The organism is Collinsella aerofaciens (assembly GCF_040910185.1).
In the GTDB taxonomy this organism is placed as follows: domain Bacteria; phylum Actinomycetota; class Coriobacteriia; order Coriobacteriales; family Coriobacteriaceae; genus Collinsella; species Collinsella aerofaciens_BF.
In genome coordinates this window covers 1-57,671 of record NZ_JBDGBA010000005.1, presented here as the reverse complement: position 1 = coordinate 57,671, position 57,671 = coordinate 1, and the positions used below count along the sequence as shown (strand labels likewise).

General features: G+C 61.5%; 54 protein-coding genes and 1 tRNA gene (1 of these 55 running past the window's edge). 10 read left to right on the top strand and 45 right to left on the bottom strand.

Translation table 11 applies throughout. From position 1 onward, the window contains the following. Both adhE and AB5Z54_RS03290 read left to right on the top strand, forming a co-directional pair. On the top strand, positions 1-245 hold the 3' portion of the coding sequence (gene adhE / locus AB5Z54_RS03295) for a bifunctional acetaldehyde-CoA/alcohol dehydrogenase (RefSeq protein WP_368160197.1). It extends 2,404 nt beyond the left edge of the window; only the last 245 of its 2,649 coding nucleotides appear in the window; its start codon lies beyond the left edge, outside the window; it ends in the stop codon at positions 243-245. A gap of 88 nt (positions 246-333) precedes the next feature. After that, positions 334-1,098, top strand: coding sequence for an aminoglycoside phosphotransferase family protein (locus AB5Z54_RS03290; protein ID WP_006236119.1), 765 nt, complete (start codon positions 334-336; stop codon positions 1,096-1,098). Between the two features lie 174 nt (positions 1,099-1,272). Here AB5Z54_RS03290 and AB5Z54_RS03285 read toward each other — a convergent pair whose 3' ends face one another. The 26 genes from AB5Z54_RS03285 to rpsP all read right to left on the bottom strand — a co-directional run bounded on the left by AB5Z54_RS03285 (position 1,273) and on the right by rpsP (position 28,001). Continuing rightward, complete coding sequence (locus AB5Z54_RS03285; protein ID WP_368160194.1) at positions 1,273-2,994, bottom strand: proline--tRNA ligase; 1,722 nt, start codon at positions 2,992-2,994, stop codon at positions 1,273-1,275. Further along, positions 2,995-4,077, bottom strand: a complete 1,083-nt coding sequence (gene ispG, locus AB5Z54_RS03280) for a flavodoxin-dependent (E)-4-hydroxy-3-methylbut-2-enyl-diphosphate synthase (protein ID WP_368151366.1) — start codon at positions 4,075-4,077, stop codon at positions 2,995-2,997. It lies immediately after the preceding gene. A 13-nt stretch (positions 4,078-4,090) separates the two neighbouring features. After that, positions 4,091-5,452, bottom strand: coding sequence for a M50 family metallopeptidase (locus tag AB5Z54_RS03275; protein ID WP_349116859.1), 1,362 nt, complete (start codon positions 5,450-5,452; stop codon positions 4,091-4,093). A gap of 25 nt (positions 5,453-5,477) precedes the next feature. Next, a complete protein-coding gene (gene dxr / locus AB5Z54_RS03270) occupies positions 5,478-6,665 on the bottom strand; it encodes a 1-deoxy-D-xylulose-5-phosphate reductoisomerase (RefSeq protein ID WP_368160191.1) in 1,188 nt (395 codons plus the stop codon). After that, the gene (locus AB5Z54_RS03265) at positions 6,665-7,564 is read right to left on the bottom strand and encodes a phosphatidate cytidylyltransferase (RefSeq protein ID WP_368142313.1); all 900 of its coding nucleotides are present in this window, start codon (positions 7,562-7,564) and stop codon (positions 6,665-6,667) included. Before AB5Z54_RS03265 ends, dxr begins: the two co-directional genes overlap by 1 nt. 2 nt (positions 7,565-7,566) lie before the next feature. Further along, positions 7,567-8,361 (bottom strand): undecaprenyl pyrophosphate synthase, encoded by a 795-nt coding sequence (uppS, locus tag AB5Z54_RS03260; RefSeq protein WP_368160189.1) that lies wholly within the window; start codon positions 8,359-8,361, stop codon positions 7,567-7,569. Position 8,362: 1 nt separating this feature from the next. Then, complete coding sequence (gene frr / locus AB5Z54_RS03255; RefSeq protein ID WP_006236112.1) at positions 8,363-8,899, bottom strand: ribosome recycling factor; 537 nt, start codon at positions 8,897-8,899, stop codon at positions 8,363-8,365. Between the two features lie 2 nt (positions 8,900-8,901). Next, positions 8,902-9,624: a UMP kinase gene (pyrH, locus tag AB5Z54_RS03250; protein ID WP_035138557.1), complete on the bottom strand. Its 723-nt coding sequence runs from the start codon at positions 9,622-9,624 to the stop codon at positions 8,902-8,904. A 117-nt stretch (positions 9,625-9,741) separates the two neighbouring features. Continuing rightward, positions 9,742-10,611: a translation elongation factor Ts gene (tsf, locus tag AB5Z54_RS03245; RefSeq protein WP_022094736.1), complete on the bottom strand. Its 870-nt coding sequence runs from the start codon at positions 10,609-10,611 to the stop codon at positions 9,742-9,744. Positions 10,612-10,656: 45 nt separating this feature from the next. Then, entirely contained in the window at positions 10,657-11,385 is a 729-nt protein-coding gene (gene rpsB, locus AB5Z54_RS03240; protein WP_006236109.1) for a 30S ribosomal protein S2, read from the bottom strand. A 219-nt stretch (positions 11,386-11,604) separates the two neighbouring features. Continuing rightward, a complete protein-coding gene (locus AB5Z54_RS03235) occupies positions 11,605-12,513 on the bottom strand; it encodes a tyrosine recombinase (RefSeq protein ID WP_368160257.1) in 909 nt (302 codons plus the stop codon). 8 nt (positions 12,514-12,521) lie between these two features. Then, positions 12,522-13,859 (bottom strand): methylenetetrahydrofolate--tRNA-(uracil(54)-C(5))-methyltransferase (FADH(2)-oxidizing) TrmFO, encoded by a 1,338-nt coding sequence (gene trmFO / locus AB5Z54_RS03230; protein WP_368160187.1) that lies wholly within the window; start codon positions 13,857-13,859, stop codon positions 12,522-12,524. A gap of 14 nt (positions 13,860-13,873) precedes the next feature. Next, the gene (locus tag AB5Z54_RS03225) at positions 13,874-14,809 is read right to left on the bottom strand and encodes a DNA-processing protein DprA (RefSeq protein ID WP_368160184.1); all 936 of its coding nucleotides are present in this window, start codon (positions 14,807-14,809) and stop codon (positions 13,874-13,876) included. After that, positions 14,806-16,329 carry a YifB family Mg chelatase-like AAA ATPase gene (locus tag AB5Z54_RS03220; RefSeq protein WP_368160181.1) on the bottom strand — a complete coding sequence of 508 codons (1,524 nt, stop codon included), beginning with the start codon at positions 16,327-16,329 and terminating at the stop codon, positions 14,806-14,808. Before AB5Z54_RS03220 ends, AB5Z54_RS03225 begins: the two co-directional genes overlap by 4 nt. Next, positions 16,329-16,814: a YraN family protein gene (locus tag AB5Z54_RS03215; protein ID WP_035138570.1), complete on the bottom strand. Its 486-nt coding sequence runs from the start codon at positions 16,812-16,814 to the stop codon at positions 16,329-16,331. Before AB5Z54_RS03215 ends, AB5Z54_RS03220 begins: the two co-directional genes overlap by 1 nt. 189 nt (positions 16,815-17,003) lie before the next feature. After that, complete coding sequence (gene rnhB / locus AB5Z54_RS03210) at positions 17,004-17,792, bottom strand: ribonuclease HII (protein ID WP_368160178.1); 789 nt, start codon at positions 17,790-17,792, stop codon at positions 17,004-17,006. Positions 17,793-17,885: 93 nt separating this feature from the next. Continuing rightward, positions 17,886-18,227 carry a 50S ribosomal protein L19 gene (gene rplS / locus AB5Z54_RS03205; protein WP_006236098.1) on the bottom strand — a complete coding sequence of 114 codons (342 nt, stop codon included), beginning with the start codon at positions 18,225-18,227 and terminating at the stop codon, positions 17,886-17,888. A 208-nt stretch (positions 18,228-18,435) separates the two neighbouring features. Further along, a complete protein-coding gene (ppdK, locus tag AB5Z54_RS03200; protein WP_368160176.1) occupies positions 18,436-21,186 on the bottom strand; it encodes a pyruvate, phosphate dikinase in 2,751 nt (916 codons plus the stop codon). Positions 21,187-21,529: 343 nt separating this feature from the next. Then, positions 21,530-22,405 (bottom strand): pyruvate, water dikinase regulatory protein, encoded by an 876-nt coding sequence (locus AB5Z54_RS03195; protein ID WP_368160174.1) that lies wholly within the window; start codon positions 22,403-22,405, stop codon positions 21,530-21,532. 34 nt (positions 22,406-22,439) lie between these two features. After that, entirely contained in the window at positions 22,440-24,536 is a 2,097-nt protein-coding gene (glyS, locus tag AB5Z54_RS03190) for a glycine--tRNA ligase subunit beta (RefSeq protein ID WP_368160171.1), read from the bottom strand. Positions 24,537-24,539: 3 nt separating this feature from the next. After that, positions 24,540-25,451, bottom strand: a complete 912-nt coding sequence (locus tag AB5Z54_RS03185) for a glycine--tRNA ligase subunit alpha (protein ID WP_006236091.1) — start codon at positions 25,449-25,451, stop codon at positions 24,540-24,542. A gap of 59 nt (positions 25,452-25,510) precedes the next feature. Continuing rightward, the gene (gene lepB / locus AB5Z54_RS03180; protein WP_035138578.1) at positions 25,511-26,074 is read right to left on the bottom strand and encodes a signal peptidase I; all 564 of its coding nucleotides are present in this window, start codon (positions 26,072-26,074) and stop codon (positions 25,511-25,513) included. Positions 26,075-26,076: 2 nt separating this feature from the next. Further along, a complete protein-coding gene (gene trmD / locus AB5Z54_RS03175; protein WP_117654832.1) occupies positions 26,077-26,835 on the bottom strand; it encodes a tRNA (guanosine(37)-N1)-methyltransferase TrmD in 759 nt (252 codons plus the stop codon). A gap of 10 nt (positions 26,836-26,845) precedes the next feature. Further along, on the bottom strand, positions 26,846-27,367 hold the full coding sequence (gene rimM / locus AB5Z54_RS03170; RefSeq protein WP_118405508.1) for a ribosome maturation factor RimM: 522 nt from the start codon (positions 27,365-27,367) through the stop codon (positions 26,846-26,848). A gap of 4 nt (positions 27,368-27,371) precedes the next feature. Beyond that, positions 27,372-27,617: a KH domain-containing protein gene (locus tag AB5Z54_RS03165; RefSeq protein WP_171021534.1), complete on the bottom strand. Its 246-nt coding sequence runs from the start codon at positions 27,615-27,617 to the stop codon at positions 27,372-27,374. Positions 27,618-27,659: 42 nt separating this feature from the next. After that, positions 27,660-28,001: a 30S ribosomal protein S16 gene (rpsP, locus tag AB5Z54_RS03160; RefSeq protein WP_022094749.1), complete on the bottom strand. Its 342-nt coding sequence runs from the start codon at positions 27,999-28,001 to the stop codon at positions 27,660-27,662. Positions 28,002-28,202: 201 nt separating this feature from the next. Here rpsP and dinB point away from each other — a divergent pair, with 201 nt between their 5' ends. Beyond that, on the top strand, positions 28,203-29,456 hold the full coding sequence (dinB, locus tag AB5Z54_RS03155; RefSeq protein WP_368160167.1) for a DNA polymerase IV: 1,254 nt from the start codon (positions 28,203-28,205) through the stop codon (positions 29,454-29,456). Positions 29,457-29,550: 94 nt separating this feature from the next. Here dinB and rsfS read toward each other — a convergent pair whose 3' ends face one another. The 19 genes from rsfS to AB5Z54_RS03060 form a co-directional block, all read right to left on the bottom strand. After that, a complete protein-coding gene (rsfS, locus tag AB5Z54_RS03150) occupies positions 29,551-30,006 on the bottom strand; it encodes a ribosome silencing factor (RefSeq protein ID WP_117745948.1) in 456 nt (151 codons plus the stop codon). A gap of 27 nt (positions 30,007-30,033) precedes the next feature. After that, complete coding sequence (yqeK, locus tag AB5Z54_RS03145) at positions 30,034-30,567, bottom strand: bis(5'-nucleosyl)-tetraphosphatase (symmetrical) YqeK (protein WP_193221482.1); 534 nt, start codon at positions 30,565-30,567, stop codon at positions 30,034-30,036. An 87-nt stretch (positions 30,568-30,654) separates the two neighbouring features. Next, the gene (gene nadD / locus AB5Z54_RS03140; RefSeq protein ID WP_055285119.1) at positions 30,655-31,332 is read right to left on the bottom strand and encodes a nicotinate-nucleotide adenylyltransferase; all 678 of its coding nucleotides are present in this window, start codon (positions 31,330-31,332) and stop codon (positions 30,655-30,657) included. A gap of 3 nt (positions 31,333-31,335) precedes the next feature. Then, entirely contained in the window at positions 31,336-32,802 is a 1,467-nt protein-coding gene (obgE, locus tag AB5Z54_RS03135; protein ID WP_368160165.1) for a GTPase ObgE, read from the bottom strand. Positions 32,803-32,887: 85 nt separating this feature from the next. Next, on the bottom strand, positions 32,888-33,145 hold the full coding sequence (rpmA, locus tag AB5Z54_RS03130) for a 50S ribosomal protein L27 (RefSeq protein WP_006236075.1): 258 nt from the start codon (positions 33,143-33,145) through the stop codon (positions 32,888-32,890). Between the two features lie 33 nt (positions 33,146-33,178). Next, entirely contained in the window at positions 33,179-33,553 is a 375-nt protein-coding gene (rplU, locus tag AB5Z54_RS03125) for a 50S ribosomal protein L21 (RefSeq protein WP_035138585.1), read from the bottom strand. 67 nt (positions 33,554-33,620) lie between these two features. Next, a complete protein-coding gene (locus AB5Z54_RS03120) occupies positions 33,621-34,433 on the bottom strand; it encodes a TIGR03936 family radical SAM-associated protein (RefSeq protein WP_368160162.1) in 813 nt (270 codons plus the stop codon). Further along, entirely contained in the window at positions 34,430-36,307 is a 1,878-nt protein-coding gene (locus AB5Z54_RS03115) for a TIGR03960 family B12-binding radical SAM protein (protein ID WP_118094270.1), read from the bottom strand. Before AB5Z54_RS03115 ends, AB5Z54_RS03120 begins: the two co-directional genes overlap by 4 nt. 10 nt (positions 36,308-36,317) lie before the next feature. Further along, positions 36,318-37,247 (bottom strand): YcjF family protein, encoded by a 930-nt coding sequence (locus AB5Z54_RS03110; protein ID WP_006236071.1) that lies wholly within the window; start codon positions 37,245-37,247, stop codon positions 36,318-36,320. An 18-nt stretch (positions 37,248-37,265) separates the two neighbouring features. Continuing rightward, positions 37,266-38,492 carry an FtsW/RodA/SpoVE family cell cycle protein gene (locus tag AB5Z54_RS03105; RefSeq protein WP_117790420.1) on the bottom strand — a complete coding sequence of 409 codons (1,227 nt, stop codon included), beginning with the start codon at positions 38,490-38,492 and terminating at the stop codon, positions 37,266-37,268. 9 nt (positions 38,493-38,501) lie between these two features. Then, on the bottom strand, positions 38,502-40,571 hold the full coding sequence (gene mrdA, locus AB5Z54_RS03100) for a penicillin-binding protein 2 (RefSeq protein ID WP_368160159.1): 2,070 nt from the start codon (positions 40,569-40,571) through the stop codon (positions 38,502-38,504). A gap of 13 nt (positions 40,572-40,584) precedes the next feature. After that, entirely contained in the window at positions 40,585-41,151 is a 567-nt protein-coding gene (locus AB5Z54_RS03095) for a rod shape-determining protein MreD (protein ID WP_022094761.1), read from the bottom strand. An 11-nt stretch (positions 41,152-41,162) separates the two neighbouring features. Then, a complete protein-coding gene (mreC, locus tag AB5Z54_RS03090; RefSeq protein ID WP_368160255.1) occupies positions 41,163-42,104 on the bottom strand; it encodes a rod shape-determining protein MreC in 942 nt (313 codons plus the stop codon). Between the two features lie 78 nt (positions 42,105-42,182). Then, complete coding sequence (locus AB5Z54_RS03085; protein WP_006236061.1) at positions 42,183-43,214, bottom strand: rod shape-determining protein; 1,032 nt, start codon at positions 43,212-43,214, stop codon at positions 42,183-42,185. A gap of 127 nt (positions 43,215-43,341) precedes the next feature. Continuing rightward, positions 43,342-44,646, bottom strand: coding sequence for a tetratricopeptide repeat protein (locus AB5Z54_RS03080; RefSeq protein WP_368160156.1), 1,305 nt, complete (start codon positions 44,644-44,646; stop codon positions 43,342-43,344). 11 nt (positions 44,647-44,657) lie between these two features. Continuing rightward, positions 44,658-45,200: a peptidylprolyl isomerase gene (locus tag AB5Z54_RS03075; RefSeq protein WP_006236059.1), complete on the bottom strand. Its 543-nt coding sequence runs from the start codon at positions 45,198-45,200 to the stop codon at positions 44,658-44,660. 107 nt (positions 45,201-45,307) lie between these two features. Continuing rightward, on the bottom strand, positions 45,308-46,450 hold the full coding sequence (locus AB5Z54_RS03070) for a zinc ribbon domain-containing protein (protein WP_368160153.1): 1,143 nt from the start codon (positions 46,448-46,450) through the stop codon (positions 45,308-45,310). Between the two features lie 103 nt (positions 46,451-46,553). Beyond that, positions 46,554-49,277: an HAD-IC family P-type ATPase gene (locus AB5Z54_RS03065; protein ID WP_368160151.1), complete on the bottom strand. Its 2,724-nt coding sequence runs from the start codon at positions 49,275-49,277 to the stop codon at positions 46,554-46,556. A gap of 76 nt (positions 49,278-49,353) precedes the next feature. Next, a tRNA-Arg gene (locus tag AB5Z54_RS03060) sits at positions 49,354-49,430 on the bottom strand. 204 nt (positions 49,431-49,634) lie between these two features. Between AB5Z54_RS03060 and aroF the strand changes: the two genes are divergently transcribed. From aroF to AB5Z54_RS03025, 7 genes are read left to right on the top strand one after another with little or no spacing between them, the layout of a single operon-like run. Continuing rightward, positions 49,635-50,657, top strand: a complete 1,023-nt coding sequence (aroF, locus tag AB5Z54_RS03055) for a 3-deoxy-7-phosphoheptulonate synthase (RefSeq protein WP_022094767.1) — start codon at positions 49,635-49,637, stop codon at positions 50,655-50,657. Positions 50,658-50,660: 3 nt separating this feature from the next. Further along, a complete protein-coding gene (locus tag AB5Z54_RS03050; RefSeq protein ID WP_346969851.1) occupies positions 50,661-51,575 on the top strand; it encodes a prephenate dehydrogenase in 915 nt (304 codons plus the stop codon). A gap of 36 nt (positions 51,576-51,611) precedes the next feature. Beyond that, complete coding sequence (aroB, locus tag AB5Z54_RS03045; RefSeq protein ID WP_238057417.1) at positions 51,612-52,718, top strand: 3-dehydroquinate synthase; 1,107 nt, start codon at positions 51,612-51,614, stop codon at positions 52,716-52,718. After that, a complete protein-coding gene (gene aroA, locus AB5Z54_RS03040) occupies positions 52,712-54,031 on the top strand; it encodes a 3-phosphoshikimate 1-carboxyvinyltransferase (RefSeq protein ID WP_368160148.1) in 1,320 nt (439 codons plus the stop codon). The genes aroB and aroA overlap by 7 nt, the downstream gene beginning before the upstream one ends. Before the next feature lies 1 nt (position 54,032). Beyond that, positions 54,033-55,130, top strand: a complete 1,098-nt coding sequence (gene aroC, locus AB5Z54_RS03035; RefSeq protein WP_271738770.1) for a chorismate synthase — start codon at positions 54,033-54,035, stop codon at positions 55,128-55,130. 53 nt (positions 55,131-55,183) lie between these two features. After that, on the top strand, positions 55,184-56,329 hold the full coding sequence (pheA, locus tag AB5Z54_RS03030; RefSeq protein WP_271738769.1) for a prephenate dehydratase: 1,146 nt from the start codon (positions 55,184-55,186) through the stop codon (positions 56,327-56,329). Continuing rightward, positions 56,330-57,580, top strand: coding sequence for a shikimate kinase (locus tag AB5Z54_RS03025; protein WP_368160146.1), 1,251 nt, complete (start codon positions 56,330-56,332; stop codon positions 57,578-57,580). Positions 57,581-57,671 lie beyond the last annotated feature (91 nt).

The window sequence follows — 57,671 nt, the reverse complement described above, 5'->3', positions numbered from 1 at the left end:
AGGTCTTCGAGAACTTCATCACGAAGCTCGAGGAGCTCAAGGACTTCATCGGCGTCAAGAAGACCATCGCCGACTACGGTGTTGACGAGCAGTACTTCCTCGACACCCTCGACGAGATGACCGAGCAGGCATTCAACGACCAGTGCACCGGCGCTAACCCGCGCTACCCGCTCATGAGCGAGATCAAGGAGCTCTACCTGGACGCCTACTACGGCCGCGAGCCTCAGGACTACGCCGTCTGCTAGTTTTAGCACGGTTTTTAACGGCGGGGGTGCACGGGTGTTTCACACACCCCCGCCGTCGCTTCTATCGCATCGTTGAAAGGATGCAACCATGCTGCTACCCGATTCCAAGACCGAGCTCGTCCGTCGCGGCAACAAGGTCGTTTACGACCTGGGCGACAAGATCGTCAAGGTCTTTAACGAGACCAAGCCTGTCTCCGACGTGTTCAACGAGGCTTTGAATCTTGCCCGCATCAATGAGTGCGGCATCCGCAGCCCCAAGGCTCTCGAGGTTTCTCAGCTCGAGAACGCCAACGGCTGGGCGCTCGTGACCGAGAAGGTTCCGGGCACCACCCTTGCCGAGAAGATGACTGCCGAGCCCCAGCGCTTTGGTGAGTACCTCGAGATGTTCGTCGACCTCCAGATTGAGATCCACGGCTACACCTCCCCGCTGCTCAACCGTCAGCGCGACAAGTTCGCCCGCATGATCGACAGCCTTGATCAGCTCAATGCCACCACGCGCTACAACCTTCAGGAGCGTCTGGACGGCATGACCAAGGAGTTCAAGGTCTGCCACGGCGACTTCAACCCCTCCAACGTCATCGTCGGCGACGACGGCCAGCTCTATGTGTGCGACTGGGCACACGCCACCCAGGGCTCCCCTGCTGCCGACGTTGCCACCACCTACCTGCTCTTTGCCCTCAACAGCAAGGACCAGGCCGAGGCCTACCTGGAGCTCTACTGCGACCGTGCCGACATGCCCATGCAGGTCGTGCGTCAGTGGACGAGCATCGTCGCCGCTTCCGAGCTCGCTCGTAAGCGCAACGTGAACGATGAGTTCCTGAAGAACTGGATCGACGTCGTCGATTATCAGTAATATCTGAGCGATTTATTTCGCATCGGAGGCACAATGGGAAAACCCCGCAGCTCGCATGGGCTGTGGGGTTTTCCTTTTAGCTATAAAAGATTCTTAGACGCAAAAGCGGCCCTGCACCTCTCCCAAGAGAGACGCTGGGCCGCTTCGTAAGCGCATTCAACGCAGCGGGCTCGATTAACGGCGTGCTGCCTTCACAAGGTCGGCGACCTTGGCGACAACCTCATCGATCGCCACGTCCTCGCGCTCACCCGTAGCACGGTCCTTGAGCTCAACGGTACCGTTCTTAAGGCCGCGCTTGCCAAGAATCACCTGATACGGGAAGCCCATAAGGTCATTGTCGGCAAACTTAAAGCCGGGACGCTCGTCACGGTCATCGACGACAACCTCGATGCCCTCGGCGCACAGAGCCTCGACGATTTGATCGCAAACGGTAGCGCACTCCTCCTTCTTGGGATCGAGCGGAATCACCGCGACCTCGTACGGGGCAACGGAGACCGGCCAAACAATACCGTGCTCGTCGTTGTGCTGCTCCACGACGGCAGCGAGCGAGCGGGACACACCAACGCCGTAGCAGCCCATGATAAGCGGCTTCTCCTTGCCGTCCTCGTCCATAAAGGTGGCACCCATGGCCTCGGAATACTTGGTGCCCAACTGGAAGACCTGGGAGACCTCGATACCGCGGGCAGCGGAAAGCGGCTTGCCACAGTGCGGGCAGGGATCGCCGGCAACGACGGTTACCAGATCGGCCCACTCATCGACGGTAAAGTCGCGCTCGGGGCAGGCGCCGGTAAAGTGATAATCGACCTCGTTGGCACCGCAGGCCCACTGCTTGGACTCGCGCAGGCTCTCGTCGCACACCAGACGAATGCCCTCGGGCAGGTTAACCGGTCCGATAAAGCCCTTATGCAGACCGTAGGTCTGGAGCTCCTCGTCGGTCATCATGCGATAGCCCTTGCCAAAGACGTGCTCGGCCTTGCAGTCATTGAGCTCGTGGTCGCCCGGAACAATGGCCACAACAGGCTTGCCCTCGGCGTCGATGAGTGCCAGCGACTTGCGCGTGCCGTTCTCGGGGAACCCAAAGAACTTTGCAACGGCATCGATGGTGCCCATGCCCGGAGTCTCGACCTTGGTAAGCGTACCGTCGCCAGGACCCTCGGTCACGACAACCTTGGTGCTTGCAGCCTCGTCATCGGCGGCAAAACCGCAGTCATCGCAATAGACGAGCGAAGCCTCGCCGGCGTCAGCCAAAGCCATGTACTCGACGGAGGTATCGCCACCGATCTCGCCGGAGTCGGCGACAACGGGCAGGGCCTTGATGTAGCAGCGCTCACAGATGTTGGCGTAGGCCTGCTTCATCTTGTCGTACTCCTCCTGCAGACTCTCCTGCGTGGCAGAGAAGCTGTAGGCGTCCTTCATGATGAACTCGCGGCCGCGCATCAGGCCAAAGCGGGGACGGAACTCGTCGCGGAACTTATCCTGGATGTGGTACAGGTTGACGGGCAGCTGTTTGTAGGAGCGCAGCTCGTTGCGCACCAGGGCCGTGACGGTCTCCTCGTGCGTGGGGCCCAGGACGAACTCGCGACCATGACGGTCGTCAAAGCGCACAAGCTCCTTGCCATAGGCATCGATACGGCCGGACTCACGCCACAGCTCGGCATCGACCATAATGGGCATCATGAGCTCCTGGGCGCCGGCAGCATCCATCTCGTCGCGCACGATGTTCTCGATCTTGCGGATCGAGCGCCATGCGAGCGGCAGATAAGAATACAGACCGGCGGCCTCCTTGCGGATCATGCCGGCACGGAGCAGCAGGCGGTGGCTGGCGAGCTCAGCGTCCGCCGGATCCTCTTTAAGCGTCGGCGCATAAAGCTTAGACATATACATTGCTCGAGTCATTTATTTCTCCTCAATAAGCTTGTCGACCTCGGCCATGAGCGCGTCGACAATTTGATCCTCAGCTACTTTACCAATGATCTGGCCATGCGAAAAGAGCAGGCCCTGACCTCGTCCACAGGCCACACCTAGGTCGGCGTCGGAAGCCTCGCCGGGGCCATTAACGGCACATCCCATCACGGCGATCGAAAGCGGCGCGGAGTAGTTCTTAAGCCGCTCGGTGACCTCCTCGGCGATGGGAATGAGGTTAACCTGACAGCGCGCACATGTGGGGCACGAGACAATCTCGGGGCCACGGCGACGCAGGCCCAGCGACTGCAGAATACCCCAAGCGACCGGCGGCTCCTCAACCGGATCGGCCGTGAGCGACACACGCATGGTGTCGCCGATGCCTTCAGAAAGCAAGATACCCAAGCCTACAGAGCTCTTAATGGTGCCCTGAAGCTTGGTACCCGCCTCGGTTACGCCCAGGTGAAGCGGAACGTGGGGAATCTCACGCGACAAGGCTCGATAGGTATCGAGCGTCGTTTGCACGCTATGGGCCTTGGCCGAAAGCACAATGTTCGTAAAGCCGCGGTCTTCAAAATGCTTGACGAAACGCTCGCTCGACATCACGAGCTTTTCGGGCTGCGTGAGGTCGTCGCGCTCGGCGATATCCTGCTCAAGCGAACCGGCATTGACGCCGATACGAATCGCACAGCCCGCTGCACCCGCAGCATCGATCACCGCGTCAACCTTGGCCCAATCGCCGATATTACCGGGATTGATGCGCAGCTTGGCAGCACCGGCCTCAACGGCACCAATGGCCAGCTTGTGGTTAAAGTGGATATCGGCAACGATTGGCACCGGAGACTCGGCACAGATGATGCGGAAACCCTCAAGCGCGGCCTCGGTGGGCACGCTCACACGCACGATATCGCAGCCAGCCTGCGCCAACGCGCACACTTGCGCAAGCGTTGCCTGGGCGTCAGCGGTATCGGTGCAGGTCATGGATTGGACCACCACCGGCGCGCCGCCACCGATCTGCACACCGCCCACATGCACGGGGCGCGTCAACTCGCGAGGCAAAGGATGGGATAAAGACAATCCAAACACTCCCCTACAGGATAAATCGAAGGACGTCGGAACGAAGCATATAGACAAACAGCAGCGCAAAGAGCGCGATGCCCACATAGCTCACAATCGTCTGGACCTTGAGCGGAAGCTCGCGGCCAGCAATCTTTTGAATGATCTCGATGACCAGCTTGCCGCCATCGAGTGGTGGGATGGGCAGCAGGTTCATAAAGCCAAGCGAGAACGAAATGAGGGCGGCAAACGAAAGGAACGTGGCAGGGCCGGCAGCAGCAGCCTGTGAGGACATAACGCTAATGCCCACGATCGAAGAAGACTGATCGAGAATCTCCATCGTATGCTGCGGCTGGAGCAGGCGCATCACGCCCTCCGCTGTCTGCACGACATAGGAGAACGAAAGACGAGCCGACGTGATGGGGTCTAAACGGACCACCTGCGTAGAGGCATACACACCTAGGCGCTCGTCCTCTTTGAGCGCAACCGAGGTCGAATGCTGCTTGCCGTCGCGCTCATACTCAATGGCGATATCGTCCTTACCGGCGGCCTTGCCGATGGCATCGTAAACGTCCATCCAGGTAGAGCACGATACTCCGTCAACCGAAAGGATCGCGTCGCCGCCCTCGATACCCGCCTTGGCGGCAATAGACCCCTCGTCAACCTGACCGATCACGTTGGTATCCATCGGCACGGTGACACCCGCAATAGAGTAGATGCTCATAAGCAGCAAAAAGCCCGTCAGGATATTGACGAGAATGCCCGCGAGCAGCATAAAGGCGCGCTTGAGAAAACCCTGGCCCAGATAGGTATGCGAACGCTCTTGCGCAAGGAACTCGGCTTCGCCGCACGGCAGCTCCCACACATCGCCCTCGGTAGTCGCATGCTCTCGATCGAAACGGCGGCCGTCAAAGGTGGTGTAACCCGCCGCATCTCGTGGCAGCGTCTGATACTTGGCGGGATAGTAGCTCGGCGAGGGCTTCTCCCCTTCCTCATACCAAGGCGCGATAGAGCCCCAACCCAAGAGCAAGGCGCATGCCTCGAGCACAACCTCCTCGGATAGCTCGAGCTCGGCGGCAAGGTCGGCCACGGTCACGCGACCATGACGATAGATAGCCGCGAGCACGCGATCGGCGCACGAGACGTCGGTCGGATCCATACCGCAGATGGCAGCGTAGCCACCCAGCAGCAGCGGGGTCACGCCAAACTTGGTTCCAATGCGACGTGACGTGTAATGGATGTCAAAGCGACACGGCAGGCCCAAAAAGAACTCGGTCACGCGGACGCCGCAGGCACGCGCCGCCAAAAAGTGGCCGCCCTCGTGCAAAAACACAAGGACGGAAAGCATCAGCAGGCCCCAAAAGACCGATGAGAGAACGCTCAGAACAGTATCCATAAAACGAAAAAGCAATCCTTATGGGTTAGGAACGGGTTGCGGCGAGCACCTGCGCAGCCTTTTCACGCGCCCATGCATCGATGTCGCGAAGCTGCTCAAACGAATCGACCGCCTGCATATCGTGGGAATCCATGCAGGATTCCACAATGCGATCGATATCGGTAAAGCTGCAGCCATCGTTCAGGAAGGCATCGACGGCGACCTCGTTGGCGGCATTGAGCACGCACGGCATGGTGCCACCCGTCTTGCCGGCACGTTCGGCCAGTGCCAGACAGCGGAAGGTATCCATGTCGGCAGCATCAAACGTGAGCTGCCCCAGCTCGCGGAAATCGATACGAGGCGCCGGGGTATCCCAACGCTCGGGATACGAGAACGCGAACTGGATGGGAATACGCATGTCGGAAGCACCGAGATGCGCCATCACGGAGCCGTCGGCGAACTCGACCATAGAGTGAATCTTGGACTGACGCTGCACGACCACGTTAATGAAATCGAGGTCGCAGTTAAACAGATGCATGGCCTCAATGCGCTCCAGGCCCTTGTTCATGAGGGTGGCGGAGTCGATGGTGATCTTGGCACCCATGGCCCACGTGGGATGTGCGAGGGCATCGGCACGCGTCACGCGATTGAGCTCGTCGCGCGTGCGGCCAAAGAACGGACCGCCCGAGCAGGTGAGCCAAATACAATGAGCCTCGCGCGGGTCCTCCCCCAGATAGCACTGGTAGATGGCGGAGTGCTCAGAGTCGACTGGAATAAGCTGGCTCGGTTGTGCCAACGGCATAAGCAAGTCGCCACCGACGACGAGGGACTCCTTGTTGGCAAGGGCAAGGCGCTTATTTGAGGTCAAGGCCGCATGGCTCGCCTCGAGACCGGCGGCGCCCACAATAGCAACGAGCACGCAGTCGACATCGTCGCGACGCGCGAGCTCGCAAACCGCCTGCGCGCCAACGCCGAGCTTCGTTCCCTCGGGCAACTCCTGCAGCACGGCGTCATCGCCGTGAGCGACATCGGCCACGGCAACCGCCGGAACCGAGAACTCGCGGGCAGCGGCAACGAGCTCAGAGGTGCTGGAATTAACGGACAGCGCCGTCACCTGCAGGCGATCAGCATGCTGACGGCACACATCGAGTGCCTGGGTGCCGATAGAGCCCGTACAACCCAGGATGGCAACACGGAGGCGTCCATCGGGGCCATACGTCGTCTGGAATGACATTACAGCACGCCTCCGATCATCAGCATCAGCTGCGCGGTGATGCAGCCGAAGATAAGCGAATCGCTTCGATCGAGCATGCCGCCGTGGCCCGGGATAAGGTTACCGGAATCCTTGACGCCCACACCGCGCTTGATGCGCGACTCGATAAGGTCGCCGATAACGCCCAGAATGGACACGACCACGCCGCACAGCAGCGCATAGGGCAGGCTGAGCTTGTAGAGGTGCGTCGCCCACAGGATGAGCCAAATCAAAACCGAGCCCAGGATGCCGCCGACAAACCCCTCCCAGCTCTTTTTGGGAGAGATCTTGGGAACCATCTTATGCTTGCCGATACGGCTGCCCACGATGTAGGCAAACGAATCGGAGACCCAAAGGGACGCGCAAACGCCCACCGAAAGCAGGGCGCCGGCAAAACCGGGCACGGCATCGCGCAGCAGCACGATAGCCGACAGCATAAAGCCAGTGTAAATGGGACCCATGAGCGTCACGGCCACATCAGAGATGCGGGTACGCGGCGACCAGACATACCAAATGCCCACAGCGAGCATCAGAGCAAAAAGCAGGGCATTCAGCAACATCGAATCGCCCAACGCCGAAAGCGGAAAGAGTACGGCGGCAGCGATACCCATGCGCTCGTTAGCCATCTTGCCATCGAGCCTTGTCATACGGAAAAACTCATAGCAGCACAGACCGCTCATGACAGAAACAAAGATGGCCGTGGGCACGATACCCAAAACCAGGCACAGGATAAAGACAACGGCGTAGACGATACCGGCGGCGGCACGGGTAATAAAGCCCGCCAGCCACGTACCGGTGCCGCTCTTCGCTGCAGGCGCGCCAGCAGTGGCAGCTTTGCGCGCAGGCGTCTTGGGAGCAGATGCCTTGGGACGATCGGACACGATTAAGCCTCCTCGGTCTTGCTCAGTCCACCAAACCTACGGTCACGGCCCTGATAGGCCAAAATGGCGTCGACAAGGCCCCAACGATCAAAGTCGGGCCAATAGGTATCGGTGACGTAGAACTCAGAATAAGCCACCTGCCACAGCAGATAGTTCGAAAGGCGCAGCTCACCAGAAGTGCGAATCACAAGCTCAGGATCGGGAAGGCCGGCGGTATAGAGGTGGGAAGCCACCATGTCGTCATCAATTGCGGCAGGATCGATCTTGCCGGCGGCAGCGTCGAATGCGATCTGACGGACAGCGCGGGTAATCTCGGCACGCGCGCCGTAGTTGACGGCAAGCGCCAGCGTCATGCCAGTGTGATCGGCGCACTCGGCAAGACCGCGTTCAAAAACGTCGCGCGTCTTCTTGGGCAACGCTGAAATGTCACCCAAAAAGACAACACGCATGTTTTCGCGCTTCAGAAGCGGCAACTCGTCGATAAACGTCTTGGCAAACAGATGCATCAAGACGTTGACCTCATGCTGCGGGCGGTTCCAGTTTTCGGTAGAAAACGCATAGGCCGAAAGCACGTCGACGCCCAAGCGCACGCAGGCAGTAATAATCTCGCGAAGGGAGACAATACCCGCCTTGTGGCCCTCGGTGCGTGCAAGACCGCGCGACGTGGCCCAACGACCGTTGCCGTCCATGATGCACGAGATATGGTGCGGAATGTTATTGAGGTCAAGGTCGGAAAAACCGACGCCCGCAGGGGCGTCGGCAAAGTACTCGACCAGTTTATGCTCGTCGTATTGCACCTTAGATCTCCATGACCTCGGCTTCTTTTTCCTTCAGAAGCTCCTCGACCTTGGCGACATACTCATCGGTGTGCTTCTGGACCTTGGCCTGCTCGCGACGGACATCGTCCTCGGTGAGCTCCTCATCGCGCTCGAGCTTGTTGTTGAAGTCGCGACGGATGTTACGGATAGACACCTTGGCCTGCTCGGCGTACTCGCGGCACTCCTTGACGAGCTCGCGACGGCGCTCCTCGGTGGGAGCCGGGAACGGCAGACGAACGACGGTGCCATCGGAGTTGGGGGTAATACCCAGATCGGAAGCGCCGATGGCCTTGACGATAGCATTGATGAGTGCCTTGTCCCACGGCTCGATGAGCAGCATGTGGGCCTCGGGGGTCTTGACGGCGGCAACCTGCGTGACCGGCGTGGGAACACCGTAATAATCGACGGTGATGTCGGAAAGAATGTTGGCATTGGCGCGGCCGGTACGAACCTTGGAGAAGTTATGCTTGAGGGACTCGAGCGACTTGTCCATATGGGCGGTGATGTTCTCTGCCATGCTTAATCCTCCTGATAGACGAGCGTGCCGACGGGCTCACCCGAAAGCGCGCGCTTGACGGTGTCCTCGCCATCGATGTTGAGGACCAAAATCGGCATACGGTTATCCTGGCACAGAGCCGTAGCCGTGGAATCCATAACCTGCAGGCCGCGGACGAGAACCTCGTGATAGGTAATCTTGTCAAAACGGACGGCATCGGCGCACTTGACGGGATCCTTGTCGTAGATGCCGTCAACCTTGGTGGCTTTAATCAGAATCTCGGCGCCGATCTCGCACGCACGAAGAGCCGCGGCGGTGTCGGTCGTAAAGTACGGATTGCCCGAACCGGCGGCAAAAATAACGACGTTGCCCTTGGAAAGGTGGTTGATGGCGCGACGGCGAATATAGGGCTCGCAGATCTCGTTCATCTGGATAGCGCTCATCACGCGGCAGGGAACATCGTTATGCTCGAAGGCATCCTGCAGGGCGAGCGCGTTCATAACGGTTGCCAGCATGCCCATGTAGTCGGCCTGAGCACGCTCCATGCCACCGGCAGCGCCGGCCATGCCGCGGAAAATATTGCCGCCGCCGACAACGACGCCGACCTCATGACCAACGGCGAGCAGCTCCTTGACCTGCTTGGCAAGATGGTCGGTAACCTTGGGGTCGATGCCATATTGGCCGTCGCCCATCAGTGCTTCGCCGGAAAGCTTAAGAAGCACGCGTTTATATCGGATGTCGGACAAAGCGATCCTCCTTTAATTAGACTCTCAATATGATATCAAAGGCTCTGATAAGAGCCATGAAAAAGCAGGCTGTGAGTAAAACCCACAGCCTGCTCATTACCAGCTACAAGAGCTTATTTACTCGCCACGGACCAGACGGTCAAAGGCAACGACGGTAATGGTGTCGCCGAGCTCCTTGGAGACCTGCTCAGCGTACTTCTTGATGGTGAGGGAGCTGTCCTTGATGAACTCCTGCTCGGTGAGCACGGACTGCTTGTAGAACTTCTCCAGACGGCCGACAGCCATCTTCTCCTGGATAGCCTCGGGCTTGCCGGACTCGGCAGCCTGGGCCATGTAGATCTGCTTCTCGTGCTCGACGGTCTCGGCCGGAACCTGATCGCGGGTAGCGCAGATCGGGGCGACGGCGGCAACCTGAAGGGCAACGTCGTGAGCGAAGGTCTTGAAGGACTCAGCCTGAGCGGTCTCGGCCTTCTCGAAGGCGAACTCGACGAGGACGCCGATCTTACCACCCATGTGGATGTAAGAAGCGAGCGCGCCGTTCTCGGCCTTGCGGGCAGCGAAGCGGGAGATCTTCATGTTCTCACCCATGATGTGAATCATCTCGGTGAGCTCGGAGGAAACGGTCTCCTCGCCCATCGGCTTCTCGAGCAGAGCGTCGACGTCAGCAGGCTCGGTGGTAGCGACAACCTCAGCGACCTTGGAAGCAAAGCCAGTGAACTTGGCGTTGGAGCCAACGAAGTCGGTCTCGCAGGAGAGCTCGAGCAGAGCGCCGGTCTTGCCATCCTCGGAGACGAACGCGGCGACAGCGCCCTCGTTGGTCTCACGGCCAGCCTTCTTGGCAGCCTTGGCAAGGCCGTTCTTACGCAGAACGTCGACAGCGGCGTCCATGTCGCCGTCAGCCTCGACGAGAGCCTTCTTGCACTCCATCATCGGGGAGTCGGTCATCTCGCGGAGCTGCTTGACCATAGCGGCGGTAATCTGGGCCATTGTGGTTCCTTTCAAAGAGATGAAAAAGAATTAACTAAGACTGATTTACTCGGCCTTGGGCTCAGCGGCCATCTCGGCCTCGGAGACCTGCTCCTTGCCGGAGCCAGCGAGGCAGGCGTCAGCCATGAGCTCGCACATAAGGGTGACAGCGGAGATAGCGTCATCGTTGCAGGGGATGCCGTACTCGACCTCGTCGGGATCGGAGTTGGTGTCGATCAGGGCGACGACGGGGATGTTCAGGCGCTGGGCCTCCTTGATGGCGTTCTCCTCGCGCTTGGTGTCGATGACGAAGAGAGCCTGGGGCAGACCCTTCATGTCGCGGGCGCCACCGAGGTTGGTCTGGAGCTTAGTGAGCTCCTTGCCGAGAACAGCCTGCTCCTTCTTGGGCAGAACAGCCATGCGGCCGTCCTCGACCATGGCCTCGAGCTCCTCCATGCGGTTGATGCGGGAGCGGATGGTGACGAAGTTGGTCAGCATACCGCCGAGCCAACGCTGGTTGATGTAAGGCATGTTGGCGCGCTCAGCAGCGTTCTTGACGGCCTCCTGAGCCTGCTTCTTGGTGCCGACGAACAGCACGTTGCCACCCTTGGCGACGTTCTTGACGAAGGTGTAGGCCTGGTCGGCGTCGAGGATGGTCTGCTTGAGGTCGAGGATGTAGATGCCGTTGCGCTCACCGAAGATGAACGGCTTCATCTTGGGGTTCCAGCGACGGGTCTGGTGACCGAAGTGGCAGCCGGCCTCGAGCAGGGTGCGGATATTAATCTTGGTAGCCATGTTAAACCTCCTGTGGTTTGCCTCCGCGCGGGGTCATCCTCCAAAACCAACCCGGACATGTGCTACCAAAGCCCGGGCACCACGGTATGAAGTAGCCGCGCGTGCGTGATAAAAACATGTTGCCGCGAAGCAACCCGATGAATGATAGCAGGAATGCCTCTTCCTGCCAACCCGCAATCAAAACCACACACCTGAGTGCGGCGCGGGACGCCCCAGCCACTATTCGCCGCGGGGATGGGCTTGAGCCACAGCCCGCTTAAGCCGATCGGGTGTGAGATGCGTGTAGATCTGCGTCGTGGACAGGCTCGCATGACCTAGCAGCTCTTGAACCGAGCGCAGGTCCGCACCGCCCTCGAGCAAGTCGGTCGCAAAGGTATGGCGCATCGCATGCGGGGCGATGTCAGCCGGAATGCCGGCGAGCGTCGCCAGCGTATGGAACCGCCGCCGGAGCATCGCGGCGCTCATGCGATTGCCGCGCGCCGATATAAGCAGCGGATGCGGCCCGGTAGCGAGGTCGCGGCGCTTTGCCCGAGCGAGCAACTCCGGCCTCCCCTCTTCAATATAGAGACGCGTCACATCGAGCGCACGACGATACAGAGGAACGATGCGCTCCTTGCTTCCCTTGCCCCACAGGCGCAGCGTGCGCTCGGACCATGAGACGGATTCCACATTGAGCGCCGCAAGCTCTGAGATGCGGGCACCCGAGGCATAGAGCAACTCGAGCATCGCCGCATCGCGCAGTCCCGCGGGTGTTGAGGTATCAGGCGTCTTGAGCAGCGCCTCGACCTGCTGGGTCGTAAGGACGCCCGGCAGGTCACGCGGCAGCTTGGGCGACGCGATCGCCGAGACCGCATCGCCCTCGACAATCCCCTCGGCAGCCATCCAGCGATAGAGAGATCGAATAGCCGACAGGTGCGCCGCAAGCGTTCGGGGAGCCACCTGCTCACGCGAAAGCTCGACAAGATAGCGACGAATGGTGCGCACGTCGGCAGCGAAAGCATCGATATCCTCGCGCTCGCACCAGGCAGCGAAGCGCTCCAGCCTCGAGCCATAGGCCGTCACCGTGTTGGGAGAAAGACCCTCGACGCGTGCGATATAGGCGATAAACGAGTCGACGGTGTCGTACAGGTCAAAGGCTATGACCGGTCGCCTCCAAACAGATCGGGGCGAGTAGCCAGATAGGCGTCAAGGGCCTCGAGCGCACGGTCCGCATAGGCCTGGTAGCGGTCGCGCTTGCTGCGGCGCTTACCATCCTCGAGTGGCGGCACCAGGCCAAAGTTGACATGCATGGGCTGATAGCCCACGGTGGCAGGATCGGTCGCATAGCCCACGAGCGCACCCAGGGCGCCCACGCGGGGCAACTCGACGCCCGCGGCACCGATAGCCTCGGCATAGGTGTTGAGCGCCGCGAGCAGACCTGTCGCCACGGCTTCCATGTACCCCTCGGTGCCGGTGATCTGACCGGCCAGGCGCACGCCGGTACCGGGCACGGCAAAGGTGCCATCGAGCACGTGCGGGGCGTCGACAAAGGTATTGCGGTGCATGACACCGTAGCGGAAGAACTCAGCGTTCTCCAGGCCCGGCACCATATGGAAGACGCGCTTCTGCTCGCTAAAGGTCAGGTTGGTCTGGAAGCCCACCAGGTTATAGGCGGTCTTCTCCTTGTTCTCGGCACGCAGCTGAATCGCCGCCCAGGGGCGACGTCCGGTACGCGGGTCGGTGAGGCCGACGGGCTTCATAGCGCCAAAGCGAATGGCGTCCTTGCCGGTGCGTGCAACCTCCTCGGCAGGCTGACAGGCCTGGAATAGATCGCCGCCCTCAAAATCCTTGAGCACCACGCGGTCGGCCGTGGTGAGCGCCTCGATAAAGGCCTCGTACTCCTCCTTATTGAGGGGAGCGTTGAGATAGTCGCCGCTCCCCTGCTCCTCGTAGCGCGACTGCGAGAACAGCACGTCCATATCGAGCGTGGAGGCATCGACGATCGGCGCCGCGGCATCGAAGAACGCAAGGGCATCGCCACCGACGAGCTTCATAACCTCTTCGCTCAGCGCCGGTGAACACAGCGGGCCCGCGGCAATGACCACGTGACCCTCGGGAATCTGCGTGACCTCGCCGTGCACGACCTCGATATTGGGACGGGCGGCAACCTCGGCCTCGACAAGCTCGGAAAACTTGACGCGGTCGACCGCCAAGGCGCCACCGGCGGGAACAGCCGCGCGATGGGCGCAATCGAGCAGGACTGAACCCATGCGCTCAAGCTCGGCTTTCAGCAAACCAGCCGCGGAATCCGGACGGGTCGACTTAAACGAATTGGAGCAGACGAGCTCTGCCAGGTGATCGGTATGGTGGGCCGGGGAGCTCACCTGGGGGCGCATCTCGCACAGCTTTACGGCAAAACCGCGATCTGCCAGCTGGATCGCGCACTCCGAACCCGCCAGACCGCCACCGATAACTGTCACCTGATCGAACTGCATCTGCAAACACCTTTCTAATTGACACGTTTTCCATTGTGACCGAAGGGTGTCTGGGCGTGAAGGGCAAACTTGGAGGGCGCATACCTTCCATCCATCATGCGCTCGATAAGACCCTCGAGTTCAAGCGAACCCAAGAGTTTGAGTACGCCGACAGCATCGAGCGAGACGAGCGCCGCGATGTCGTCGACCTTGAGCGGAGAGGCGATGAGCGCATGCATCACGGTCTGCTGCGTTGGATCCAGGTCGGCAATGCCGGGAGCATCGGGGCGCGAGTAGCGCAGGGTTCCGTAGATGCGTGAGATAGCCATCTCGATAGATTCCTCGTCGACGATGCAGCAGGCACCGTTCGCAATGAGGTAATTCGTGCCACGCGACTCGGGCGATAGGATCGACCCCGGCACGGCAAGAAGTTCGCGCCCCAAATCCATAGCAGCCTCGGCTGTAGAAAACGTCCCAGAAGGCATACCCGCCTCGGATACAAAGAGGGCTTGCGACAGGGCCGCGATCACGCGATTGCGGCGCGGAAAGGCGAACTTGCGCGGACCCATGCCCCACGGAGAGATCGACACGACCGCGCCACCCGTATCAAGCGTGCGCGTAATCAGCCCCGCGCTCGAACGCGGGTAGACCACGTCGGCGCCCGTCCCCAGCACCACAACGTGTTTGCCGCCGACGTTGACCGCAGCCCAACCCGAGGCCTGGTCACAACCGACCGCACCGCCCGAAACTACCGTCACTCCCGCCTCAACCGCCACCTTCGCCGCAAGCTCTGCCACGGCAAGACCATACGGCGAGGCCTTGCGCGCGCCGATGATGGAGAGCGCGGGCGTCGAAAGCACCTCGGGGTTGCCGCGCACATAAAGCGTCTGGGGTACATCAGAAAGCTCCAAAACGGTCTCGGGATACAACGCATCACCTGGATGCAGCTCGAAGGTCCCCTCGGCCATCATTGGTCCCTCCTTCCCTGGTACATCGCCGCCTCGAGCACGTGGTCCTGCGTCACTTGCTCGCTCTCGGCGACATCTGCGATCGTACGCGCAATGCGAACCAGGCGCACGATGCCACGCCCTGTGAGATGCGTGCGTTTGGATAGGCCGAGTACGCATTTCTCGGCAGCATCATCAAGCTCAAAGGTCGAAACGACGCCGTCAATGGACCGCGTCTCGTCATCCTCGGCCTCGGCATCTGCATCGTCCATACGGGATTCGCGCCAAGCGCGAAAAGCGCGACCGCGCACAACGTAGTCACGTAACTCGGCCGACGACATACCCTCTGCGCCCTCGATAATCACTTGAGGGTCGGGACGGGTCACATCGATCATCATGTCGATACGGTCGGCCAAAGGACCGCGCAGTTTAGACCGATAGCGCTCGACCATCGCCGCCGAGCAGCGACACGGTACCTCGCGATCGCCCAAAAAGCCGCAGGGGCAGGGATTGCTCGCAGCCAGCAGCTGAAAGCGCGACGGGAAGGTAAAAGCCCCATCGACGCGTACGATCCTCACGTAGCCGCGCTCGATAGGCTGACGCAGCGTCTGCAGTACGCCCGTGGGAAACTCGGCAAGCTCGTCCAAAAAGAGCACGCCGCCATGAGCAAGGCTAATCTCACCTGGGTGCACCGGGCGTCCTCCGCCAATGAGGCCCGCCGTTGAAATACTGTGATGGGGACTGCGGAAGGGCCGGTGTCCCGCCAACAAGCCATCAATGTTCTCACCCAAAACCGAATGGATGCACAGCGCCTCCTGTTGATCCTCAACGGAAAGCTCAGGCAGGATGCCGGTCATACGGCGCGCAAGCATCGTCTTGCCCGATCCCGGGGACCCAATCATGAGCAAGCCGAGTTCTCCTGCCGCCGCAAGCGCCATGCCGCGTTTAGCGACTTCCTGCCCCAGTACGTCGGCATAGTCGAGATCTGGCTCAAAGGTCGCCTCGACGCCCTCAGAATCCAAGTAGTGCCGCGCGGCATCGCCCATGCCGCGAGCAAGTTGAGACAGATGGTCGATAAAGCCGCAATCCACGCCCGCAAGCGGCACATGCTGATCGGACCTGCCGGCGATAAAAGACAGACCCATGTCACGAGCCAATAGCTGAAACGCCACCTCGCCCTTGACAGGAAGCACCGTACCGTCCAAGCCAAGCTCACCAGCGATAAGACAACGATCGAGGTTGTCGCGGGGAATCTGCCCATCGGCCGCCAATACCGCGATGGCGATGGGCAGATCAAAGCCGCTACCGGTCTTGCGGATATCGCCGGGCGCCAGATTGACCGTAATGCCCGAGCGCGGGATCTCGAACCCGGCGGAGCGCATCGCGCAGCGAATACGACCGCGCGACTCCATCACCTCCATACTCGGTATGCCGAGCATCTGGATGCCCGGAACGCCGCCGGCAAGCGAGACCTCGACCGTGACGGGAATCGCCTCGACGCCGCGGATGCAGGCCGCGTGAACGGCAAACGTCTCGAACGCCATCACGACACCTGCCAATCGAACGCGTTGTACTGGTGCTCGATCTCGGCGATATGCCCGCCGCGAATGGTAACGCCCACGGCATCGAAGCGAATCGCCTTGAGCGGATAATGCTCCATGAGATAGCAACTTGCGATGCGGCGGTAGCGACGTTGCTTTTGGGCGTCCACGGCCTCCTCGGGAAAGACCCGCGTGCTGCAATCCAACGCAACGCGTCTGGTCTTGACCTCGGCCATCACCACGACATCGTCGAGCTCATCGAGCAGCACCAGGTCGGCCTCGCCCTCGGTGCAACGATAACCCTGCTCCAGCAAGGTGTAGCCGCGCTCGTTAAAGTAGTCGATGGTGATCAGCTCGCCCAGCATGCCCAGCTCGCGGGGACTGAGCCCCTTGATAAACTCGGGCGTCATCGCCCCGCAGTCGAGCTCGCCGTTTTCCCAACGCTCCTTGAGCTGCTGCGTCTTGCTTTTTTTGCTTGCGGCACTCATGGGGTCTCCTTTCCCGCACGCTGTAGTGCCCCGATGATGAGGGCACCTTTCATGCGGGTAAGTACCGGAAGCAAACCAAAAGCTGACCAAATGCCGACAAAAAACGGGCCGTACGCAACAATCACGTTGCACGCGGCCCGCTACCAGCAGGTTTATAAAACCCCAGGGGTCCCTGTCTCCACAATTGGCCTAGAAAAGGCGCTCAGTCTGCAGAAAGTTTCCGCAAAAGCTCACGCGGTGCAGCGGACAAAGTCCATGTTTGCGAATGGCCTCGATATGCTCGGGGCTCGCATAGCCCTTCGATTCGGCCAGATGGTACTCGGGGTACTCGGCGTCGTACTCGACCATCATCTCGTCACGCGTGACCTTGGCCATGATGGACGCCGCGGCGATGCAGGCGATCTTGGCATCGCCCTTCACCACATCGCGCTCGTTAGGAACGGCGCCCAAGGGGTTGCCATCCATAAGCACGCAATCGGGCTCGAGCCCCGTATCGGCCACGGCGCCCGCGACGGCAGCGCGGATGGCCCGGGCCATACCCATATCATCGATATCCGCAGGCGCGATATGGCAAAAGCCGATAGCAGTCGCGACCTCGGCAATCTTCACCGAGAGCAGCTCGCGGCGCGCCGGCGTGAGCTTTTTGGAATCGTTGATGCCCCAGACGCGCGGCTCCATAGGAAGGCACACGGCGCACACCGTCAAAGGACCGGCCACAGAGCCGCGACCCACCTCGTCGACGCCCACGACCACGCCATCCCCACCGAGCTCGTGCATCAGCTCGTACATGCCGTCGACGCGCTCGCGCTCGGCAAGTTCCTTGGCATGGCGCTTAAGGGCACGCTCGCAAGCCTTGATCACCTGCTGGCGCGGATCCTCGCGATAATGCTCCACGAGGGCGGGAATCTCCTCAAACGTAGCGCTCGCCAGCTCGCCGGCAACTTGCGATGCCGAAACCGAGCTCGTCATATTGGCCATACCAGGCCCTCCTTGCATGCAAATCAGATAAAAAGAAGGGCCACCCGAAGGTGACCCTTACGTCCAAACGAGTGGACAGACGCTGCGATCTTCTTAGCGCTTCTCGGGGATGCGAGCAGCCTTGCCCACCTTGTCGCGGAGGTAGTACAGCTTGGCGCGACGGACGCGACCATGACGAACGACCTCGAGCTTGGCGATCTTGGGGCTATGAAGCGGGAAGGTACGCTCAACACCGACACCGAAGGACATCTTGCGGACGGTGAAGGTCTCGCGGGCACCGGCGCCGGCCATGCGGATGACGTCGCCCTGGAAGACCTGGATGCGCTCGCGGTCGCCTTCCTTAATGCGGTAGTGAACCTTGACGTTGTCGGCGACGCGAACCTGAGGAATGTCCTCGCGGATCTGCTGACGCTCGATTGCGCGGATGTAATCCATGTGCAATTCCTTACTCTTCTAGAGGTGCCGTACCACCTTGGCCGGCACGTAGTTGAACAAACGTATTCGAGTATACACGCGCGGGTTTCTGCTGCAAGAACAATTTTTTACGCAGACAAAAAGACAAAACCCGCACATGATAACCGCCCGTCTCACAAATGAGACGGGCGGCATGAAGGGGGCTACGCTAGGCGTCTAACCCAAAACGTTAGGCGGAACGCTTGGCCTCGAGCTTGGCTTGAGCGGCAGCCAGGCGTGCGAGGGGCACGCGGTAGGGCGAGCAGGACACGTAGTCCACGTCGGCCACGTTAAACAGGCCCTTGATGGACTTGGGGTCGCCTCCGTGCTCGCCGCACACACCAAAGTGCATTTCGGGGTTGGTGGCGCGGCCCTTCTCGACAGCCATGCGCACCAGCTCGAGCACCGCGGTATCGATGGTCTCGAAGGGATTGTCCTTCAAGATCTTCTTATGCATGTACAGCGGGATGAACTTAGCCTCGGCGTCGTCACGCGAGAAACCGAAGGTGGTCTGGGTGAGGTCGTTGGTGCCAAAGCAGAAGAAGTCTGCGTGATGGGCAATCTCGTCGGCGACCATGCAGGCACGCGGCAGCTCGAGCATCGTGCCCACGGGAATATTGAGCTCGACGCCTTCTTCGGCGGAAACCTCGGCGATTACCCGCTCGATGATCTCGCGGGTCTGGACATGCTCGGCCGTAATGGAAACGAGCGGAACCATGATCTCGGGGCGCGGATCGACGCCTTCCTTGACAAGACGGGCAGCAGCCGTGGCGACGGCGCGAACCTGCATGAGCGGCAGATCGCTAAAGACGACGGACAGGCGCACACCGCGCAGGCCGAGCATCGGGTTGGACTCGACCATGCCGTCGATACGACGCAGACGGGTGCGCAGGGCGGCAAGCTCTTCCTCGTTGGCGCCAGCGGCCTCCTTCTTGGTGATGGCGACCTCGAGCTCGCGAGGATTATCCAGGAACTCATGAAGCGGCGGATCGAGCAGGCGGACGACCACATCGCGACCGGACATGGTCTTGAACATCGCCAGGAAGTCCTCGGTCTGAACCTTGAGCAGGTCGGCCAGGGCCTGCTGCTTCACGGCCTCATCGTCAGACAGGATAAAGCTCTGGATGATGTTCTTGCGATCGCCCAGGAACATGTGCTCGGTGCGGCACAGGCCAATAGCCTCGGCGCCAAACTCGAGGGCGAGCATGGCATCCTCGGGATTGTCGGCGTTGACACGCACATGGTTGGCATGGCCGCTGGTCTCGTCCAAACGGATTTCGTCGGCCCAGGACAGGATGGTGTCCAGGTCGCCGGTGAGCTCGGCGGAGACCAGGTCGACGGGACCGTCGACGACGATACCCTGGGTACCGTCGATGGAGATAACGTCGCCTTCGTGCAGCACGCGGTCGCTGCCCTCGATGCGCACGACCTTCTCGGCGGCGTCGATGTGGAAGCGTTCGACGCCGCAGACGCAAGGCGTGCCCATACCGCGGGCGATAACGGCGGCATGGCTCGTCTTGCCACCGTGGCTGGTAAGGATACCTTCGGCGGCGACCATGCCCTTCAGGTCGTCGGGGTTGGTCTCCCAACGAACCAGAATGACCTTGTGACCCTCGGCGGAACGTGCGACGGCGTCGTCACTCGAGAACACGACCTCGCCCACGGCGGCACCAGGGCTGGCATTAAGACCGCTGGCCAGAGCCTCATACTTCTTGGAGGCGTCGAGCTGCGGGTGCAGGAGCTGGTCGAGCTGTGCGGGATCGATGCGGCTCACGGCCTCCTCGCGGGTGATCAGGCCTTCCTCGACCATTTCGATGGCGATGCGCAGGGCGGCGGTGGCGGTGCGCTTGCCCACGCGGGTCTGGAGCATCCAGAGCTTGCCCTGCTCAATGGTGAACTCGATATCGCACATATCGCGGTAATGATCCTCGAGCGTCAGGAACACGCGCTCGAGCTCCTCACCTGCGGACTCGAGGCCCGGGGTGGTCTTGAGGTCGGCGATGGGCTCGGTGTTGCGGATACCGGCGACGACGTCCTCGCCCTGGGCATTAACCAAAAAGTCACCGTAGAACTCCTTGGTGCCGTCGGCCGGATTACGCGTAAAGGCGACGCCCGTCGCAGAGGTCTCGCCCTTGTTGCCAAAGGCCATGGCCTGCACGTTGACGGCGGTGCCGAGGTCGTCGGAAATGCCATGCTGCTTGCGGTAGATGCAGGCACGCTCGTTCATCCAGCTGCCAAAGACGGCCTGGATTGCAAGGCGTAGCTGAAGCTCCGGATCGTGCGGGAAAACGGGCTTGCCATCGGCGACCTCGAGCTCGGGATACAGGGAGGCATCGACGTTCTCGGAGAAGATGCCCTTAAAGGTCTCGACGAGTTCCTGCAGGTCCTCGGCCGAAAGCTCGGAATCGACGCGAACGCCGGCGACCAGACGGGCCTGGGTCAGGGCGTTCTCGAACAGGTCGGCGTCAACGCCCATGACGACATTGGAAAACATCTGGATAAAGCGGCGATAGCTATCCCAGGCAAAACGCGGGTTCTGCGTCTGCGCGATGAGGCCCTGGACAGAATCGTCATTGAGGCCCAAGTTGAGGACCGTGTCCATCATACCGGGCATGGAGAACGGAGCGCCCGAACGAACCGACACGAGCAGCGGATCGGAGGCGTCGCCGAGCTTCTTGCCACAGCGGGCCTCGAGGTCTGCCTCGGCGGCAACGATTTCATCGAGTGCGCCATCAGGCCACACGTTGCCGGCACCGGAGTACTCGACACAGGTCTGGCAGGTAATGGTAAAGCCGCCGGGAACCGGCAGGCCGATACGGCTCATCTCGGCAAGGTTTGCGCCCTTGCCGCCAAGCACGAAGTTCATGGACTTGTCGCCCTCAGTCACGCAAGTGCCCTGGGCGTCGGTACCAAAACGGTAAACCCTCTTGCAATCGCTCACGATACTTCCCCTTCCATGTGCTCTCGCACACGACCGTGGTAACGAATCGACCCGCCGGATGCGGACCGTGAGGGAACTATACGGCGGGTTTTGGACAGGCTTGAGCAGAGGATGCGCGGTTTGGTAAACGTGCTAAAACTTGCGGTAAACGGTAGATAAAGGTGGTTACCTTATGAAGATACCACTGCAAGAAACTTGCTGGTCAAACGCCAGTTTCTTGCTAAATCGCTTTACCATAAGTAGCTAATTTGGGACGGGGCTTTTTTAGCTGCCCCCGCAGGCAATCGACCAAAATGGTCGCGACTTCAGCCGGGGTAGCTAAAAAAGCCCCGTCCCAAATTAGCTACTTTTGCTGGGCTCGGCGGGCGGCACGGCGGGCACGGGCTTCCTGGATTTCCTCCAAGTGGCTAATGATCTCTGCAGCGCTTTCCTCGATGGCCTTGCCGTCGGTACGCACCACAAAGCAGCCTAGACGCTTCATGAGGGCGCGAGCTTCCTCGAGCTCGCTGCGCACGCTCTCGGGCTCGGCATAGGAGCCGGCGACGGCACGAGCGTAGTCATCGCCCAAGCGGCTATCGCGAATTTCGGAAATCACATCGACGGTCGAAATCAGGCCGAACAGGCGCATCGGGTCGACCTCGTAAATCGACTTGGGCGGCTCCATGCCATGCGCCAGTGGGACATTGGCAACCTTGTAACCTTGATAGGCCAGATACATCGACAGCGGCGTCTTGGACGTGCGCGATACGCCCAGCAGCACGATATCGGCACCCGACAGATCGTCGCAACCGCGCCCGTCATCGTGCTCAACGAAATACTCCATGGCCTCGATACGATGGAAATAGCGGTCATCGGTCCTGTGAATCACGCCCGCAACGCCCTTGGGCGGTACACCGATGAGCGACGACAGCACGGCGAGCGTGGGGCCGATCAAGTCGACCGAACGGATATGCAACATACCCAAGTAATCGAGCACGCGGGCACGTAGCGCCGGGTCGACGATGGTATGGAACACGGCGATATCGCGATGGTCGGCATCGACGCGCGGCCCCACAAATGACTTGACCTGCTCCACAGAAGTCACCTTAGGCAGGCGCAAAACACGAAAAGCCCCTTCATCAAATTGCCCGGACGCCGCAAGCACCACCTCACAAGCGGTATCACCGAGCGAGTCGGAGATAACGATAACGGTGGGACGAGCGGTGACCGGGCAATCCATGCGGGGCTCCTTTTGCGCTTATGCGCAGGCTGGCTTACTTTTTGCGGGCAAGCTCACCGATGTTTGCGATGCCGGAGAAAACGGCCTCGAAGCGGTTGAGCAGCTTAAGGCGATTATCGCGGAGCTGCTCGTCCTTGTCCATGACCATGACCTCATCGAAGAAACGGTCAATTGGAGCACGCAGGGCGGCAAGGGCGGCAAATGCGGCCGGGTAATCCTCGGCAGTAAGGGCGACGTCGACAGCAGTCTGAGCAGCCTCGGAGGCGTCGGCAAGCGCGAGCTCGGCCTCGCCCATCAGGCTGCGGTCGTACTCCGCACCCAGCTCGGGCTTGGAGATGTGCGCGGCGCGGGCATAGGCGGTCGCCAGGTTGTCGAACGTCTCAGCGTCGTTCTTGCGGGCCTCGTCGAGGGCGGCGCAGCGGGCGAAGAAGACGGACGGGGCGATGATGTGCACCGCGGAGACGGCGGCAACGGTATCGGCAGGAATCTTCTCGTCGCGGGCCATGCTCACCAGGCGGCCGTGGAAGAAGTCACGGACCTGCTGGGCGACCTCGGCGGCGTCGAACTCAATGCGCTGCTCACTGTAGAGCTCGAGGGCGAAGTCGATGAGCGACGTGGGGTCGATCAGCAGACGGTCGCGCAGGATGTTGATGATGCCGATAGCGGCACGACGCAGCGCGTAGGGGTCCGAAGAGCCGGTCGGGGGCTCGCCGATGGCAAAGATACCGGCAATGGTATCGAGCTTGTCGGCGCAGGCCACGATGCAGCCAGCGGTGCCCTCGGGCAGCTCGTCACCGGCAAAGCGAGGACGATAGTGATCGCGAATGGCGTGGGCGACCTCGTCGTTCTCCCCCATCGCGGTCGCGTAATAACCGCCCATTACACCCTGCTGGCTCGTGAACTCGACGACGGCGTTAGACACCAGGTCGGCCTTGCACAGGTGCGCGGCGCGAGCAGCGTCGGCGGCAAGATGGGCGCCCAGGTGAGCCTCGCGGGCGATAGCGAGCGCGAGCTGCTCGATGCGCTCGGACTTGGCGAGCACGCTACCGAGCTTCTCCTGGAAGGCAACCTTGGCCAGACGCTCACGGAACTCGTCGAGGGAGATCTTCAGGTCCTCCTCGTAGAAGAACTTTGCGTCGTCCAGACGGGCGCGCACGACGCGCTCGTTGCCGTCGATCACGCGCTCGGCGTTCTCGGGCTTGCTGTTGGAGACGACCACGAACTCACGCGTGAGCTTGCCCTCGCCGTCATAGATCGGGAAGTAGCGCTGGTTGGTGAGCATGGACTCGCAGATAATCTCGTGCGGGACCTTGAGGAACTCCTCATCGAAGGTACCGACGAGCACCGTCGGCCACTCGCAGAGGTTAATGACCTCCTCAAAGACCTTCTTGGGCGTATCGACATGGCAGCCGGGACGGGCAGCCTCGACCTCGGCGATACCGGCAAGGATGGCCTCACGACGACGCTCGGCAGAAAGCACGCCGGCGTCCTCAAGCACCTGCTCGTAGACGGCGGGGCTGGCAACCACATGGTCACCGGGGCCAAGCACGCGATGACCACGCGTGGTGTTGCCGCTCGTCACGTCGGCAAACGACACGGGCACAACATCCTCGCCCAAAAGACAGCAGATCCAACGGACCGGACGAACAAAGGTCGCATGCTCGTGACCCCAGCGCTGGCTGCGGTAGTTGGGCCACTGCAAGCCGGCGATGGTCTTCTCGCATAGAGCGGTCAGAATCGGCGTAGCCGGTGCGGAGGGAATGTTCTTCTCGGCAAAGACGTACTCACGACCGTCAGTGTCCTCGCGACGGACCAGGTCCTCGGCAGCCACACCGCACTTGCGGGCAAAGCCCTGGGCGGCCTTGGTGGCGTTACCGTCAGCGTCGAAGGCAATGTTGGCCGCGGGGCCACGCTTGACCTCGTGAACCTCATCGGTCGCGGTGGCGACATTAGCCACGAGCGCGGCAAGACGACGCGGGCTCGAGATCACGCGGACCTCGCCGTGAGCCAGACCGGCCTCGTCGAGACCCTTGGCGATCATGGTGCCAAGCTGCTTGACGGCATTGTTCAGCGGTGCGGAGGGCATTTCCTCCGTACCGATCTCAAACAGGAAATCCTTAGCGTCTGCCATGGCTTACGCCACCTCGCCTTCCTGGTCGGCATTCTCGTTGACTCCGGCGACCTCGGCCATGTAGGCCTCGCAGCACGCCTTGGCGACGGCGCGGACGCGCAGGATGTAGTTGGCACGCTCGACCGCGGACAGGGCGCCGCGGGCATCGAGCAGGTTGAAAGCGTGGCTGCACTTCATGACGCAGTCATATGCCGGCAGCGGCAGCTTGCGCTCCAGGCAGGAATGGCACTCGGCCTCGTAGTCATCAAACTTCTGACGCATCATCTCGACGTTTGCGACCTCAAAGTTATAGGCACTGAACTCGCGCTCGTTCTCGAGGAACACGTCGCCATAGGTCATGGGCGTGCCGTCGGGCAGATAGCTCCACACCAGGTCGTAGACCGAGTTAACGCCCTGGGCGTACATGGCGATACGCTCCAGGCCGTAGGTGATCTCGACGGGCACGGGGTCGACCTCGATGCCGCCCACCTGCTGGAAGTACGTAAACTGCGTGACCTCCATGCCATTGAGCCAGACCTCCCAGCCAAGGCCCCAGGCGCCGAGCGTCGGGCTCTCCCAGTCGTCCTCGACAAAGCGGACGTCATGGTCGTTGGGGTCCAGACCGATAGCGGCAAGAGACCCCAGGTAGAGCTCCTGGGCGTTAACCGGAGAAGGCTTGATGAGCACCTGGAACTGATAGTAATGCTGCATGCGGTTGGGGTTCTCACCGTAGCGGCCGTCGGCGGGACGGCGGCAGGGCTGCGCATAGCAGGTGCGCCACTCGGCGGGACCGAGCGAGCGCAACGTGGTCGCGGTATGGAAGGTACCGGCACCGACCTCGGAGTCATAGGGCTGCATAATGACGCAGCCCTGCTCGCCCCAGTACTGCTGGAGGCGCAGGATGATGTCTTGGAAGGAAAGCGATGAAGCGTTCATGCCTCTAATATCCCCTCGTCGAAACGATTACACGGTTAGGTACTGTACTATAGCGGTTTTTAGTCGATAGCGCCGATGCGGTTGAGCGGCCAGTAGCGCACAAGCGCCACAGCGATCAAATCAGAGCGATCGACGGGACCAAAGTAGCGTGAGTCGGCAGAGTTTTCGCGGTTGTCGCCCATCACCCACACGCACCCGTCGGGAACGGTGTAGGGATAGCTTACCTGAGCGCCGGGCGCTTGGACTGAAAGTGGCCAGCTCATGCCCGTCGTATAGTCCTCGTCGAGCGCCTGGCCGTCAACAACCACCTTGCCATCCTGCAGGTCGACCGTCTGGCCGGCCGTGGCAATAACACGCTTGACAAGAACATCATGCTCGGAGGTGCCATCGGGGTTGTGAAACACCACGATATCGCCCTGCTTGACGGGCTGACCGAGCTCGAGGCTCACCTTTTGTGCCAGGATCTGGTCGCCAATCTCGATCGTGGACTCCATGGAGCCGGTGGGCACCACAAAGGGCTCGACCACAAACGAGCGAATCAAGAAGGTGGCGACCAATGCGATCGCGATGACCGCGATCCACTCAAAAGCGCCCCTCAACGCGGAATGCTGCGATGGAACCATTCTCACTCCTCGCTCTGCGAATACGAAGCGTCCAAAATCTCCTGCGCGTACGCACGCTCCTGGGGCGTAAGGCGCGCCGTCTCGATCAGATCGGGACGCCAGCGGCAGGTGCGCTCGATGGCGTTCTTGCGACGCCAGGCATCGACCTTGGCGTGATCGCCACTCACGAGCACCGGCGGCACGCCCTCGCCGTTGAACTCGGCGGGACGGGTGTACTGCGCGTACTCGAGCAGGCCTCCGTCCTCGGCGGTCGAGAACGACTCGTCCACATTGCTCATCTCGTCGCCCAGGGCGCCGGGAATAAGGCGTACGACGGCATCGGCAACGACCATAGCGGGAAGTTCGCCACCCGTAAGCACGTAGTCGCCGATCGACAGACGCTCATCGGCATACGCATACGCACGCTCGTCGACACCCTCGTAGCGACTGCACACAAACAACAGGCGCTCACTTTTGAGCAGGCGCTCGGCCACATGCTGCGTAAAGGGCTCGCCACAGGGGGTAAAGAACACCACAGTGGGCTTGGGACCCTCTGCGCTAATGGCCTCGATGGCCTCTGCGATAGGCTCGACCTTCATGAGCATGCCCTGCCCGCCGCCGTACGGCTCGTCATCGACGGTACGATGGCGGTCGTGCGTCCAGTCGCGCAGGTTATACGCCTTAAAATCAAAAAGGCCGGCCTTGCGGGCGCGGCCCAAAATCGACGTGGACATGACGGGCTCAAACATCTCGGGAAAGACCGAAAGGGTCTCAATCAGCATGTTGTCCTCCCTACTTGTCCATATCGATCAGGCCGTCCATCACGTGGACGGAAATTGTTCCTGCATCGGGAAGATCGAGCACGACCTGCTCGATCACGGGAATCAGCACCTCGCCGTACCGATCACCCTCGACAACCCAAACATCGTTAGCGGGCGTCGACATGATCTCGACGATCGTGCCGAGCGAGCCGAAGCGCTCGTCGACCACCTCGCGACCCATCAGGTCGGTATAGGCAGCGTCGAGCGAATCGAGCTCAAAATCGTCACGATTTGCCAGCACGTAGCATCCCGTGATGCCCTCGGCGGCCGTCAAGTCGTCAATGCCCTCAAACGAGACCAGATCGCCATCGCCCGTATCGGTGACGGACACGACCGTGCAAAAGCGGTCGCGCTTGAGCGCCGGCGGCGTCAGGGCGACGCGCATACCCGGCTCTAATACAGAAGGAAGCCCCCGCAGCGGCTGCGCGAGGACCTCCCCCTTCCTTCCGTGCGGCTTGACCACACGGGCGATGTTTTTGTACTGGGACCTCAAGGTCCTAGCCCAGAACCTCTACCTCGACAGCAGTGTCGAGGCGAGCGGCCAGTGCACGGGCGAGCGTGCGAATGGCCTTGATGGTACGGCCACGACGGCCGATGACCTTAGCGACGTCATCCTCGGCGACCGAAACCTCAATCGTAGAGGCGTCGTCACCATCGATGACCTCAAGGCTCACGGAATCCGGGTCGTCGACGATCTGAACAACGAGATATTCGACGAGATCGGCGATGCGATCTGAGAGCATTGCCTCACCCTCGAGCTGTGCAGCGTCAACCTCAGGCACGATTTACTCCTCGGCGCCCTCAGCGGCCTCAGCGGCAGCCTTAGCGGCCTCGGCCTCTTTGGCGAGCTGCTTCTTGGACTTCTTGACGACGGTCTCGGTCTTCTCGCCCTCGTTGGCGGCCTTGACCAGAGCGGCGACGGCGTCGGTGAGCTGAGCGCCCTTGGACTGCCAGTCGGCGATCTTCTCGAGGTCGAGGTTGATGGTCTTGGGGGCGGTCATCGGGTTGTAGCGGCCAACCTCCTCGATGATACGACCGTCACGCGGGGCGCGGGAATCGGCGACGACGACACGGTAGTACGGACGCTTCTTAGCGCCGTGACGAGCAAGGCGAATCTTGACTGCCAAAGGAAACTCCTCCAACCAAGCAGCTTTAGGCTGCAACTACAAACAAACAGCTGAACATAATACGCCATCGACGCGGGCAGGTGAAGTCCGTGAGACCAACTTCTTCGGTGTAGTCGAGGGCAAATCCATATCTTAGACAAGAATTCAGGATTTGCAAGCACATACACGCACCCCACATGAGCTGCGCGGTATACTCATGACATGGAAAGACGCGAACATACATACGGTTATGAGGATGCCATGGGCGTCACGCCGCCGCCCTGGACGGGTCCGGCGGTGGGCCTGATGGACCTTGATGCGTTTTTTGCGAGCGTGGAGATGCTCGATCATCCCGAATGGCGCGGAAAGCCGCTCATCGTGGGCGGAGACGCCGATTCGCGTGGCGTCGTGTCCACGTGTTCGTATGAGGCACGTCGCTTTGGCGTGCACTCTGCCATGGCCTCGGCCGAGGCGCGGCGCTTGTGCCCGCAAGCCATTTGGACGCATGGGCATTTTAATCGCTACCGCGAGGTCAGCGCGCAGGTCATGGCGATTCTCGCCGACGAGACCCCGCGCGTTGAGCGCGTATCCATCGACGAAGCCTTTATCGATATCACACCGGGTCGCTTTGCGCCCGAAGACCCGCTGCTGGTTGCGCGGCGTATAAGCGACCGCGTGGCAGGGCTGGGAGTGACCTGCTCCATTGGCGTGGGCTGCAACAAGACGGTCGCAAAGATCGCAAGCGAGCGGGATAAGCCGTTTGGGCTGACCATCGTGCGCCCCGGAACCGAGCAGCGCTTTTTGGCCGCGCTGCCGGTATCTGCCATGAGCGGCATCGGGCGCTCGGCCGAGGAGCGACTGCGCCGCATGCGCATCTACACCCTCGGCGAGCTATCACGTGCACCGGAATCCACCTTGTCCTCTATTTTTGGCGTCAACGGCGAACGCATGCGCCAGCGTGCGCTGGGACTCGAAATCTCTGAAGTCACGAGTCTCGATGAAGAGCGCGAGGTCAAGTCGGTCAGCAATGAACGCACCTTTGCGAAAGATTTGACTGAGCGTGGGGATATTGAGGCGGCGATTGCGCTGCTGGGCGAGTCAGTGGGACGCCGCCTGCGCCGTCAGGGACTAACGGGCGCCACGGTGACGCTCAAGCTCAAGTATTCGTATGGAAACGGTCGCTCGGCACAGCGCCGGCTGCCTCATCCGACCGACGATGAGAACATCTTCGTGGCGGTTGCACTCGAACTGCTCGACAACATCTGGCAGGAAGGAATGCACGTGCGCTTAGCAGGCATCGGCATGAGCGACTTTGACCATCAGGGCGGCATCCAGACTGACCTGTTCTGCGAAGTCGATGACCGCGGGGCCCAATCCAGCGACCGACGCGACCTCTCCGTCGCCATCGACGCCGTCCGAGACAAATTCGGCGACACCGCCCTTTCCTTCGGCCGCCAATCCCGCTTCAACGATTAACCGCCTTTGGGCAAAAAGAAAGCCGGGCAGGTGCGGAAAACCGCAACTGCCCGGCGATATGCGTGAGGGTAGCTAACCCGTCTCAAATGAGCTACTAGAGGAGGTTGAGGGGGAGCTGGGGGGCGTCGCCCCAGAGTTTCTCGAGGCGGTAGAAGTCGCGGGCTTCGGGAGTGAAGACGTGGACGACAACCGAACCATAGTCCATGAGCATCCAGGTCTTCTGCTCGCGACCCTCGATGGAGAACGGGTGCTCGCCGCAAGCCTCGGCGACCTTCTCCTCGATCTCGTCGACGATAGAATCGACCTGGCGGTTATTGGTACCGGTGGCAAGCACAAAGTAGTCGCATACGTCGGAAAGCTCGGTCAGGTCGAGCACCTGAACGTCCTCGCCCTTCTTGTCGTAGGCGGCCTGCGCGGCGGCGCGGGCGACATCCTCGGCGGCGACACCGCTCGCGGACAGCGAGGCGGCAGTGCGGTCGGACGTGGCGGCGAAGCTCTTGTGCTCCACATGTTCAAGAATCTGCTCGTCGGTCATGGTCTCGTCGGCCATGGAATACCTCTTTCTAGACAGCCCGAGCTAGCGCAGCTGGGCGTAATGGTTGTAAATCGTAATAGCCGTGGGATAAAGATAGCGCCCGGACTGGATCACATAGACCAGACCCTGCGCAAAACAGGAGAAGAACAACTCATCGAGCGTCGACTCCCCAACCATCTTGCGCAGCGCATGGGCATAATCGCCGTGGCGGTTGGGTTCGATGGCATCAGCCACAAAGACCACCATATCGAGCGGCGTCATGTCGCAAGCGCCCACGGTGTGACGGTCGACAGCCTGAAAGACCGCCGGCGACAGCTCGGGAAAAAGCTGCGGAAGCTCATAGGCGGCAACAGGGCCATGCAAAAGCGGCGTCGCGGCGGAAGGAGAGCCGGCAATCTTAATGCCGTAATGCAGAGCGCGCGTGACCAGCTCGTCGTCGGAGAGCACTTTGTCCCAGTCATGGATCAGGCCGGCGGCAGCGGCATCAAAGCGGTCAACGCCGTAGACCTCGGCCAGATGAAGTGCGGTCTCGGCAACACCCAGCGAATGCACATAGCGCTTGCGCTTATCCTTCATGCGAACATCGAGCAGCTCTTGAATGCGCTTGAGCAGCGCGCGCTCATCGCCCTCAAACTGATCCTCTACCGACAACGTAGACCCCCATCACTCAAAATCTTCTTGGCCCAAATCGGCATATAGCCTGCGTTTGCGAATGTAGCCGAGCACGGACTCGCTCGTAAGATAGCGCACGCTCATGCCGCGGGCAACTCGCTTACGAATGTTCGTCGAGCTGATCGCCAGCGCCGGAATCTGAATATAGCGCACGTCGAACGGCAGCCCCGACTCTTTGATTCGGGCACGCGCCGTATCGATATCAAAACCCGGTCGCGTCGCCGCAATAAAGGTAGCAAGCTCAGCGATTCGTTCGGCATCATGCCAGGTCACAATATCGATAATCGCGTCGGCGCCCGTAATAAAGTAGAGCTTTACCTGCGGCGGGTAAAAGTCGCGAAGGGCATGAAGCGTATCGGCCGTGTAGGTTACGCCCGGACGGTCGATCTCGAACCGACTCGCCAAAAAGGCCGGGTTCGCGGCGGTGGCGAGGACCGTCATGGCATAACGGTCCTCAGCAGGCGTCACCGGCTTGTCAAGCTTAAAAGCAGGAGAGCCCGCCGGCATAAAGAGCACAGCGTCCAAGTCGAGCGACTCGCGCGCCTGCTCGGCAGTCACCAGGTGCCCGTAATGGATGGGATCAAAGGTGCCACCCATAATGCCGAGCCTAAACTCCTGCCCGTCCTCTAGAGGAAGCTCGGGCAGACCGATTCCACCGCGCAGCGACATGGCCTACTCGCCCTCCGAGGTCTCGGCATCGCCCGCGGCATCCGCCGCATCGACAACCTCGACGTCCTCATCCGCAGCATCAGCCACGTCAATGGCTTCAACGGCAACGTCCTCGCCAGCATCCTCGAGCTCTTCGTACTCCGAGAAGTCCTCAGCGCCCTCAAAGTCAAAGGCGCGCTGACAAATGCGGACCTCGTCGCCCGCACGGCAACCGGCCTTCTCGAGCGCGTCGTCAACACCCATACGCGCAAACTTATGCTGCAGGTAAATGACGGCTTCCTCGCTTTCCCAGTCGGTCTGGATGACCATACGCTCAATGGCACGACCGACCACGCGGAAGGCACCGGGCTCTTCCTGAACAATGCGGAAACGCTTCTCACGCTGCAGGCGACGGCGCTCCCACTCATCGTCGCGCAGAACGACCGGCTCATCCGAGACAGCCAACTCGGCGCGCAGCTTAGCCACCTGCTCGCCCACGGCAAGCATCAGCGTATTGAGGCCGGCGCCCGTCACGGCAGACACGGCAAAGAACATATGTCCATCGTCGAGCGCTGCGCGCTTGAGGTCGGCAATCTTGTCGGCCGTGCCCGGCGCATCGCACTTGTTGGCAACGACGATCTGCGGACGCTCCGTAAGCTCGGCGCCATACTGCTCGAGCTCGCGGTTGATGATGTGGTAATCCTCGACCGGATCGCGATCCTCAAAACCACCCGTCATGTCGACGACGTGCATGATCAGGGCCGTACGCTCAATGTGGCGCAAGAACTGGTGACCCAGGCCCTTACCCTCGCTCGCGCCTTCGATAAGACCGGGGACGTCAGCAACGACGTAAGAATATTCGCCGGCACGCACCATGCCGAGGTTCGGCACGAGCGTGGTAAACGGGTAGTCGGCGATCTTGGGGCGGGCGGCACTCATGCGCGCGATGAGAGATGACTTACCCACCGAGGGGAAGCCCACGAGCGCGGCATCGGCCATGAGCTTCATCTCGAGCTCAATCCAGTGCTCCTCGGCCGGCTCGCCCAGCTGGGCGAACGCGGGCGCGCGGCGCACCGACGTCACAAAGTGCGTATTGCCGAGACCACCGGCGCCACCAGGGGCCACGACAACGCGCTCGCCATCATGCACCAGATCGGCAATCTCGAACATCGGGGTCTGCGTCTCAGGGTCGAGCTCGCGCACCACGGTACCCATAGGGACCTTGAGAATCAGGTCCTCGCCGCTCTTACCGTTACGACGGGCACCCTGCCCGTGCGTGCCGCGCTCGGCGCGGAAGTGATGCTTAAAGCGGTAATCGATCAGCGAAGACAGCTGAGCATCGGCCTGGATGACGACATTGCCGCCACGACCGCCGTCGCCGCCATCGGGGCCGCCCTTGGGGACAAATGCCTCGCGCCTAAACGACATGCATCCGGCTCCGCCGTCGCCGCCGCACACGTTAATGCGGCTGATATCGGTGAACTGTGACAACAGAATCGCCTCCTACAAAAAAGAGGGAGACCCTTGAATCCTAAAACTCAAGTGCCTCCCACATATGTGCTCTATGAAGGGTGAATTACGCGTTCGCGAGCGGGCGTACGCTGACCCTGTGCTTGATACCCTTGTGGAACTCAACGGTACCGTCGACCAGCGCGAACAGCGTGTCGTCCTTACCACGGCCAACGTTCTCACCCGGGTGGATGTGCGTGCCGTGCTGACGGACGAGAATCGTGCCCGTGGTTACCGTCTGGCCGGCATAGCGCTTCGTGCCAAGGCGCTGACCGCGGGAGTCACGGCCATTACGGGAGGAACCGAGTCCTTTTTTGTGTGCCATTGTGTATACCTACTCTTTCGTTACGAGTGTAATCTACTCGGCGACGGGAGCCTCGGCAACAGCCTCGGCCTCTGCCTTGACAGCCTTCTTGGCGCGGGACGTAGCCTGGACCTTCACGATCTTCAGCTTGGTGAGCTGCTGACGGTGACCCTTCAGACGACGATAGCGCTTGCGCTTGTGGAACTTGAAGACCAGCTGCTTCTCGCCCTTGAACTGCTCAACGATCTGAGCGGTAACCTTGGCCTTGGCCAGCTTGTCGGGATCGGTGACGATCTTCTTACCATCGTTGAGGAAGATAACCGGCAGGGTGACCTTGTCGCCCTCATTGCCCTCGATCTTCTCGACGGTGATGACATCGTCGGTGGCGACCTTGTACTGCTTGCCGCCCGTGTTAACGATTGCGTACATGTTTACTTGCCCTTCATGCATCAGTTAGTGCAACAGCCGAATATAGTAGCAGGCGAAAATACCCCCGTCAACGAGTATGTGGAGCAAATCCACAAGTTCGCACAGGTATGGGGCTGACGAGTCGGCCCTCGTCGTCCTCGCATGCTTGATTCTGACGCTCGACATCGTAGGAGCAGATGGTCACGAGGTCTTGCATACCGGTGGAAACAATAGGTGCATCCACGCCCGGGGTCAAGCCCTGCAACAAAACATCAGCAGCGGAAAGCAAAATTTCCGGACGCATGGAGCCCTCGTTGTCGGCATGGGTGTCGAGCATGAGCACCAAATGGTCCGGGCGCTCCCCCGCCGTGAGCTCATAGCCCACGAGCGTGTGATCCAAATCCAAGCGCTTGCTCTTTTTTCCGCGCGCGTAGTCGATGCCATTGCCCGCGCGCAGCGTGTCGATCGCACGACGCACCTCGTCGGCGCTTACGGGCGCCTCGGGATCCAAGTGCAGGTCGATGCGATACGAAAGGCGCGTGAGCTGCGCCGTCAACGCCGGCGTGCGCACGTCGATGTACGCCGCCTCGATGGGCGCCAGATCGGCCGGAGACGCCGCAGCCAGGCGCCCAAACGCCTCGTCGAGCGCCACGAACTCGGTCATAAACAGGTCATACCACTCGCAGGTCGACGACGTACCAACAGGCAGCGCCGAAGAGAAGCCCACGCGCATGTGCGGAGAGAAGCCCTGCGTGACGGCATGGGGAAGCCCCGCACGGCGCACGATGCGCTCAATGGTATGGATTACTTCGAGATGCCCCAGGTACTTAAGGCGATCGCGCTTTCCATAGCGAACACGAAGTCTAAAGAGCGTGGGGTTGTCGGTCAGGCGCTCACTCATGCGCGATCACCCATCAATACATTCTTGGCGTGGAGCGTGGGGCAGATCCCGCAGCCGGTGCACGACGTGCGGGTGCAGTCGGGAGTCGTGACGCCCTCGAGTGAGCGACGGTACTCGCGCTCGAGGAAGCCGCGCGTGCAGCCGGGGCTCACGTGCTCCCACGGCAGGCGCCAGTCCAACTCGTAGGGCAGGTGCACGAGCTCATTGAGGTCGATGCCGTTTTTGGCAGCAGCTTCCTTCCAGTTATCGAGCGAGAAATGCTCTACCCAGGCGTCAAAGCGAGAGCCCGAGCGCCAAGCGTCGATGATGACGGGCGTCATGTCACGACCGGCGCGGGACAGCGCAGCCTCGATGAGCGAGGTCTCGGCATCGTGGTAATGAACGCGGACGGCACGGTTGCGAACGCTCGTGATGAGCAGCTTCTGGCGACGCTTGACGTCGTCGTAGTCGAGCTGCGGGCACCACTGGAACGGCGTGGCAGCCTTGGGGATAAAGACCGAAACCGAGATGGACACCGAGATCGAGCCGCGACGAGCCTTGGGCACCACGGAACGACCGAGCTCCAGCACGTGATCGGCCAGATTGGCGATGGCCACGATGTCCTCGTCGCGCTCGCCGGGAAGGCCCATCATAAAGTAGAGCTTCATGCGGTTCCAGCCGGCCTCGAAGGCCGCCTTGGCCGCACGGTCCAGGTCCTCCTCGGTCACGTTCTTGTTAATGATATCGCGCATGCGCTGGCTGCCGGCCTCGGGCGCGAACGTCAGGCCGCCCTTCTTTTCGCCGGCAACCGACTCAGCCATATCCACGCCAAACGAATCCAGGCGCTGCGACGGAATAGACACGCGAATACCCGTATCCTCCAGGCGACGGTTGAGCCTGCCGAGCACGTCGCGAATGCAGGAGTGGTCGGTCGTGGAGAGCGAGGTCAGCGACACCTCGTCATAGCCAGTCTTTTCCAGGCCCTGAATCACCGACGAGACGATCTGGTCGGCCGAGCGCTCGCGCACCGGGCGATACGTCATGCCGGCCTGGCAAAAACGACAGCCGCGGGCGCAGCCGCGCAGGATCTCGATAGACAGGCGGTCGTGAACCAGCTGCGCATAGGGCACGCACGACTGCGACAGCGGATTCGTGGCGCCGAAATCCTCGACGACGCGCTTGTAGACCACGGTCGGCGCATCCTTGCCCTCACGTGGCACGGTGTAGCCATGCGGCGAGCAGGGCTCGTCATGACGAACCTCATAGAGTGACGGCACGTAGTTGCCGGCAATGGATGCAAGCTGCTCAACAATCTGCGCGCGCGGGACTCCTTCGTCACGCAGGCGGCGATGCAGCTGGCAGGTCTCGAGCAGCGATTCCTCGCCCTCACCGATGAGGATGGCATCGAAGAAGGCCGCGTACGGCTCGGGGTTGTACACCGAGGGGCCGCCGGCGATGATGATGGGGTCGTCTTCACCTCGGTCGGCCGCTAACAGCGGAATGCCAGCGAGGTCGAGAGCCTCGAGGAAGTTCGTCACCGCCATCTCGTGCGGCACATGCAGGCCGACGATATCAAACGAAGCGACCGGCGCTGCACCCTCGAGCGACAGCAGCGGAATGCCCGCCTCGCGCATGGCGTCACCCATATCGGGCCACGGCACATAGCCGCGCTCGCAGGAGATGCCCTCGGCCTGGTTAAGGATGTTGTAGAGGATGGCGATGCCCTGGTTGGGCAAACCAACCTCGTACACATCCGGGTAGATCAGGCAGCAACGGTAGTCGGCATCGGCCTTGGAAAGCGTGCCCCACTCGTGATCGATATAGCGGCTCGGCTTCTCGACCTTGGCGAGCAACGGCTCAATTAAATGAAAACAATCTTGGTACGGAACGCGCAACGGAAAACCCCTAAGCAGCGAGATCTGATGCGTCCTGGTAGGACGCCATAGGACGGGTAGCGCCCGCGACCGTGGTCACAAGATCGCGAACGCGGGAAAACGTGGCAGTGACTACCTCATTGGCACGGCTGTAGTCGACATCGCGCTCGTAGAGCGAAACGAGCGCACGGCCCATGCCATAGGTGCCCGCGGCAGCAGTGAGCGCCTTGACGGCAAACCCAATATGCGGCGTCTGCTTGACAAGTGCGCGGGTGACCGCTCGGATCACAAGACCGCCGGCAAGCACGCCCGCGACCTCGTAGCCGCGCTCAGGCTTAATGCCGCGTCCAAAGACGGCAGCGAGCTCAAAGAGCATGCCCACCTGCGCCAGCGCCATAACGGGATAATCGGCGCCCGGCAAAAACACCAGCGCACCGGTCGCCATATTGGTGAGCGCGCACGAGGTGATGATACGATTGGCCGCCGCGATGCGCATGAAGGCAAAGTTCGCCGCAAAAGCCGTTTCCTTGTCGGTGCGATCAAGAATCCAGCGGGCAAGCGTCTCGAGCAGATACGTCTTATCGGTTGCCGCTACCACGCCGAGCATGGGCGTGGACTCCTCGATAAACGGCACCTCCACAGCAGACTCGGCAAGCACGCACACGGGCGCGCCGGCGATCACGAGCTCCTGCACGGCACTCTCCAAGCGGTCGGAACCACACGAGAGCACCAGCACCACATCGGTATCGGTCTTTGGAGCAATTCGCTCCTCCCCCAGACGCTCGACGCGCACAATGCCCGAGGTCGTCTGCGGCACAAAGGCGTCACGCACCGTCTCGGCCAGAAAGCGCGAGGCGGACGAATCCAGATAGACCGAGACGCGCACCGGCGTATCGGAATCCTTCTTAACGGACGCGCCCATCTTAAAAGCGCGGGTCAGCTTATCTACGGGAATTTTCATAGCAAACCCCTCCAGCGGTTACGCGGCGCCCGAACGATGCCGCCATATGGATTGTACGATACCCACCGTCAGCAGCTGAATCATCATCGAAGACGAACCGAAGCTAATAAACGGCAGCGGAATACCGGTAATCGGCATCATGCCGATGCACATGCCGATGTTTTCGAAGGTCTGGAACGCCCACATGCCAACGATGCCCACACACGAAAGACGCAAAAACAGCGACTCGCACTTAAAGGCGACGCGAATCGTCGAGAAGATGAGCAGTACGTACAAGCACAGCAGCAAAAAGGAGCCGCAGAAGCCAAAGGTCTCGGACAAAAAGGCGAAGACGAAGTCGGTGTGGAACTCAGGCAGAAAGCCGCCGGCCGACTGCGTCGCATGCCCCAGGCCCTTACCAAAGAAACCGCCCGAGCCGACCGCGATCAACGACTGCTGCAGATTGTACGCATCGTCCGAATCGGCATTATCGGGGTCGATAAAGACCGTCAGACGGTTCATCTGATACTGCTTGATGAGCACATCATGGCCGAGCAACGAATCAAAGACCGAATCGAGCGCCAGGACGAGGGCCACCAGGCCCACAAGCAGGGCCAGGGTCGACAGCACCCATTCGCGGCGTGCACCGCTCATACAGATGACGATAGCGCCAGAAACCAGCACGACCAGGCCCGATCCCAGGTCGCCCATGGCAACGACGGCCAAAAACGGAATGGACAGCATGCCGCAGAGCTTGACGTAGTCGCGAACGGTATCGATGCGACCGTTATACTGCGAGCCAAGCGTAGCAATAAAGAAGATGGTGATGAGCTTGGCAAGCTCAACCGGCTGAAATGTCAAGCCGATACCGGGAATCTTGATCCAGCCCGTCATGCCCAGACCGCCCGTATAGGACAGACCCGGAATCTTTGGCGAGAGGATCACGATCAGGTCGATGACGAGCAACGCCGTCGAGAAATTGGAAATACCGCGCAGGTCGGTACGCCAGACCAGCACCGCCAGCACCGCCCCGATGCCAATTCCCAGCAGATGGCGTGAGAACGAGGCATCGGCCTTAAACTGCGAAGCCGACCAGATAATGATGGCACCGTAGGCGACGAGCGCCACAGTAGCCACGAGCACACCGATATGCACCTTTTGGCGAAACGTGCCGCGCGAGGCCGAAAGTTGCTTGTTGACGCGGTCCAGGCTGCTGCGAGAGCCGGTCTTGGTTGAACGGAACAGATCCGCCGGAGAAAAATCCATCGCAACCTCCTATCGAACCGAAGAATCGCCCGAGGCCGAAGAGGTATCGGGCTCGTCATAAATCACGCCGAGCACGTCGCGCACGACATGCATCGCGGTATCCGAGCCGCCGCCGCCCTGCTCCAGGACAGTAGCGATGACATACTTGGGATCATCGGCCGGTGCATAGGCGCAGAACCAAGCGTATTCGTCCTCGCCGCTTTTCTCGCCCGTGCCCGACTTGCCGTATACCTGCGGCGTCAGGGTGCCAAAGTGCGCCGCCAGGGACGTCGATGCCGTGTATATCACGTCGTGCATACCGTTACGAACAAGAGCCAAATCCGAATCGCTGTTGATCTTGGCCTCCAGGCGCTTCTTCTTGCCCTTGCCGTTGTACTTATAGGCATCGCCGTCGCCATCGCGCGACACGGCAGATAAAAACACGTGAGGCACGTACTGTTTACCGCCGTTGGCAAGACCCATATAGGCGCACGCCATCTGCAGGGGCGTCACCAGGATGTCGCCCTGGCCGATAGCGATGTTGGTCATATCGCCGGCATTCCACTTGCGGTCCTCGGCAGAGGCGTCGGTGAAGTACGACTCTTTCCACTCGGCATCGGGAATACGGCCCGCACCCTCACTCGGCAGATCGATACCGCAGGTCTTACCTAGGCCCCAGCGACGAAAGACCTCCTGCAGGCCCTCGGAATGTTGCTCGTCATAAAAGAACGCCTTGCCCATGTCGTAGAAGACGGGATCGCACGAGTTGGCGATACCCGACTGCAGCGTCATGGTGCCGTGGCCGGAATGCAGCCAGCAGTACTTGCCCCACGACTTGCCCAGCCCCGTCCAATAGCCCGTGCAGTTGGTCGTCTGCCCCGACGTGTAGGTTCCAAACTCAAGACCGGCCAGCGCCGAGAGCGGCTTGATGGTCGAGGCCGACATGTACTGTCCGCTAATGGCGCGGTTGAGCAGCGGGTGTGAACCCTTGTCATCATTGAGCTCGGTCCACACGTCATTTGAGACGCCGCCGATAAAGACGGACGGATCGAACTTGGGCTCGCTCGCCATGCCCAGGATCTCGCCATTGTTGGGATCGAGACACACTACAGCGCCGTTGCCGGCATAGCTGTAGCCAGTGGTCTTGGCAAGCTCGATAGCGCTCGCCAGCGCCGTCTCACAGGCCTGTTGAATCTTAAGGTCGAGCGTGAGCTTAATGTCGGAGCCGGCCTTCGCGGGCACGGCGCCGGCCTGACCGGTCACATTGCCCGAGGCATCGACCTTGACGGTCTGCTCGCCACGAATACCCTGCAGCAAGTTTTCGTAGTAGCTCTCAACGCCCGCCTGGCCCACGATATCGCCCGACTGGTACGTGATCTTGCCAGCAGAAGCATCATCATCGCCAGAGGTTTTCTTATTCTGAGCCTCGAGCTGCTCGGAGGTAATGGTGCCGGTATAGCCCAAGATATGGCATGCCGTCTCGCCATATGGATACTGGCGCTCGGTACGCTCGGCAATCTTGACGCCCGGGAACTCGCCGGCATGCTCCTGAATATAGGCAACCGTGGAGCGACGGACGTCCGTCGCGATGGTATGCAGGCTCTGGGCGCCCTCTGTATTGTCCTGAATATTGCGAAGGACCGCCACGTAAGGCATTCCAAGCACGTTAGCAAGATGGCGAACCAGAACCTCATCCTCGGCAAGGTCGCGGTAGGCCACGACAGCAAGTGAGGGACGGTTCTGGACAAGCGCCACGCCATTGCGGTCGAGGATGCGGCCGCGCACAGCGGGAGTGGTAACGGTGCGAGTCTGATTGCTATTAGCCTGCTTCTCGTAATAGTCCGACGAGACCATCTGCATGCCCCACAGCTTGACGGCGAGCGCCGCAAACATCGCGCCCACACCCGTGGTGAGGATGGAAAAGCGGCCCTTAAAGGCGGTCGCCGCGGTATTGCCCTCGCCCTCGGTGGCGCGCGGGGCCGTTCCATGCTGCGTATCGTAGGTAAAACGGGAATCGCCACGACGCATGATGACCAGCGCGACCACGATGGCCACAACCAGCACGATACCGGCGATAATAACCGTCAACTGGGAAGACATCTACGGGCCTCCCCTATTTGAGCTTGCGGGTCTTGGGCTTAAAGCGCATGCCCGTCTGGCGTCCGCCACGTGCGGAGAATCCATAGCCGGACTGCGGCACGACGCCGGACATCAAAAACGGAATGGCAACCAGACCCGTCAGGATCGAGGACGGCAGCGCATGGCCGAAGATCGCCACGACAAAGCTCGTCTCCAAACCCATAAACAGCAAGATGATGCTGTAGATCACATTAATGACGAGCGCGAAGGCGCCCACAGTGACGCCGCGCGCACTCGGGGTACCGCCCGTCTGACCGACGGCGCTGTGCACCAGAGCAAAAGAACCCACGGTCAGCAGGAGCGACATAACGCCCACCGGCACGGCAGCGGACAGGTCATAAAACAAGCCGCTGCAAAAACCGCAAACGACGGCACGGGTCGGGTCGCCCGAGAACACGCTTAGGCACACCAGGATAATCATGAAGTTGACGCGACCGCCCGCAATGGAGATCTGCGGTGCCAGGCCTGCCTGCAGCAGCACGCACACGATGGCGGCGATCACAAACGTGCGGGAGCTCATCCCCTGCTCGTGTAGATCCATGGACATGCCCCCTATTCGCTCGAGCCGGAATCGGTCGTTTCGGACGTGTCGGAACTGTCATCCGAGCTCTCGTCCTTCGTCTTGGTCGCAGCGTCGCGCGACGTTCCCTGCGGCGTGCTGTTGGCCGTGCTCACATCCTCATCCGAGGCCGACTGTTCGTCGGTCAGCGAGGTAATGACCAGCACTTCCTCGTTGTTCTCGGCCGTGGTCTGAGCGCGCACCACAATGGTGTAGTACACGTCGTTTGCCGATTTCTCAACCGACGAAACGGTGCCGAGCGGTAGACCCTTGGGGAACACGCCACCGATGCCCGAGGTCACGATAATGTCGCCAACCTTAACGTCGGAGTCGACGCTCACGTACTCAAGACGCAGCGTGCCGTCAGCCTGACCCTGCAGCATGCCCTGGGCGCGCGTGTCCTGCACCATGGCGGACACGCCGGAGCTCTCGTCGCCAATCAAGCGCACGGTCGACGTCTTGGCCGAGACTTCGATAATCTGGCCGATAACACCGGCAGAACTCGTCACAGGCATGTTGATGGTAAGGCCGTCGGCAGAGCCCTTGTCGATGGTAACGGTCGAGGTCCAGGCATCGCCGGAGGCACCGACAATACGAGCAGCGGTCGATTTGAGGTTGTAGGTCGACTGCAGACCGACCAGCCCCTCCAGACGCTCAGCGGTCTTTTGAGCCTCGGAGAGCTCAGCAACCTTAGAGGTCAGTTCCTCGTTTTGCTTCTTAAGCTCGTCAAGCGTGTCCTGCGACGCCGTAAGGTTAGAGAACACGTTGCCGATCGCATTGAAGGGAGCCGCCACGGCCGAGCCCACAAAGCGCACCGGCGAGGTAATCGTCGTTACGCCCGAACGCACGGCATGAATCGGTCCTGCCTCGCCCTCGCGGATGTAAAACGTGAGCAGCAACACCGAAATCAGGCTGAAAACAATCAACGGGCGCATACCCGTTGATTGTCGCTTGGTATTCAGATTTGTGGAGAAACCCGAAGATCGTGCCAAATGGAATCCACCTTTTGGAAATTAAGCATTGGTCTGGACGAAGCCGCCATCAAACGCATTGGCCTCGAGCACGCGGGCACAGCCGTTAACGACGTTATCGAGCGCCGTGGGGCTGACGTTGACCGAAACGCCGGTCTCATCGCGCAGGCGCACGTCGAGACCGCGCAGCAGCGCGCCGCCACCGGTCAGCAAAATGCCGTAGTACATAAGGTCCGAGGCGAGATCGGGAGGCGTGGCATCGAGGGCGTCCTTGACGGCCTTGGCCATCTCGTCGAGCGGCTTGTTGAGCGCGCGACGAATCTCCTCGCTCTCGATGCGCACGGTCTTGGGCAGACCGGTGATCACGTCGCGGCCGTTGACCTCGACGTCGAGCTCGTCCTTGAGCGGCACGGCGGAGCCGACCTTGATCTTGATGTCCTCTGCCGTACGCTCGCCGATGGCCAGGTTGTAGGCATCGCGAACGTGCGTGAGGATAGCCTGGTCGAACTCGTCACCGGCAATACGGATGGACTGCGAGACGACGATGCCGCCCATGGCGATAACGGCGACCTCGGTGGTACCGCCGCCGATATCGATGACCATAGAGCCGGTGGGCTCCTCGACGGGCAGGTCGGCGCCGATAGCGGCGGCCATAGGCTCTTCGATCAGATAGGCCTGGCGGGCACCGGCCTGGATCGTGGCCTCAAAGACAGCTCGCTTCTCGACCGACGTGACGCCGGAAGGAACGCAGACGACAACGCGCGGACGCGGGGTCCACGGATAGCGCTTCTCGGAAGCCTTGTCAATAAAGTAGCGAAGCATGGCCTCGGTAACATCGAAGTCGGCGATGACGCCGTCCTTCAGGGGACGAACGGCCACGATGTTGCCGGGCGTACGGCCGAGCATGCGCTTTGCCTCGATACCGACCGCCAGGATGCGCTCGTCGTTCTTGTCGATGGCGACGACGGAGGGCTCGCGAATGACGATGCCCTTGCCGCGCACGGAGACAAGCGTATTTGCGGTGCCGAGGTCGATGGCAAGATCGCCCGCATAGCTACCGAAGAACATATCCATCAAAGAAAACAACGCAACTCCTGATGTGTTGGATGATTGCTGGAAAACTACTAGCTCATCATACTAGCGCAAGCCCGGCACCTCACTTGCGGTGAAGCGCCGGGCAAAGCTAAATCCCATAAGGTCACTACTGGTTGTCAGCAGCCGAGAAATCCATATCGAGCGAGGAAACGGCCCAGCCGATATGGTTGTCGGAGCGCACGAATTTGACGGTGTACTCCTGCTCGCCGCCCTTGGACAGCGAAGCCTTGACCTTGGCGGTCGTCTCGGTCATGGACTGATCCATGCCCTCGACGGACACGGTGGCGCCCTGAGGAATCGAGGAGATGATCATCGACTTGGCGTCCTCGGACAGGCTCGAGGCCAGGCAAGACTCGGCCTTTGCGGTGTCACCGTCGCCGGCAGCCTGGAACAGATCGGTAACGACAGACTCCTGGGACGGGAAGCCGAAGCCGCGCGTGTAGGCAAAGCCCAGACCGCCCGCGGCGATCAAAATGAGCAGAAGCAGCACGATGAAGACTTTGAGACCCGTGTGGCGATGGCGACGACGGACCTTGGCCTGCTTACGATCCTGACGGTCCTGCTGGACCATCTCGGACTCGGACAGCGTAAAGAAACCGGTGTCCGAGGGATCGGGCATAAACTGGCCGGTCGCGCCCGTAGGATCGAGCGGATCGACGGCAGGAGCGTCCATCGCGCGCGCCGGAGCCGTGGCCATAGCCGTCTGGGCAGACAGCGCGGCAAGCGAATCATGCACGCGGGCAAGCTCGTCGGCCTGCTCGGAGGTGAGCTGGTAGATGCCATCGGCAGTAGCGGCGTTAAAGGCGTCGAGTGCGTCGGAGGGACGGCCGGCGGCAGAAAGCGCCTGACCCATGCCGGCGTTGAGCGCGCGCGTGTCGTCACGGGGACCGGCAAAGTCGATAGCCGTACGGTAGGTCTCCACGGCATCCGCCGGACGGCCGAGCTTAATGAAGCAACGACCGAGCTCGCCGAGCGCGGCGGCAGGAGCCGGATTGGCGCCGTCGATGGCGGCCTGACGGAAGGCAGTACCCGCGTTGGCATAGTCGCCCGACTGGAACAGCGCGTTACCCAGGCCCAGATAGGCCTTGAACGGCGTGGCATAGGAAGCATCCTGCGTAGCAGCAGAGAACGCCTGAGCGGCCGTCGTGTAGTCGCCCACGGCGGCGAGTGCCTTGCCGCGGTTGGTGAGCAGCGCGCCGCGCTTGCCGTAGGTGCCGTCATTGAGGGCAGCGGCGTAGGCCTCGGCGGCCTCGGCATACATGCCCAGGTGCATCAAGGCGTTGCCACGAAGGTGATCGGCCTCGCCCATAATCTCATCGGGAGTTTTTGCCGCCCCAAGCATCTGGGCTGCAGCGGAAAAATCACCCGCGCGGTAAGCGGCGCGGCCCTGTTGGATCAGCTGGCTATTCAAGGAAGTCCCCTTTACTCGTGAACGATCTCGACATGGACGATCTCGTCGCCGGCACGCAGCTGCGAAATCACATCGAGACCCTCGACCGTGGTACCAAAGACGGTGTAACCGGAATCGAGGTTATGCTGGGCACCCAGGCAGAAGTAGAACTGCGAACCCGCGGAATCGGGGTCCATGGAGCGTGCCATGGCAAGGGCACCATCGACATGGCTGTTGCGCGGATTGGTGGCAAACTCGCCCTTGATGCAGTAGCCGGGACCACCGGTACCGGGCATGCCGTCGGGGCCCTCAAGACCGGCAGCGACGTCGGCGCCGGACATATCGCGGGTATTGGGGTCGCCGCCCTGAATGACAAAGCCGGGCACATAGCGATGGAACTTAAGGCCATCATAGAAACCCATCGTGGAAAGCTCGCAGAAGTTCGCGACATGAATGGGAGCGCCCTCGCCGTCAAACTTGACCTTGATGGTACCCTTCGACGTCTCGATAACGGCGCACTCGTCGCCGGCAAGCTGATACTCGGGCGTGTAGAGCTCTTTCTTAAAACCAAACATGTGGTTCCTTCCTCGTGCGTTTAAAGCATATTTGTACGAATTGTAGCAATAAGCATGCGCTTACATCAATTGCGCACGTAGGTTATGCCGACTATGGCGAACTAATTTTAGGAACGCTGCTGCGGCTTCCAGGAACCCACATTGGCGTCGTACTGGTTCAGCGCGCTGTTGCCGCCCTGCGCGATGGGCGCCAGGATCTCGCTTTGGTGGGAACTCATCGACTCGCCATCGGGAATGGCCAGCGAGATGTCCCAACTCTGGCAGATCACGTCGACACGCTCGAACATCCACTCGGCAAGCTGCTTTAAGTGGGCGATGTCATCCGCATAGACCGTATCGTCCTGATACTTAAGGTTGCTGAGCTCATCTTGCGTCTTTTTGATCTGGTCGCGCAGGGCGTAGGCACTCTGCGACAGCTCCTGACGGGTGGACAGCGGCGATCGGAGATAGCCGTTGTTAAAGGAATCGATGACCTCGCCGATCTGGTCCTCGTCACCGTAGGACACGATGGTCTGATACAGACCGTCGAGCCTGGTATAGAGCTGATCATCGGTGAGCACGGTTTCTTCCTGGACCACCTCGGCAGAATCGTCCTGCTTGGTATCGTCCTCATTCGCCTCGCCCTTTTGGCGCGTGGGGAAGGTCGTCTGCGCGGCCTGGCCAAACTGGTCATAGAAGCCAGGCATGACACCCATGGGATCGGTCGTCACGAACCAATAGGCACCACCGCAAACGACTGCAAGGACCACGATGACGATGAGCGGCTTGGGGATATGACGCTTGTGCTTGTGATAGGCGTCCTCGTCGGGATGCACCTTGCGCTTGGGTTTTTGAGCATCGTCGTGCAGGGAAACCGGCGTGGGAATATCGACCTTGGGGATACCGAAATCCTTATCGAAAGCCGGCAGCACGCAAGTCTCGTTAGGATCGGCGGCGTCCGAAAGCACCGCAGCGGCAGAGGAGGGCGCATGCGGCACCTCGGTATCGATCTGCTCTTGCGTTAGGCGCGGAAAGCCCGCCGTGCGGCCCGCTGCCAGGTCGGATGCGGCCGCGTCCTCGGAGAGGATGCCCGGAGCGGGGCGTCCGCATTTGGGGCACGTACGATCATGCGGAGAAAGACGGGCACCGCAGCCCTCACAGAACACGAACTCGGTGTGCTCGGGGCCATCGCCCGGACCCACATAGGCGTTGCAGTAGGGGCAGAACGAGGCGCCGTCCTCGATAGTCTTAAGGCAATGCGGGCAGATCACGGCATCCTCTTTTCGAAGCAATTCAAACAATCGAGGTTAGAGCATAACATCGCCACGGCCCCACAGGAACAAGGCACCAATTCAACATCGCCAGGGCGCGTAGCTACTTCTTCTTTTTGCTTGGCATCGAGACTTTGATGCCTTGGGCGGACTTGGTCACGCGAGAGCGCTTGGCTCCGGTACTCTTCTTTTTCTTGGGCTGGGCCTGGGCCACGCCCTCGAGTGCGCGGGCCTCGGCCTCGCGAGCGGTGCGATCTTCGCGGCGCTGCGCCATGTCGGCGGCGACGCGCTTGGCAAAACGTTCGGCCGTCGAGCCCGTCGAGCTCACCTTGCCGCCACCGCGACCCAGGCGGACGCGCACACCGCGGCCAAAACCAGTTGCGGCATGACGACGACGCGGCTTGAGCGAATCCATCATCGTGGCGAGCTTAAAGAACACCGAGCAGGTAAAGACCACGATGACAGCCAAGATAACCATCTGACCCATCGACAGGTTGGCGATGGACAGCAGCCCCGGGAACCCGATAACGCCCACCAAGATGCCGGCGACTACAAACACAAAGAGCACCACACGTAAGGGCGTGAGCGGCTGCGAGATCCGCCAGATCAGGCTGACGCTCGCCGCGCACGACGTAAGCAGGCACATCGTAGACAGCGTGAGCTGGCTAAAGCCAAACACGCGCGCCACAAAGATATCAAGCGCCGCAGCCAAAATGACCGCAATCGACGCTGGCAGTGCACGCTTGAGCACGTTGGTCAAAAACGCACCCTTCACGCGAGCATTGTTGGGCTCCAGGCCCAACACAAAGCCCGGCGCGCCGATGCAGAAGAAGTTGATGAGCGTCATCTGGATGGGCTCGAAGGGGTACGGCGGCAGCGCGATGCACAGCGCCGCCAGGCCCATCGAGAACAGCGTCTTGGTCAGGAACAGCGACGCCGAACGCTGCAGGTTGTTGATGGAGCGACGGCCCTCGGCCACCACGGCGGGCATCGAGGCAAAATCGTTGTCGACGAGTACGATCTCGGCCACGTCGCGCGCGGCATCGGAGCCGGCCGCCATGGCCACGGAGCAGTCGGCCTCCTTAAGCGCCAGCACGTCGTTGACGCCGTCGCCCGTCATGGCCACGGTGTGCTCTCGGCGCTTGAGCGCCTGCACGAGCTCGCGCTTCTGCTGCGGGGTCACACGACCAAAGACATGGTAGCGGTCCACTGCGGCATCGAGCTTGGCCGGCGTATCGAGCGTCGTGGCGTCCACATAAGCGTCCGCCCCCGGCACGCCCACCACGCGCGCGATCGACGACACCGTACGCGGGTCGTCGCCACTGATCACGTTGAGGGTCACGCCCTGCTCGTTAAAGTAGCCGATGGTCTCGGCCGCCGAGGTACGGATCTCGTCGCGGATGGTCACAAAGCCCACGGGCTCGGCCTCGCCCACCATATCGCCATCGGGCGTAAAGCCGTCCACGCGCGCCACCACGAGCACGCGGCAGGTATCGGCAAGCTCGGCCACCCGATTCTCGACCTGGGCAAACGCACGATCAGAGAGCACAAACTGCGCGGCGCCCATCACATAGGAGCCCTGCGCAAACGAAGCACCACTCCATTTTTTAGACGACGAGAACGGAATGACCGACAGCGGCTCAGACACCTCGACCGGGCGATCGGCGTAATAGTTGAGCAGCGCCTGGCAGGTCTCGTTGGCATCGGCCGAAGTCGCACGCGCGACGTTAGCCAGCGCAAAATCGAGCACCGTGGTATCGACGGGAACGGCCGCCTCGTCCGAGCCGGCGCCTAGGCTCACGCCCTCAACCGGCAGCGGATACGTGCCCTCGACCTCCATGCGGCCCGACGTGATGGTGCCCGTCTTGTCCAGGCACAGCACGTCGACGCGAGCGAGCGTCTCGATGCAGTAGAGCTGCTGCGCCAGCACCTTGCGGCGGGCCAGGCGCACCGTGGCGATGGCGAGCACCGACGAGGTCAGCAGCACCAGGCCTTGCGGGATCATGCCCAGCAGGGCGCCCACCGTGGACAGCAGCGCCGACGAAGGCACATGACCAGCCAACAGCTCGGAGAAACACCACGAAAGCGCGCTATCGCCCGGGGTTCCCGCGGCATCCCACAGCTCGCTCACACTCGAGGCAAACAACGCCAAACCGAGCGGGATCATGATGATGCTCGCAAAGCGCACGATGGCGTTAAGCGCGTTCATGATCTCGGAATTGACCTTTTTGACGTACTTGGCCTCGTTATTAATTTTGGCCACGTAGTTGTCGGCGCCGACATGAATCACGCGGGCGCGCAGCAGGCCCGAGTCGATAAAGCTACCGCTCATGAGCTCGGAACCGGGCTGTTTCTTAATAAGGTCGCTCTCGCCCGTCAGCAGGCTCTCGTTCACGAGTGCCTCGCCCGAAACCACCACGGCGTCGGCGGGAATCTGGTCGCCGCGCCCCAAGCGAATGATGTCGTCGAGCACGATCTGGTCCAAGTCGAGCTCCACCTCGGCGCCGTCGCGCACCGCGATGGCCTTCTTGGAGGTCAGCAGCGTGAGCTTATCAACCATCTTCTTGGAACGCATGGACTGAATGACGCCAATGGCGGTATTGAGGAACACCACGAACAGGAACGTCAGATTCTTAAACGAACCGGTCAAAATGACCAGGAACGCCAAGATCACGTTGATCAAATTGAACAGAGTGCAGAGGTTCTCGATGATGAGCTCTTTGACCGACTTGGTCTTGAGCTCCATGTTGCGGTTGATCTTACCGGCGGCGATGCGCTCCTCGACCTCGGCGGTCGAGAGTCCGCGCTCGATATCCGTTGCTGCCATACCACGTCCCATCACGTCGCGTCGGTATAAGAAAAACCGCCCGGACCATGCGAGGTTCGGACGGTCTTACGTTCGATGGTGCCCCATGTTGGATTCGAACCAACGGCCTTCTGCTCCGGAGGCAGACGCTCTAATCCCCTGAGCTAATAGGGCCAACGTTTGGCATTATACCCAAGTGCGCCACGGGCTATCAAAATAAAAGAAAAAGCTTTGCAATTCCGAGGAAGACGCGGCGCAACGGCCCACTTTAGAAGGCAAAAGCGAGTCGGATAGTATAAACTCTCATGCACCATATATTCACGGCTCGCAATGCGGGCCGTTTTTGCAAAAGTTATCCATCGAGGTGAGAGGCACACCATGATTGCAATTCTAAAGCAGAGCGCCAGCGACGAGGCCGTCAGCCATATCGTCAGCTGGATTGAGAAAAAAGGCCTGAAGACCGACGTCTCGCGCGGCGAGAACGAGACGATTATCGGCCTGGTGGGCGATACGACCAAGATCGACCCGTTCCTGCTCGAGTCCATGGATGTCGTCGAGCGCGTGCAGCGCGTCTCCGAGCCGTTCAAGCGCGCCAACCGCAAGTTCCACCCCGAGGACTCCGTCATCGACTGCGGTCACGGCGTCAAGATCGGCGGCGACCAGTTCCAGGTCATCGCCGGTCCCTGCTCCGTCGAGGGCGAGAACCTCATCCGCATCGCACGCCGCGTAAAGGCCGCCGGCGCCACGATGCTGCGCGGTGGCGCCTACAAGCCCCGCACCTCCCCCTACGCCTACCAGGGCATGGGCCCCGCCGGCCTCGACCTGCTGTGCGAGGCGTCTGCCGAGCTCGACATGCCGATCGTCACCGAGATCATGGACCCTCGCGACGTGCAGGTCTTCTTGGACAAGAAGATTGACGTCATGCAGATCGGCGCCCGCAACGCCCAGAACTTCCCCCTGCTCAAGGAGGTCGGCAAGACCCAGACTCCGATCCTGCTCAAGCGCGGCATGTCCGGCACGATTGATGAGCTGCTCATGGCCGCCGAGTACATCATGAGCGAGGGCAACGACAACGTCATCCTGTGCGAGCGCGGCATCCGCACCTTCGAGACCCGTACCCGCAACACCTTCGACCTCAACGCCGTGCCGGTGCTGCACCACCTTTCGCACCTGCCCGTCGTCGCCGACCCCAGCCACGCCACCGGCTACACCCGCTATGTTGAGCCCATGGCGCTTGCCGCGACCGCCTGCGGTGCCAACGGCCTGGAGATCGAGGTCCACGACGAGCCGAGCCGCGCCTGGTCCGACGGCGCCCAGGCCCTCACCCCCGATCAGTTCGACGACACCATGCGCCGCATCCGCGCCATCCGCGAGGTTGTCTGCCAAGAGACCATGGAGTAGCCCATGGGTACGGTGAGAAACGCGCGCGTTAACCAGGGCGGCCCCAAGTGCGCCGGCATCGTGGGCCTGGGCCTCATCGGCGGCAGTTTTGCCCGCGGCTATGCGCAGGCGGGCGTCCGCGTGCTGGCCTGGGACCCCGATGACGATGTCATGACGGCCGCCAGCATGGGCACTGTCGCCGGAGAGCTCAACGACAAGACACTCGGCGAATGCGACATCATCGTCCTGGCTTGCTACCCCGAGGCCTGCATCGAGTGGCTCGAGGCGCATGCCCAGGCCCTCGCCGACGCCACCGACACCGAGGCCATCATGGGTCCCGTAGTGATCGACACCGTGGGCGTCAAGGGCATCGTGTGCGAACGTGCCTTTGAGCTTGCCCGTAAGCACGGCTTTTACTTTGTGGGCGCACACCCCATGGCGGGCACGCAGTACTCGGGCTACGCACACTCCCGCGCCGACCTGTTCCAGGGCGCGCCACTCGTGCTCGTGCCGCCCGCGGTGGACGATGCGCTCAAACTGGAGCTTTTGGGCCAGGTGCGCGAGATGGTGCGCCCCTTGGGCTTTGGCAAGTTCACCGTGACCAGCGCCGCCGAGCACGACCGCGTCATCGCCTTCACGAGCCAGCTTGCGCACGTGGTGTCCAACGCCTACGTAAAGAGCCCCACTGCCCAGGTCCACCACGGCTTTTCGGCCGGTAGCTACCGCGATCTCACCCGCGTGGCGCACCTCAACCCGCAAATGTGGTCCGAGCTCATGATCGACGACGCCGACGCGCTCGCCTTCGAGATCGACCATCTAATCGAGTCGCTTGGCGCCTACAGCCGTGCGCTCAAGAACCGCGACCAGCGCTATCTGGAGAATCTCCTTGCCGAGGGCGACCGCATTAAGCGCGCGCTCGACGACGAGGCCTCCCACTAGACCACCTATCACGCCAGGTCGAAAGGACCGAAGCTTATGGCGATTACCATCGATATCGACACTGCACGCCCCTACCAGGTGCATGTTGGCACGTTTTTGCTGGAGCAGGCGGGACCGCTCGTGCGCGCCACTGCCGGCGGCACCAAGGCCGTCATCGTGACGGACACCAACGTGGGCCCGCTCTACCAGATGCCCGTTAAGCAGAGCCTGGAGGCGTCAGGCTACGAAGTGAGCATCTGCACCTTCGAGGCCGGCGAGGCCCATAAGCGCGCCGAAACCTATGTTGCCATTTTGGAGTTTGTGGCCGAGCACGAGCTTTCGCGCTCCGACGTGATCGTGGCACTCGGGGGCGGCGTCGTGGGCGATGTGGCGGGCTTTGTGGCCGCGACCTACATGCGCGGCTGCAAGTTTGTGCAGATCCCGACGAGCCTGCTCGCCATGGTGGATTCGTCGGTGGGCGGCAAGACCGCCATCGACCTGGCTGCCGGCAAGAACTTGGCCGGCGCCTTTTGGCAGCCGAGCGTGGTTATCGCCGACGTGGGGTGCCTGGCCACCCTCACGCCCGAGCAGTTCGCCGACGGCTGCGGCGAGGTCGTCAAGCACGCCGTGATCGCCGACCCGGAGCTTTTCGCCGAGCTGGAGAAGACCCCGCTCACGCTGGAGCTGCTCAACCGCGATGTGGCCCGCGTAGCACTCATCATCGCCCGCAACATCGACATCAAGCGCGCCGTGGTCGTCGCCGACGAGCACGAAACCAACCAGCGCAAGCTGCTCAACTTTGGACACAGCGCCGGACACGCCGTCGAGGCCTGCGAGCACTTTGAGCTCGGACACGGCAACTGCGTGTCGATCGGCATGGGCATCATCACGCGCGCCGCGGCCCTGCACGGCGTTTGCGATGCTGCACTGCCCGGCCGTATTGAGGAGCTCTGCGCCCGCCACGGCCTCAAGACCCGCTGCGACCTCAATGCCGATGCCGTCTTTGCCGAGGCGCTCCACGACAAGAAGCGCGCGGGCGACACCATCGACCTGGTGATTCCGCACGGCATTGGCCGCTGCAGCATCGACCGCACGCCGCTTTCCACTTTCCACGAACTCATTGCCGAGGGCCTCGGCCAGAAGGGAGACGCATCCGCATGCTAGCCCGCATCACCCCGTCCCCGCTTAAGGGCACCGTTCCCGCCATCGCGTCCAAGTCGATGGCGCACCGTCTCATCATCTGCGCTGCCCTTGCCAACGGAGAGACGCATGTGACCTGCAACACCACCTGCGCCGATATTGAGGCCACGGTCCGCTGCCTCACGGCGCTCGGCGCCCGCATCGAGACCGTCGAGGACGGCTTCCAGGTCCACCCCACCATGAAGAGCATTGAGTTCGGCCTGCTCAAGGCCCTTGCCGGCGGCACGCTCGACTGCGGCGAGAGCGGCTCCACGCTCCGCTTTATGCTGTCCGTCGCCTGCGCGCTGGGCGCAGAGGCAACCTTTGTGGGACAGGGCCGCCTAGGCGCACGCCCGCTGTCCCCGCTCTCGGACGAGATCATTGCCGCCGGCTGCGACCTACAGGGTCTGGGCGGTTTTCCGCTCAAGACAAGCGGACGCATGCGCCCGGGCACCTTTGTGCTGCCGGGCAACGTAAGCTCGCAGTACATCTCGGGCCTGCTGCTGGCAGCCCCGTTGCTCGCCCAGCCCTCCTGTATGCAGGTGACTGGCCTCATTGAGAGCCGCCCCTACATCAACCTAACGATCCAGGCCATGAAGGCCTTTGGCGTTGAGGTCAACGTCGAGCGCATTCCGGCCAAGGACGGCCAGCCCGAGGTCACGAACTTCCGCGTGAGCAGCGGCTCGTACCGCACGCCCGGCAGCGTGGCCGTCGAGGGCGACTGGTCCAACGCTGCCTTTTGGCTGTGTGCCGGCGCTATCGGCACCGACCCCATCACCGTCGAGGGCGTGTCCCTGAGCTCCGCACAGGGCGACCGCAACGTGCTTGCCGCGCTTTCGCGCTTTGGCGCCCGCATCGTGCGCTCCACGAACGCCGCCACCGTGCAGTCCGACAAGCTCGCCGGCTTTGAGATGAGCGCCCACGACATTCCCGACCTGGTGCCCGTTATCTCGGCCGTGGCCTCGCTGGCACAGGGCCGCACCTTTATCCGCGATTGCGCCCGCCTGCGCATCAAGGAATCCGACCGCCTGGCCACCACCACCCGCGAGCTCACCGCGCTGGGCGCGCAGGTGCGTATTGCCGGCGACGACCTCATCATCAAGGGCGTCGATGCCTTTACCGGCGGCGAGGTCGATTCGCACAACGACCACCGCATCGCCATGATGGCCGCCATCGCCGCGAGCCGTGCCACCGGCGAGGTCGTGATCCACGGCGCCGAGGCCGTCAACAAGTCCTATCCCGATTTTTTCGACCACTACCGCCTGCTGGGCGGCAAGGTCACACTCGAGGAGGAATAGCATGTCCTCGACCTTTGGCAACGTCTTGCACTTAAGCATCTTCGGCCAATCGCACTCCCCCGCTATCGGCTGCTCGCTCGATGGCATCCCGGCGGGCATCGCCGTGGACCAGGAGAAGCTGCAGGCCTTCCTCGACCGTCGCGCCCCTGGTCGCGACGAGACCGCGACCAAACGCCGCGAGGCCGACGCCGCCCACATCATCGCCGGTGTTGTCGATGGACATACCACCGGAGCGCCCATTGCAGCGATTATCGAGAACACCAACACGCGCTCCAAGGATTACTCCGAGCTGCGCCGCAAGCCCCGCCCCGGGCACGCAGACTTTCCGGCGCGTGTGAAGTACCACAACATGCACGACGTCGCCGGCGGCGGGCACTTCTCCGGCCGTCTGACGGCCCCTCTATGCATCGCCGGCGGGATCGCGCTGCAGGCGCTCGAGGCCCGCGGCATTCAGGTCATGGCGCACGTCGCGCAGATCGGCGGCATCTCCGACCTGCCGATGGACGATATGGTCTATCGCGAGGCCGACCGCAAGGCGATCCTTTCGAACGACCTGCCTTGCATTGACGCCGCCGCAGCCGGCCGCATGCGCGAGGAGATCCTAGCCGCGCGCGACGAGCTCGATAGCATCGGCGGCATCGTGGAGTGCGGCGTCTACGGGCTTCCCGCGGGCATCGGCGACCCCATGTTCGACGGCATCGAAAACCGCATCGCGCATATCGCATTTGGCATACCCGCCGTAAAGGGCGTGGAGTTTGGCATGGGCTTTGCCGTGGCCGCCATGCGCGGCAGCGAGAACAACGATCCGTATCGCATCGATGCCGAGACCGGCGAGATCGAGGTCGAGTCCAATAACGCCGGCGGCATCCTGGGCGGTATTTCGACTGGCGCGCCCGTCATGTGGCGCATGGCCGTAAAGCCGACGCCCTCGATTGGCCGCGAGCAGCAGACCGTAGACATGGACGCCATGGAAAACGCCGAGCTCTCTGTCCACGGCCGTCACGATCCCTGCATCGTCCCGCGCGCCGTCCCCGTAGCCGAGGCAGCCGCCGCTCTCGCAATTTGGGACGCCCTCCTCGAGGACGCCGCCCAGCTCTAACCCGACTCACCTGGGTTGACTGTCAACTCAGCCATTACGCGAAAGGGGCCTCCATGGACCTTGCCGATATTCGCCAAGCCATCGATGGCATCGACACCACGCTCCTCAACAGCTTTGTCGAGCGCATGGACATTGCCACCGAGGTCGCCAAATCAAAAATCGAGATGGGCAAGGCCGTCTTCGACCCCGCCCGTGAGCGCTCCAAGCTCAACAACCTCGCCAGCCGCGCGCCCGAGCGCTACGAGGCGCAGACCATCACCCTGTTCCGTCTCCTCATGAGCATGAGCAAGGCCGAGCAGCAGCGCTACATCAACGAGCTCAAGGGCATCACGGTCTCGCAAAAGGCCCATGCCACGGCCGCAGCCTGTGACACGCCCTTCCCCCAGACGGCCACTGTCGCCTGCCAAGGCGTCGAAGGCGCCTACAGCCAGATCGCCGCGTGCAAACTCTTCGACGTGCCCGACATCGCGTTTTTCGAGACCTTCGAGGGCGTCATGCGCGCCGTGCGCGACGGCTTTTGCGAGTTTGGCGTACTGCCCATCGAAAACTCAACCGCCGGCTCGGTAAACGCCGTCTACGACCTGCTCGCACAGTTCGACTTCCATATCGTGCGCTCGCTGCGCCTCAAGATCGACCACAACTTGCTCGTCAAGCCCGGCACCAAGCTCGCCGACGTGCGCGAGGTTTACAGCCACGGCCAAGCCATTGCCCAGTGTGCGGGCTTTATCGAGTCCCACGACCTGCACGCCACCAAGTACCCCAACACCGCCATGTCGGCCGAGATGGTCGCCAGCTCCGAGCGCACCGATGTTGCCGCCATCGCATCGCGCAGCTGTGCCACGCTGTATGGCCTCGAGGTGTTGGAGCCCAATATCCAAGACTCGGACAACAACTACACGCGCTTTGTCGTCATCAGCCGCGAGCCGCGCGTCTATCCCGGTGCCAACCGAACCTCACTCATGATCACCACGGCCAACGAGCCGGGCGCGCTCTATCGCGTACTCGAGCGCTTCTACGCACTCAACATCAACCTCATCAAGCTCGAAAGCCGTCCCATCCCCGGTCGCGACTTTGAGTTTATGTTCTACTTTGATCTGGACTGCCCCTTTGGCAGCAAGGCCCTCGACGACCTGCTCGATTCGATCGACGACGTGTGTGAGAGCTTCACCTACTTTGGCAGCTACACGGAGGTGCTCTAGATGACCGATACCGCCGCAACCCGCCCCTACGGCGTACTGGGCCGCGTGCTGGGCCACAGCTACACCCCAACCATCTACAAGGAGCTCGCTGGGCTCGAGTACGTGCGATTTGAGCGCGAGCCCGAGGACCTCGCGGCCTTTATGACGGGCGACGAATGGGAGGGTACCAACGTGACCATCCCCTACAAGCGCGCCGTCATGGAGTACCTGGACGAGCTGAGTCCGCTCGCCGAGCGCATGGGCAACGTCAACACCATCACACGCCTACCTGGCGGTCGCCTGCGCGGCGACAACACCGACTACTTTGGTTTTCAGTGTCTAGTCGAGGAGTTGGGCGTAGAGGTTGCCGGCAAAAAGGCCCTCGTGCTTGGTGCCACCGGTGGCGCCGGCACCACGGCGAGCATGGTACTCGGCGACTTGGACGCCATCGTCGTACCAGTCGGTCGCACGAGCGAGGTCAACTACGGCAATATCGCGCAGCAGTCCGACGCCGCCCTGCTCGTCAACTGCACGCCTGCCGGCATGTTCCCCCACTGCCCCGACGCGCCTTGCACGCTCGAAGGGCTCGATGCGCTCGAAGGCGTTATCGACATTGTCTACAACCCCGCCCGCACGGGCCTGATGCTCGAGGCCGAGCGCCGCGGTATCCCTTGCATCGGCGGCCTGCTTATGCTTGTTGCCCAGGCAGCACAGGCTGTTGAGCGCTACACCGGCCAAGTCACCCCGCGCGAGAGGATCCTGGACGTAACGGAGCGCCTGTCACGCCGCGAACAGAACATCGCGCTGATCGGCATGCCGGGCTCGGGCAAGACCCGCGTGGGTGAGCAGATTGCCCTGCTCACGGGTCGCGAGCACATCGACCTGGATCGCGCCCTCGAGGAGCGTTTGGGCATGCCCTGTGCCGACTATATCGTCGAGCGCGGCGAGGCGGCCTTCCGCGAGCAGGAGACGACGGCGCTGTCCGACATCTCCAAGCGCAGCGGCTTGGTGCTCTCCACCGGCGGCGGCGTGGTCACACGCGACGAGAACTACCCGCTGCTGCACCAAAACAGCCAAATCGTGATGCTCAACCGCAAGCTCGAAGAGCTCGCCCACAAGGGCCGCCCCATCACCGCCCGCGACGGCATCGATAAGCTGGCTGAACAGCGCATGCCACGCTACCGCGCCTGGGCCGACTACATCATCGACTCACGCGACTGTGCCGCCAACACCGCCCAAGCCCTCCTCGACACCCTCCCACCCGCTCTCTAACCAAAACCACCACAAAGGGGACAGTGAACTGCCTCCCATTTCTTGGACATCGGGAAATGGGAGGTTTTCCATGAGTATAGACCTCAGGGTG

What these genes read in the sequence shown, in the direction of transcription:
- AB5Z54_RS03290 (WP_006236119.1), top strand. Translation starts at nt 334, where the DNA reads ATGCTGCTACCCGATTCCAAGACCGAGCTCGTCCGTCGCGGCAACAAG.
- AB5Z54_RS03285 (WP_368160194.1), bottom strand. Translation starts at nt 2,994, where the DNA reads ATGACTCGAGCAATGTATATGTCTAAGCTTTATGCGCCGACGCTTAAA.
- AB5Z54_RS03275 (WP_349116859.1), bottom strand. Translation starts at nt 5,452, where the DNA reads ATGGATACTGTTCTGAGCGTTCTCTCATCGGTCTTTTGGGGCCTGCTG.
- dxr (WP_368160191.1), bottom strand. Translation starts at nt 6,665, where the DNA reads ATGTCATTCCAGACGACGTATGGCCCCGATGGACGCCTCCGTGTTGCC.
- frr (WP_006236112.1), bottom strand. Translation starts at nt 8,899, where the DNA reads ATGGCAGAGAACATCACCGCCCATATGGACAAGTCGCTCGAGTCCCTC.
- tsf (WP_022094736.1), bottom strand. Translation starts at nt 10,611, where the DNA reads ATGGCCCAGATTACCGCCGCTATGGTCAAGCAGCTCCGCGAGATGACC.
- rpsB (WP_006236109.1), bottom strand. Translation starts at nt 11,385, where the DNA reads ATGGCTACCAAGATTAATATCCGCACCCTGCTCGAGGCCGGCTGCCAC.
- trmFO (WP_368160187.1), bottom strand. Translation starts at nt 13,859, where the DNA reads ATGCAGTTCGATCAGGTGACAGTTATCGGTGGCGGTCTGGCGGGTTCG.
- AB5Z54_RS03225 (WP_368160184.1), bottom strand. Translation starts at nt 14,809, where the DNA reads ATGATGGCCGAGGGGACCTTCGAGCTGCATCCAGGTGATGCGTTGTAT.
- AB5Z54_RS03220 (WP_368160181.1), bottom strand. Translation starts at nt 16,329, where the DNA reads ATGGCGTTCGAGACGTTTGCCGTTCACGCGGCCTGCATCCGCGGCGTC.
- AB5Z54_RS03215 (WP_035138570.1), bottom strand. Translation starts at nt 16,814, where the DNA reads ATGAGTGCCGCAAGCAAAAAAAGCAAGACGCAGCAGCTCAAGGAGCGT.
- rnhB (WP_368160178.1), bottom strand. Translation starts at nt 17,792, where the DNA reads ATGGCCAATATGACGAGCTCGGTTTCGGCATCGCAAGTTGCCGGCGAG.
- rplS (WP_006236098.1), bottom strand. Translation starts at nt 18,227, where the DNA reads ATGGATTACATCCGCGCAATCGAGCGTCAGCAGATCCGCGAGGACATT.
- AB5Z54_RS03195 (WP_368160174.1), bottom strand. Translation starts at nt 22,405, where the DNA reads ATGGATTGCCCGGTCACCGCTCGTCCCACCGTTATCGTTATCTCCGAC.
- glyS (WP_368160171.1), bottom strand. Translation starts at nt 24,536, where the DNA reads ATGGCAGACGCTAAGGATTTCCTGTTTGAGATCGGTACGGAGGAAATG.
- AB5Z54_RS03185 (WP_006236091.1), bottom strand. Translation starts at nt 25,451, where the DNA reads ATGAACGCTTCATCGCTTTCCTTCCAAGACATCATCCTGCGCCTCCAG.
- lepB (WP_035138578.1), bottom strand. Translation starts at nt 26,074, where the DNA reads ATGGTTCCATCGCAGCATTCCGCGTTGAGGGGCGCTTTTGAGTGGATC.
- trmD (WP_117654832.1), bottom strand. Translation starts at nt 26,835, where the DNA reads ATGCTGATTGAGACCCTTTCGGTCTTTCCCGAGATGTTTGAGCCCGTC.
- AB5Z54_RS03165 (WP_171021534.1), bottom strand. Translation starts at nt 27,617, where the DNA reads ATGCTCTCAGATCGCATCGCCGATCTCGTCGAATATCTCGTTGTTCAG.
- dinB (WP_368160167.1), top strand. Translation starts at nt 28,203, where the DNA reads ATGGAAAGACGCGAACATACATACGGTTATGAGGATGCCATGGGCGTC.
- rsfS (WP_117745948.1), bottom strand. Translation starts at nt 30,006, where the DNA reads ATGGCCGACGAGACCATGACCGACGAGCAGATTCTTGAACATGTGGAG.
- yqeK (WP_193221482.1), bottom strand. Translation starts at nt 30,567, where the DNA reads ATGAAGGATAAGCGCAAGCGCTATGTGCATTCGCTGGGTGTTGCCGAG.
- nadD (WP_055285119.1), bottom strand. Translation starts at nt 31,332, where the DNA reads ATGTCGCTGCGCGGTGGAATCGGTCTGCCCGAGCTTCCTCTAGAGGAC.
- rpmA (WP_006236075.1), bottom strand. Translation starts at nt 33,145, where the DNA reads ATGGCACACAAAAAAGGACTCGGTTCCTCCCGTAATGGCCGTGACTCC.
- rplU (WP_035138585.1), bottom strand. Translation starts at nt 33,553, where the DNA reads ATGTACGCAATCGTTAACACGGGCGGCAAGCAGTACAAGGTCGCCACC.
- AB5Z54_RS03120 (WP_368160162.1), bottom strand. Translation starts at nt 34,433, where the DNA reads ATGAGTGAGCGCCTGACCGACAACCCCACGCTCTTTAGACTTCGTGTT.
- AB5Z54_RS03110 (WP_006236071.1), bottom strand. Translation starts at nt 37,247, where the DNA reads ATGAAAATTCCCGTAGATAAGCTGACCCGCGCTTTTAAGATGGGCGCG.
- AB5Z54_RS03105 (WP_117790420.1), bottom strand. Translation starts at nt 38,492, where the DNA reads ATGGATTTTTCTCCGGCGGATCTGTTCCGTTCAACCAAGACCGGCTCT.
- mrdA (WP_368160159.1), bottom strand. Translation starts at nt 40,571, where the DNA reads ATGTCTTCCCAGTTGACGGTTATTATCGCCGGTATCGTGCTGGTTGTG.
- AB5Z54_RS03095 (WP_022094761.1), bottom strand. Translation starts at nt 41,151, where the DNA reads ATGGATCTACACGAGCAGGGGATGAGCTCCCGCACGTTTGTGATCGCC.
- mreC (WP_368160255.1), bottom strand. Translation starts at nt 42,104, where the DNA reads ATGCGCCCGTTGATTGTTTTCAGCCTGATTTCGGTGTTGCTGCTCACG.
- AB5Z54_RS03085 (WP_006236061.1), bottom strand. Translation starts at nt 43,214, where the DNA reads ATGGATATGTTCTTCGGTAGCTATGCGGGCGATCTTGCCATCGACCTC.
- AB5Z54_RS03075 (WP_006236059.1), bottom strand. Translation starts at nt 45,200, where the DNA reads ATGTTTGGTTTTAAGAAAGAGCTCTACACGCCCGAGTATCAGCTTGCC.
- AB5Z54_RS03065 (WP_368160151.1), bottom strand. Translation starts at nt 49,277, where the DNA reads ATGGCAGCAACGGATATCGAGCGCGGACTCTCGACCGCCGAGGTCGAG.
- aroF (WP_022094767.1), top strand. Translation starts at nt 49,635, where the DNA reads ATGATTGCAATTCTAAAGCAGAGCGCCAGCGACGAGGCCGTCAGCCAT.
- AB5Z54_RS03050 (WP_346969851.1), top strand. Translation starts at nt 50,661, where the DNA reads ATGGGTACGGTGAGAAACGCGCGCGTTAACCAGGGCGGCCCCAAGTGC.
- aroB (WP_238057417.1), top strand. Translation starts at nt 51,612, where the DNA reads ATGGCGATTACCATCGATATCGACACTGCACGCCCCTACCAGGTGCAT.
- aroA (WP_368160148.1), top strand. Translation starts at nt 52,712, where the DNA reads ATGCTAGCCCGCATCACCCCGTCCCCGCTTAAGGGCACCGTTCCCGCC.
- aroC (WP_271738770.1), top strand. Translation starts at nt 54,033, where the DNA reads ATGTCCTCGACCTTTGGCAACGTCTTGCACTTAAGCATCTTCGGCCAA.
- pheA (WP_271738769.1), top strand. Translation starts at nt 55,184, where the DNA reads ATGGACCTTGCCGATATTCGCCAAGCCATCGATGGCATCGACACCACG.
- AB5Z54_RS03025 (WP_368160146.1), top strand. Translation starts at nt 56,330, where the DNA reads ATGACCGATACCGCCGCAACCCGCCCCTACGGCGTACTGGGCCGCGTG.